The following is a 57671-nucleotide window of genomic DNA, read 5'->3' on the forward strand; positions in this document are numbered from 1 at the left end:
ATCGCATAATCCTCGTGACGATAACGGCTTTAAAATGCTTCAAAACGGCAAATCTTTTTTTGGGACTCAAATACAGGATTTATTAGCAAAGATTTTGGATGATCATTTCATTCTTGACTCCCATCATGTTATTGCTACAAAGGTGAGAAACCAGGAAATAATAAGAAGTAATCTGGATTCCTGTTTACACGGGCATAACATAGAGTACAAAAATACCATAGCATCTAAATATCTAAAAAATATTTTAGAGGGAATAAATATTAATCCAAAATTAAAAGTAGCTTGGGATTGTGGTAATGGAGCAACAGGTAATATCATTGAAGAGTTAAAAAGCTATTTAGCTATAGTCAATTCAGTTGGATTCGGGTACAAGGAGCGAGAAACCAAGCCTATAACTAATAGGAGAGCGACGAGTAACATAGTAGGCGAGTCCAAATCAATTGACTATAATAAAAACATAATCATAAATAGTATAATTGATGGGAATTTTCCAAACCATCACCCTGACCCTACTAACCCTGCTAATTTACAAGAATTAATTAAAACGGTTAAAGAACAAAATTGCGATCTAGGTATAGCTTTTGACGGTGACGGCGATAGAATCGGTATTGTCAGCTCAAGCGGTAAAATATTATTTGGTGACCAAATTTTATGCATATTTGCTGAGGATATTGTAAAGGAAAATCCAAATGCTACTATAATAGTTGATATAAAAGCTAGTCAATTAATAATTGATAAAATAAAATCATATGGTGGAAATCCTATAATATGGCGCACCGGTCATCCCTTTATTAAAAGTAAAATGCTTGAGACAAAGGCTTTACTTGCGGGTGAAATGAGTGGGCATATATTTTTTGCCGATAAATATTTTGGCTTCGATGATGGAATTTATGCAGCTCTCAGATTTTTAGATTTACTTAGTAGATCAAATAAAACTCTAGATGAGATAATAGATGAATTACCGAAAAGCTATAGTACACCGGAAATTAAAATATTTGTTCCTTCAGAGTTAAAGATAAAAATTATAGAAGAAATAAAACAAAAACTATTTGATGATAAAATAGCATTTAACGATATAGACGGTGTACGAGTAAATACTGAACATGGATGGTGGCTGCTGCGTAGCTCTAATACCGAATCTATTATAGTTGCAAGGGCTGAATCTACAAGCCATGAAGGATTGATAAAATTAAAAGTTATAATCAATGATTTATTAAGTAAATACGGATTAACAATAGATAGGTGAAAAAAAAAGAAATAATTATATTATGCGGCCCTACTGCTAGTGGGAAGTCTTATTTAGGTCACGAATTTGCCAAAGCTTATAATGGTGAAATCATTAATATTGATTCAATGCAGGTTTATAAGGAAACTCCTATTATTACTGCTTCTCCGTCTCAAATTTATAAAACTGAAATCCCCTATCACTTATATAATTTTCTATCAATTACGGAAGATTTTTCGGTAATAAAATATCTAAAACTTGCTGCCAAAAAAATAAAAGAAATAATAAGCAGAGGCAAACTACCTATATTAATAGGAGGAACCGGATTATATATCAATTCTTTAGTTTTTGGCTATAATAATATTCCTGATATAACAGAGGATTTACAAAAACAAGCTAGAGAACTGCATAGTAAAATAGGTAATATAGAGTTATGGAATAAATTAGAGAAGCTTGACCCACTCGCTGCTTCTAAAATAAATCAAAATGATACTCAGCGTTTAATTAGAGCTTATGAAGTTTTTAAGCAATCTGGTAAATCTATTTTTTGCTTTCACACTTTACCAAAAGAACAAATCTTATCTGAATTTAATTTTAAAATTATCTTCTTAAATCCTGAGCGAAAGTTTTTATATAAAACATGTGAGCAACGTTTACAAAAAATATTTAAAGAAGGTAGCATAGATGAGATTGCTTTAATAAAAAAACAACTCATACCGCAAGATTATTTAAATTTAAAAGCAGTAGGAGTAAAAGAGATCTTAGCTTATTTAGACGGCAATCTTACTTTAGACGACGCTTTAAGTGCAACTCAAATCAGAACACGCCGGTATGCTAAAAGACAAGTGACTTGGTTTAAAAATCAGATCAAAGATAAAATCACATTAAAATATTCTAACCAAGAAGAATGTACCAAAATATTAGAGATCTTTCCACACTTGCTTATAGAGCGGAATTTAAAGGAGACACAAAACACAGCACCGCAGTGTATATAGACCACGTGAGAATGCGCGTATCGGATCGACATATAAATTACCTCTTGCACTAGAGTTTTAAAATATGTCTTTAAAGAAATTTTTTTACTAATTAATGAATTTATATTTCTTCTTTCTTTTTATCATTGGAAATAGTAGTAATAGAAAGTAAATTTTACAATATTAATCTTACTATTTAAATTTGAGACGATACTTTGTGCTTCTTTTAATACAGAAGGTGGAACTTTATTTTCGAATTCTACAGATATACTGCTAAACATTTTAAATTTTTGAGTAGCATAGCTACTACTTTTGCAAGCTTAACAATGATTATAATTATTTATGGGATGAGTGAAGACAAATTGCATACCTTTTAATAAGGCTCCTATATAATATTTTTTCTTTGGAGATACAAGGTCATCAATAAAACTTGTAAATGCTTTATCTGCATCAGGAGAAAATAATATCTTTTAATGGTTTTATTAAAAATAGAATTGGTTACTGCTATAAAAATAATGAGATATATTTAATTATATAAATATAACATTATCTCAAAATTAATTCAAAAAAATAAATTAAGCACTACTTAAATAGTTTAATTTATGTTGCCTAATATGATAATTAAATCAATTTGATCTAAGTTTTATGGAATTATTTGTGCATTGTTTTACTTTTTATTGGTATTGGTAATGATTTGTAAGTGTATGATTTATCTTGAGTATCTTTTATATACAATTCACTATCTAAATTTGAAGCTATATTTCTTGCTTGTGTTAAAACATTTAATTTATTAATTTTTTCAAACTCATTTTTAAAGTTATCTTTTAACTGCTCATTGAAGATTTCTTTTGGTAAGTAAATTCCACCGGTAATATTGCCTACCCAAGTATATTTGGATTTTAAATTTAAAGTAGAGGCAATATTACTTGCTAACTTTTTTAGATTTTTCGGCTCTAAAAAACTATTTATAATATCAGGATTTTCTGTCAAATATTCAGAAAGGCTCAGTTTGAGCATCTGATTAATCAGATAAAAATCTTCCCCTCTATTATCACCATTATCAAAAAGTTTTTGTGATATTTGTTCACTTAAAATATTTGCCAATAAATTACTCTTAATATCTTGTTTATTTGCAATATTTTCATACAAAGGGTTCAATACTTGTAATGGAGAATTTATATAATTTGTAATATGTTGATATTGATTTGTTTTAGGAGTAGCTAGATTAGTAACCATATTCATAGGTAATGAATTTAACTTTTCTATAATATAGTCTTTAATCGTTTGATTTTCTTCATATAATATTTTCACCTGTTGAACAAATTCTTGTTTACTAAGTAAATTTCTTGTTCCCTCAGCTTGTACTTGTAAAAATACTTTATCAATTGCCTTATCAATTAATTGAGCTTGTTGTTCTTTAATTAGTTCAGGTGCTAAAGCAGGGATAGTCTTATCAAGATTATAAGTGTCAGTAAGCAGCATTAAATTATCAGGTAATTTAGCACCTGCTAAATTAGTATTTTTAAAATTACAATCTTTCAAAGAGGTTACTTTAGTTAAATCTGCATTTTTTAATGACACGCCTGAGAAATCGATGTTAGATAAATCACCTACTAATATAGCTCCCTCTAAGTTGAATTTTCCATTTTGTATTTTATTTAAATTATTTCTAAGAGTCATTGCATCTATAGTTGTATCTTTAAAATCTTGTGATGCACTCAATACATCTTTTACTTTTTCAGTAGCATAGCTAAAACCTACTTTTATAATATTCAGTAATTGCCCTTCAAAATAATTTGTTTTTTGAGCTAGATTATATAAGGCACTAGTGGCCCCGCGATAATTACTTTTTTCGACTTCTTCTATAACTTTAACTAATTCATCAGGATGGTTTAACATTGATGGAAGTATATTATATAATTCTTTCTTATCAAGGTCATTGATACCTGGTATGTCCACTAAAGTTTTTTCTAGAATACTTGCAAATATTTCTCTTTTATTGTTTAAATATTTTTTGATTTCAGGACTATCTTTAGTTAAAGTTATTAATTCTTTTGCCATGCCTGTATAATTACCTTTAATAAAATCTCGAAAAACCTTTTGTAATGCTTCAGGTTTATCAAGTAATATAGGCATTATACTAGTTAGCTGTGTAATATCTCGCGCTTCTAGACCATAATTTATAAGTTGTTGTTTTATATTTTGGTTACCTTTTTCATCGTGTTCTAAAATCCCTGTAATCAAATTATCAAATAAGCCTTTTTTACTTTGCTCTACTAATATATCTTTTAATTTAAATGCAGGATCATTAAGGGCAGAGATTATATTAACGGTTAAACTCATATAATCGCCTTTATTTAAGTCTACAATAATAGCATAAGCAATTTCCGGTTTTGACATAACTTCACCTGCTATATTAAGCATTTGTTTATCAAAATTATATTGTTGTGTTATACTTTGTACGCTAGGAGTATTGTCAATAATACCTAAAGCAATATTTGGTAAGATTTTTTTATTGTGAGCAAAAAAACTTTTTAATTTATCATCACCCGCTACCATTTTTAAGGATTTCTCAAGAGCTACCATTACACCTTGATCTAGAGCATTAAGAGTATCAAAAATCTCTTTTGTTTCAGGAATTTTATTTAATAAAGTAGGAATAATATCTAAAATATTAAGATCGATTTTGTAGCTTTCAAAATATTCTTTTAAAAAAGGTTTAGCTTGTTCTTGCACTTCTGCTAAGAAATTTTTAATAATTATTTGTTTTTCAGGAGATAATGTGTTAAATCTTTTTAGAGAATTAATATTATTTATATTTTCAGCTAGTGCTTGCTTAAAATTAGGATATTCATTAAATATTTTTATAACTTGTGCATATATATCCTTACTTTGAGGTTTTTGTAATATATCATCAAAAGTTTTTATATAATCGCTTGGAAGTATTTCAGTTGCTCCGATACGTATATAATTTGTAATATCTTCGCTCTTTTCGTTAAAAAATTTTCTGAAATTTTTATCGGTAACCAGCATATCCAAACTGCTAGAAGTCACTTTATTCCAGTCTGGTAGCTCTTGCTTTACTTCAACTGCAATTTCTTGAAGTTTTTTAAGTACTTTTTCAGTTTTAAAACATTCTTTTAGTATTGCAAGTCCCTTTTGATCTAAAACACTCTTATCTTGAAATTCTCTAAAGCCTGCTTTTGCTAAGATTTGACCTATTTTAGGCAAATCACCTACATGTTTTTTTAAAAATTCCCATATTGGAGAGTTTTCAAGAAGTGATCTTTGAAATTCTGGATCAAGATATATATTAGAAGATCTAGCAAGCTTAATAAGATTATAAGCATTTATAGGATTAGTTAAAACAAATCTTGCTCCGAGTAGCATCGTTCTTAAACTTATATTTTTCGCAGACGATAAATCCTTAATTGCACTCTTGAGTAATGTATTAAGTTTAGAAGAAGATAAAATGTTTTCTACAACTTTTTGATAATTTTTATTGTTTATAACGGCCATAAAACTAAGAAATTTTTTAAAAAATATATCTATTTAAAAAAATTTGCAAGAAAATAAAGCAAGTATTCTTAAATTTTTTTATTTTTGTTGTTAATAATATATTATTTATTATCTATTTCAGCAAATACTTCTTCCCATGAACCGGTAGTCGCCGCCTTAGAATATTCAGTTGCTCTATTCTCAAAAAAATTAGTATGCTCGACACCGTTTAGCATTTCATCAAGCCAAGGAAGCGGGTTATGATTTACCAAATATACATCTTTGAGTCCTAGCTGCATTAAACGACGATCGGCAATATAACGAATATATTGTCTTACTTCATATGCCGTTAACCCCTCAATACCGCCGACTTCAAACGCAAGTTCAATAAAGGCATCTTCAAAATGCACGATAGTCGTACAAGCTCCATAAATACGTTTACGTAAAGTTTCTGTCCAAACTTCAGGATTTTCTCGTACAAAAGTCTTAAATAGAGTAATAATTGAGTTAGTATGGAGTGTTTCATCACGCACTGACCAAGCAATAACCTGTCCCATACCTTTCATTTTATTAAAACGAGGGAAATTAAGCATGATCGCAAAAGAAGCAAATAGCTGTAATCCTTCCGTAAAAGCTCCAAATACTGCTAAAGTAGTTGCTATATCTTCTTTAGTATCCACCCCGAATTGCTGCATATAATCATACTTGTCTTTCATTTCTTTATATTTAAGAAATGCTGAATATTCGACTTCTGGCATACCTACCGTATCAAGTAAATGCGAATATGCTGCAATATGTATCGTTTCCATATTAGAAAATGCCGATAACATCATCAATATTTCAGTCGGTTTAAATACACGTGAATAATGCTTCATATAGCAATTATTCACTTCTATATCTGCCTGAGTAAAAAAGCGAAATATTTGCGTTAATAAATGCTTTTCACCTGGGGTTAAGTTATATTTCCAATCTTTAACATCGTCGGCAAGCGGTACTTCTTCCGGTAGCCAATGAATTTTTTGTTGAGTGTGCCAAGCGTCATATGCCCATGGATATGAAAACGGTTTATAAATTGGACTTGCATCAAGTAGTGACATAACTTATTCTTATTTATTTTTTTTTCTTAATAACACATCTATCATATAACTCACTTGTAGGCATTGTTGCATGGCTCGTATTTTCCGTCATTGCGAAAAACACTATAAGTTTTGATGAAGCAATCAATCAAGTAATATTTAATGTCATGCCATGGTATCTTAGGACAAAATGTATTATACAAGATACCGTGGTCAAGCCACGGTATAATACCGGACACGTTTCTCGATTCCTGTAACAACAATACTTACTGACAAGCTAAGCATTCTTCGTAGTTCCCAGCTTCTGCTATCTTATTATTTTGTTTCTCTAAATCCTTAAAATCTGCCTTTAGTACATCATGCGATACCTTATCAGCGCGCTGTATTGATGTCGATCTACAGTAATATAAACTTTTTACGCCTTTTTTCCAGGCTTTAAAATGAATGTTATTTAAATATTTCTTACTAACGTTACCTGGTAAAAAGATATTTAATGATTGTGCTTGAGTAATATAAGGAGTACGATCGCTTGCCAGTTCAATTAACCAATTCTGATCAATTTCATAGGCAGTTTTGAAAACCTGCTTTTCTTCTGCAGATAAAAATGTTAAATGTTGCACCGATCCTTCATGTGTTGCAATCGAAGACCAAACTTGATCATTATTAAATCCTTTCTCTTCTAATAACTTTTCTAAATGTTTGTTACGTACGTTAAAAGATCCTGTTAAAGTTTTCTGTACAAAGCTATTAGCGGCAAACGGTTCTATTCCTGGTGAGGCATTACCTGCTATTACCGAAATTGAAGCGGTAGGTGCTATTGCAGTTTTATTGCTAAACCGCTCATTGCTTCCGGCATCTAGAGCGTCAGGACATGCTCCTTTTTCTTTACCGATTTCTATTGAGGCTTTATCGGCTTCAGCCGATATATATTCAAATATTTTTTTATTCCAAACTTTTGCCATAACCGATTCTATCGGTACTTTTTTCATTTGCAAAAATGAGTGGAATCCCATTACGCCAAGCCCAACGCTTCGCTCACGTAACGCCGAATATTTAGCTCTTGCCATGGTATCCGGTGCTTTATTAATAAAGTCTTCTAAAACGTTATCAAGGAACAACATAATAGAATGGATAAATGCTTTATCGTCTTTCCACTCTTCAAAATACTCCAAATTCAAAGAAGAAAGGCAGCAAACGGCAGTTCTTGAATTTCCTAAATGATCAATTCCTGTAGGCAATGTAATTTCGCTACAAAGATTGGACATTTTAACTTGAAGCCCTAGTTTTTTATGATGTTCAGGAATAGATTTATTAACGCTATCGATAAATAACAGATACGGCTCACCTGTTTCTATTCTAGTAGTTAATAATTTGATCCATAAGTCTCTTGCTCGGACTTTGTTTGTAACTTTTTTGGTAGCAGGACTAACAAGGTTAAAATCCGTATTGTTTTCAACGGCATTCATAAATTCATCGGTAATAGCTATACCGTGATGAATATTAAGAGATTTTCTATTTACATCCCCTCCTATTGGACGTCTTATATCGATAAACTCTTCAATTTCAGGGTGATTAATAGGTAAATATACAGCCGATGAACCTCGTCTAATAGAACCTTGTGAAATAGCAAGAGTCATAGAATCCATTACTTTAATAAATGGTATAATACCAGATGAATGACCTTTATTATGAATTTCTTCGTTAATAGATCGTACATTTCCCCAATAGCTACCAATCCCCCCTCCTCTTGAAGCTAGCCAAACATTTTCCGTCCATAAATTTACTATATCGTCTAAGCTATCGTTGGTCTCATTCAAGAAGCATGATATAGGTAATCCTCTATCAGTTCCGCCGTTACTTAAAATCGGTGTTGCCGGCATAAACCACATTTTACTCATATATTCATATAGCTTTTGAGCATGCTGTTTATTTTCTGCATAATAACTAGAAACTCTTGCAAATAAATCTTGAAAATCCTCACCTTTCATAAGATATCGATCTCGCAGAATAGCTTTACCAAAAGGAGTAAGTAAATTATTGTGGCTATTGTTTATATTTATTTGAAATTTGTTTTTTTTAAGCATATTCATTATAAGTACTAATGTGGGGTTATAGGCGTTATTTATAATGCTTATTTTAAAAAATGACACTATATTCAGTGTGTAGAAGCTTTACCTAAGTAGACACGAGAATAATAATTTATTCAATATAAATATTTATTTTTTTTTAGATTTTTGACTTGACAATAAAACATTGGCTTAACCTTCAAGAATTAAAATTTTAATCAAATAGCTTGAATAAATTGAATATCGGCAAATCTAGTTGAGTTAGACCAAGAAGATGCTTTAGTTATAATATCCCCTACTTTGCGCCAATTAGTCATTTTTGTTTACATCCTCATACGTCCAGTTTGTTTCTAAGCGTGTAAATTTATTTTGGTTTTTGTGGTATTGTTAATTTTAGAAAAATTTGCTTTCACAGCTTTGGTTTGAAATAAAAAACTATAACTATATATGCCGTTTTCAGTGAAATAATTGAATTCATCTACTCCAGCTAAATAATTAATATCATCATTTTGGCTAAGAGTTATAATATGCCACGCTCATAAGATAGTCGGAAATATAGCAGTTTTATTATATATTTATAGTGAAACTATAAATTCACTATTGCCTGCAATTTCATTGAAGTTATTCCCAAATTCTACCTCTAGAGATAATTGGGACAATGATTCTAATCTCTCATCCTCCCGTACGTTTTTTATGTACACTTGCGGTTTCGAAGGAGCAGTGTCTCTCCAAGAGATTCAGAAATGCTCCATCTGCAAAGCTTAGTGATATAATAAAATAATACCTAAAAACCAATATTATTTTATTTATAAGTAAAACATAATTTGATGTTACCTTGATATTGTTATGAGTATACTATGTTAAACTATAAGATTTACCGTAGAAGTAAGACTATTCTCACACTTTACTCTACACGGTAATTCTTTCACCAAGATTCTATAGTCTTTTTCTCTAGTAGAAAATTCTGTGTATTTTTTAAAGCTATTCGTATCAATTGCATTTTACCGCCCTCTAAACTAAATGTTATGTGAGTTGTCACTAAATCTTTAGTTTCTTTATATTCTTCTATACTATCTTCGTACATACATTTTAAAAGGACTAATTGAAACTTTTTAGGTGTATAATCATTATTTCCGTCATAGTTTACTATCTTATTACTTTTGTGTATCTCTATGTTGACAGGTATGAGCTAGTAGCACTAGCAAAAGAATTAATAATATCAAATAGAATAGGTAAAAATCTTAAAAATATTTATAATATTAATATGCTACCGTAATTGTATCGTTATAAGTATCATAAGGCACATCTTGTGCCCCTGGAAAGTATCTTGCCTTATGTATGTGAGTGCTCTTTAACTAGTAGTATTAGTAATACCGGTCATTTTTCGAGTAGTTGTAGTAGCAGCTTGACTGGCATTTAATAAAAACAGTATCAGGAGTACCTAAGTTATAGTAAGCGTATTTATTTGCAAGGAATATATCGACAGTTGGAATATTAAGTACCGAAAAATAAAGGAGTAGCAACAACTAAGCATGACGGTAAAACAGTTGCACTAACAAAGAAAAAAAGTATTGGCAGATGAAGCAACTATTATTACCTATACTTATAGTTAAGATAATAAAACCAATAATATTTCGTAGAATTCTTATTCATAGTTTTAATTATTAAATTAATATTTATTAATTAATCTTTACAAATCTTAATGATTTTACAAGACTAAATTAAAAAAATTATTATACTTTAATATAAAAATATGATATTTTTGCTACAATAATTTGTGTTAGTTTTTCTTTAAATTGTATTATTTTTTTGGGTATTAAATGGCTATTAAAATAGCAATCATTCAATTTAAGTCTCATTGTCTTTGAAGTAATAGAAAAATTACAAACCGATAGGAATCTATTATTACTAAAAAATCTCATTATTCAGTATGCTAATAAAAAATAAGGCTAAGATCAAAACTGATATACTAGAACTAATAGATGAAAAGTGGAATATAGAACAACCTTTAAATTCATATTGTCGAGACCTATCACAATTATATTCTACTGTTTTATCTCTAAAATATACTCATATAACAATTGATTATTTCCTCAATATCTAATAAAATTATTTTTAAAATTTAAATATAAAAAAATAATGTATAATACTGATGTTGTAATAATAGGCGCCGGTCCGGTTGGGTTGTTTGCAGTTTTTCAGGCAGGAATGTTTGGCATGAAATGTCACGTTATTGATGCACAAGAGACAATTGGCGGTCAGTGTATTACTCTATACCCTGAAAAGCCTATTTATGATATACCGGCATATCCTAAAATCGTAGCAGAAGAACTAATAAAACAGTTAGAGCTTCAAGCAGCTCCTTTCAAGCCTGTATATCATTTAAATCAGCAAGCTATAGAGCTAAATAAGCAAGGTGATTTTTTTGAAATTAAAACCTCAAAAAACACTCTTATTAAAAGCAAAATTATTATTATTGCAGCAGGAGCAGGTTCATTCGGTCCGAACAAACCTCCTCTTGCAAATATTGAAGATTTTGAAGGCAAATCGGTTTTCTATTTCATTAATGATAAAAATAAATTCACAGGTAAAAATATAGTTATAGCAGGCGGCGGGGATTCGGCTGTTGACTGGGCTATTTCTCTTTCAGAGATTGCAAATAAAATATATTTAGTTCATCGACGTGATAAATTTACGGCTAGCCCTGAAAGTGTAAGACAGTTAAGAAATCTTGCAGAAACCGGTAAGATTGAATTAGTAATCGGTTATCAGTTAAATGCTTTAGATGGTAATAATGGTGAACTTCAATCAGTTATAGTTAGAGATCTACAAAATAATACCCATAAATTAGAGGCTAATATATTGCTACCGTTTTTTGGTTTAAAACAAAATTTAGGTAGCTTAGCAAATTGGGGTTTAAATGTTAAGCTTCAACATATTGAAGTAGACAATTCCTACTATCAAACTAATATAGAAGGTATATATGCCATTGGTGATATTGCTCATTACACTGGTAAACTTAAACTGATTCTTATAGGTTTTGCTGAAGCGGCAAGTAGCCTTCATCACGCTTATAGTAGAGTATTTGATGGTAAAGCCTTACATTTTGAGTATTCTACCACAAAATATGGGAAAAATGGGAAAAAGAAGTAAGATAAAAATTATAGTACCATACCGATTTTACTTTATGTTATTCCAACAGACGCATTGTTGCATGTCCCAATATAGCGTGGTCCCACCTACACGGCAATGACATACATAATTTTTGTAAAAATCGTAAGATATTATGGATAAAAATATAGTGAATAATATAATTGACGGTAAAGCGTTAGCAAATGAGATATTGGCAGATTTAAAACTAGAAATTCAAGAGCTTAAAGATAAAACTAACACTTCACCAAAGCTTGCTATAGTATTAGTAGGCAACAATCCGGCAAGTATTATTTATGTAAAACATAAAATAAAAAATGCTCACAACATAGGAATCGATACTTTATTAGTAAACCTATCTACTAATATTCATACAGATGATTTAATATTGAAAATCAACGAGTTAAACCTCAATAACGAGATTTCTGGAATTATAGTTCAACTGCCTTTACCAAGATCCATAGATACAAATAAAATTTTATCTGCTGTATTACCCTTGAAAGATATCGATGGTTTTCATCCTTTAAATGTCGGTTATTTACATAGCGGTATTAGTCAAGGCTTTATACCCTGCACTGCTCTTGGTTGTCTTGCAGTTATAAAAAAATATGAAACGAATTTAAGCGGTAAAAATGTTGTAATTATTGGACGCTCAAATATAGTAGGTAAACCTTTAAGCGCTTTACTATTAAAAGAACATTGCAGTGTTACTATCTGTCATTCTAAATCACAAAATTTAAGTAAGATTAGCTCTAAAGCTGATATCGTTATTGCTGCAATAGGGAGTCCTGTAAAATTAACTGCAGAATATTTTAATCCTGAATCTATAGTAATTGATGTAGGTATTAATAGAATTAACGGCAATAAAATTATTGGTGATGTTGATTTTGAAAATGTTAAGTCTAAAGTAAAATATATTACTCCTGTTCCTGGCGGTATCGGACCTATGACTATTGCGTTTTTACTTAATAATACAGTAAAAGCGTTTAAAGATTCTTATAGTACCGTATGTCATTAGGTTATATAATAACACCTATACTTCACTGTTATAAATATTAGAAAGTTCTACATAATTTATTATGTTATCTCGCATATATTCTAAATCTTGGTCGGAAATATCTAACAAATTTTGTAGGGCAGCCCATCTATAATTCCTTAGATTTAATTATAATCTACCCAAGAAATATTACCGTCTTTACGGTAATAAACTATATTGATACGATCATTATTGATATTTTTAAATACTACCGCAGGTAAATCTTCTAAATCCATTTTCATAACCGCCTCTTTTACTGATAATTTTAATATTTCTACAGGCTTCTCAGCAATAATTGCCGGATTATCATTATCTTCAGAGTTAGAGGTTTCACTATCAGGTTGCGAACTAATAACATATTTAGTACCTTCGTAAGCAATTTCGGATATTTTTACTTTACCCGTATGATGATTTTTGAATTTTGATTTATATTTTCTAAGCTGTTTCTCTAGTTTTGACATAGCTTTATCAAAAGCTACATATATATCGCTACAACTATCATTACTTTTGACTATATTATGTTTGCCTGGACCATATTTTACTATAATGTCACACTTAAAGTTAATTCCCTCTTTTGAAAAATGTATATCTATATTTATTATATCGTTAAAATATTTTTTAACGACTTGCGTAGCCCTATCTTTTGAATATTCTTGTAAGCTATTACCAATCGAAATATGTTGAGCTGAAACTGAAATAATCATAAATAACCTTTATAATTTTGAATAAATTAATATATAGGCATTACTTAATAACACCTATACAATTAATTTATATTTAAAGTAATTTCAAGTTTTATTACAAATTAATTTAACTGTAGCCGCGAGCTTAGGAGGAGTTATCTTGAAAACTTAATTCATTAGTGTTATATTTTGCTTTTGTTACTTCTTTCTTTGTGAAAATATTATCGCTCTATTATTGCCTGCGTAATAATAGCACTTCTAAGAGCAATATCGGGTATAGGATTATAAGGAATAGTTTAATTTAACGACATATGGTTTAGTTATATAAAACCTCTAAAGATTTTGTGAATATAGGTGTAACCAATAGGTTTTTCTTTTTTAACAAAATCCTCAAAAAGGATACAACTAATAATAACAACTGGGATTAATAGAGATATCTATTGATTATAATATTGGTGATAAACAATAGCGTTTAGAGGTTTAGGTTCTATATATTTTTTGACAAATAAGATATTTTACTCTTGCAGAAATGGAAGAATTGTTATATGTATTGTTATCTCTTATATATAAGGGGGTGTAGCTCAGTTGGTTAGAGCGTCTGCCTGTCACGCAGAAGGTCGCGGGTTCGAGTCCCGTCACTCTCGCCAATATTTTCAAAGGTTTCAGAACTTTCCACCATTTTTAAAAGCTCGTATATTCAATATAAAATTATTTTCATCATAGAAAAAATTTTAACTAAATTTAAATATGATATGGTACCGAGAATAATTAAACAAAATAAACCTAAGGGTTGACTTTAAGAAGCTCTTATCAATTAAGAGTATAATCTTTTGACATGGCAATTTATATACAATACTGTCTAAATATGGCTCAATTATAGTTATGCTTTCTTTTATAGTGTTGTGGTGCATAACAGTTACAACTCCTGATTGAACTTAAATAATTCAAGTGTGACCACCAAGAAGCCTAGTTAAAACTAATGGTGATAAGGGAGTTAGAAACACCATCAATAAAAACAGCTGAGTAGTTTTTAGGCTTGAAGGTAATACTTATAAGAACTACTACATCCTCAACCATAAGATATATCGAAGAATGAACCAATTGGGGTTGTATATTTACAGAGAGTTTTAACCATGCATTAGACACGGCTAAATAACATAAAAGGTACTTACTTGCATAGCCTTTCTCGACTGCAGGTAACTGACGATCCCACCTACTTTCTAGCAATAGAAATTTTAAACTATATTTCGTTATGTTCAATCAATGTTTTGCAGGATCAAAATCTTGAGGACATTTTGTAGGCGGTAAGCTTTCGTACAACAGACACCTATATAATTTGGAAAATGTAACTGTAGCAATGACAAAATTCTATAATCTATAATATTACATGGATTAATGGCTTGAGAATTAATAATAAGAGTTTTCTATATTAACGCGAGGAGTAAGATAGAGAGTTTTTTAGGCTTAGAAGAGAACATTGGCATTTCAGATAAATCTGCTCCCATTAACAATTAAATTGGTATAGCTGAAATTTACATCCAAATATAGAGTTTTATGGAACTTTAAATAGATTACTGCCTGTAAAATTTACACCAACTAGACTAGAATGATCAAAAATTGTGAAAAAGAAAAATCATTATAACGTAAGTCTGCAAGCAAAAAATCTATATTAATAAATTGGCGATGTTAAAAATTATTAAAATTCAAGGTTGCTTTAATAAAACTTACTTTCTCAAAGTAAAAATTTCTAAAACCATTATACAATTCACCTATTTCACTTAAGTTGATACCATTTAAAAATTTAGGATTTTGCCTATCAGCAAGTATTACTAAGTGTACAACTTTATTATCTATAGATATCAAGAGTAAATTCATATCTTGCAAAAGCTAAGGCATATAATATCAGGTACAACCCAAAGTGAGTGTAACCAAAATTTAATTTGATGGCGAGAACAAAATTTATAAATTAATTTAAAGGGATTCATAAAAATTTAGTGAACAATACAACGAAAATATCTTAAATTTTTAGTAAAATGTAAAGTAATTTTAATAAACTCTACTATTTATAAAGCACCTGATATAGCACAAGCACTAGGTTTCACTACTCACAGAGTAATTAATTGGTAATTATAACAGTGCAGAAGATATTATAAAAAATAGCGAGCATAATAAAACCGCTACCAAAATTAATAGTGAGCCAGTTGGTGGATCGGTATCGCAAATTATTAAAAGTGAGGTTAGAGTAACGAACCGGATCGCTGAAGTACCGATAAGCTCCTTTTATCAGTCTGCTGTTATGGACGCTCTAAATAATCTAAAAATCGAGATAATCGTTGTAATATCATCGGCACAAGTTGGTAAGACGAAAATCATTAACAACATAGTCGGCTACCATATTCATCAAGACCCCACACCGATATTAGTAGTACAACTGATAATTTTACCGACACTGCTTTTGGTATAGGTAATCATGTTAAGAGATTAAAGGAAGTATGTAACAATTTCTTTAAGGAATTACAAAGCAATATTTTAAAAATAACTTTGAAAGAAAATATATTGGTACAAGCCGGAGGGATGTGGTGGACTACTTTAGCGATTTATTTGGTGGCAGCGGTGGGTGTTTGGGCAGTCAGTCAGGAACAAGCAGCATTTTATCAGGGTTTGGTTCTACATTTGGTGGATTCTTTGCAAAAGGCGGTTCGCCTAAATAAAGCCCATATTGTCGGTGACTGCGGTAAACCTGAGTGATTTATACCAAATGCTATAGAAAACATCAAACCTTTTAGTAAAATACAATCAGCCGGTAGCGGTAATATTGTTGTTAACATGCATATCCAAACTCTCGGTGTCGCTTCCTTTACAAAGCCGCAATCCAATTATCGCTGATATGGCAAAGACAAACATAAAGAAGTAAACGTAATGTATAATATTATAAACTTGACAAGATGTTAGCACGATTTCAGAAATAATAAATTGTAGCAGCTATAGTAGAAAGAATAGCATAGAGTCAATTAAGCCCTATTTTTCATATAATATATTATATTTTGACTATTTTCCAACCCCCACACAACAGAGCCAAGGACTGCGTATAATAATAAATCTCTATTTATTTATCGGCGTTTCTACCAAAGCATGCTTCAGTACTTGATCAATATTTGATACGGATATAATTTCTAGGCTTTCTTTTATATTGGGCGGTATATCTTTTAAATCTTTGACATTCTCCTCTGGAATCAACACGGTTTTAATCCCTCCCCTACTCGCAGCTAATAACTTCTCTTTAAGACCGCCGATAGGCAAAACATTTCCTCTTAAAGTAATTTCGCCTGTCATTGCTACAGTACGGTGTACCGGTATTTTAGTCATTAAAGAAACAATAGTTGTAAACAAAGCACAACCGGCAGAAGGGCCATCCTTTGGAATAGCACCTGCCGGTACGTGAATATGAATATCAAAATCTTTATAATTTTCGTATTTTAATCCAAAATTTGTTGCTCTACTTCTAAAGCAGCTATAGGCAGCCATTACCGATTCTTTCATAACATCACCGAGTTTTCCGGTGGTCTTTATTTCACCTTTCCCTGGGAATGCTAAAGCCTCTATAGTTAAAAGATCTCCGTCTACTTCAGTATAAGCAAGGCCTGTAGTACTCCCGATTTGATCTTCTTTCTCAGCAAACCCGAAATTATATTTTTTAACCCCTAAAAATTCTTCAAGATTATTACTATCTATGGCAATATGCTTAACCGTTTTATTTGCTAAAATTTGCTTTAATGCTTTTCTAGTTAACGCTCCTATTTCACGCTCTAAAGCTCTTACACCTGATTCCTTGGTATAATATCTAATTAAATCTAAAATTGCCGTCTCGGATATAGTAATTTCACCTTTTTTAATTTTATGCATTTTAAATTGTTTTGGCACTAAATAATTTTTGGCAATTTGGAGCTTTTCTTCCTCTACATAACCGGAAATATATATTTTTTCCATTCTATCACTTAAAGCTCTGGGTAAATCATGAGAGTTAGCAGTAGCAATAAATATTACATTTGATAGATCATATTCTACTTCTAGATAATGATCCACAAAGTGACTATTCTGCTCAGGGTCCAATACCTCAAGCAAAGCAGATGCCGGATCACCTCTGAAGTCAGAACTCATTTTATCGATTTCATCAAGCAGCATTACAGGGTTACTAGTCTTAACCTTCTTAAGTTGACCTAGAATTTTACCGGGCATTGATCCAAGGTAAGTTTTTCTGTGTCCTCTAATTTCTGCTTCATCTCTAACACCGCCGAGAGCAAATTTAGTGTATTTTCTCCCCATTCCTTCGGCAATAGATTTTACAAGCGAAGTTTTACCGACTCCAGGAGGACCAATTAAACATAATATAGGCCCTCTAATTTTACTTGAACGCTGTAATACCGCTAGATATTCTATAATTCGTTCTTTAACTTTTTCAAGACCAAAATGATCGCGATTTAAAATTTGCTCAGCTTGGTTAATATCTATTTTGCTATTATCATATTTACCCCAAGGTAGACTAAGTAACGTCTCAAGATAGTTACGCGTTACTCCCGACTCCGCCGACATTTGGTTCATGGTACGGAGTTTCTTAAGTTCAGATTCAGCTTTTTCTTTAGCTTCTTTTGATAATCTTAAACTTTTAATTTTTTTCTCGATATCGGCAAGTTCTGATTTATCTTCATCAAGCTCTTTTTGAATCGCTTTCATTTGTTCGTGCAGATAATAATCACGCTGCGTTTTTTCGATTTGTTTTCTTACTCTTTGCTGCAACACTTGCTCGGTTTCTGAATTTACGATATTGGAAGTAAGTGTACTAATAACTGTAGTGATACGCTTAAAAGGACTAGTTTCTTCTAATAAATGCTGCTTTGCCTCAAGTGAAGTGATCAAATGTGCAGCTAGTATATTTATAATATTTATAAAATTAGTTCTATTACTTATTTCTTTATTTATAGTTTCAATAATTTCCGCATTAACTTTTTTATCATTAACCGCATATTTACTAAATAGTTGTACTGCATTATCCACTAATGAACGCATGTTATTAACGTCAAATATTTCTTCATCCGGAATAATTAAGTAATTTGCTTCAAAAGCTGCCTCACCTTTAATGTTACTCAGCTTTACTCTTGCCACTGCTTCTATTAAGATTTTTGCCGTATTATTAGGCAGCTTCACTATTTGGATAATCTTGGCAAGTATACCTGTGTTATAAAGATCATATTTATTAGGGTTTTCTTGATCAAATTTTTTCTGTAAAGTTATTAAAATATATTTACTATTATCTTCCTCGGAAATAGTAGTACGAGAGAGTGCTTGCAGCGATTTTTCCCTACCTACAAAAATAGGAGCAATTACCCCAGGAAATACTACCATATCTCGTAATACCATAAGTGGTAGAGATTTTTTATTCATCAATTAAAACCTTTTAAAATTTCTCATTATTAACTATATAATATAGTATAAACATGATTTCAAGCCATCTATTAATTATATTTATGAATTCATTACTACAATCCTCTCAAAATGTAGCAGCCGCACATAATAGAATAAAACAATATCTACATTTAACTCCAATCGTTCACTCCGAAAGCTTAAATGAGATGCTTGGTCATAAGATTTTTTTTAAAGTGGAATCATTACAAAAAACTGGTGCATTTAAAGTTAGGGGAGTATTAAATCATTTATTAGAATTAAAAGAGCAAGGGAAATTACCTGATAAAATAGTTGGTTATAGTACAGGTAACCATGGAATCGGTCTTGCTTATGCAAGGAAATTATTCGGTATTAAAACAAGGATCTACTTGCCGTTCAATACTGCAAAAGTAAAGCAACAAGCAGCTCTTTATTACGGCGGTGAAGTTATATATACAAATACTCGGCAAGAAGCAGAAGAGAGAGCAAAAGAAGATATGGAGCAAGGATTTTACTATATACATCCTTCCGATAGTGATTCTACGATAGCAGGTGCCGGCACGTTATGCTATGAAGCATTACAGCAGCTAGGCTTTAGTCCTGATGCTATTTTTACCTCTTGCGGCGGTGGCGGTTTAATTGCCGGATCATATCTTGCCAAGGAATTAATATCGCCGACAAGCTTGTTAATAGGGTCAGAACCTCTTATGGCTAATGATGCTTATTTATCGATTAAAAATAATAAGATATATAGGTTTAATAATGCACCTAATACCATAGCAGATGGTCTTAAAACCTTGAGTGTATCAACTCGTACATTTGAATATTTGAAAAAGCTTGATCATTTTTATTTAGCAGAAGAACATGAAATATACTACTGGACAGCATGGCTTACTCATTTACTAAAAGTAATATGTGAGCCGTCAAGTAGCATAAATATGGTTTCGGTAATAAATTTTTTAAAAATGCAATCCCAACCTCAAAAGTTACTAGTACTAATCTCAGGCGGTAATATCGATCCTATTCTTTATAATGAGCTATGGAAAGAAGAGTATTTAACCGTTCTACCTAATATTAAAATTTAACCTTTACTTCTTACTACTCCTCGATTTTTAGTAAGAGCATTAGGATCATTTTGCGTTGGTGTTATATTAGCACTTCTCAATTTTATTAAATCTTCAAACATAGTTTTATCAAATGCTATTGGATTGATTTTTCTTAATTCTGCTAAATTAAAATTATTAACTTGTTGCGGTTGCACTACAATAGGCCCACTACTCATATCAGGAATTAAATTTTTAAATTCAGGATTGGTTATTGCTTTTTCCTTATTTTGATTCAAAAATTTTGTTAGACATTCAGCAATTTCAGGATTTGTTAAAGCATTTGAAAAAATTTTATCATTAATTGTTTTTACTACATATTCATCATTTAGAGTAATATATTTATCTACAACTTTTCCTAATCTTTCTGCCAAATAATTTTTACCTGTAAATATCTGCTTAAATTTTTCCCATAAAGAAGTACCTCTATCATTAATATATTTTAACTCAGTGGCTATTTTAGTACTATTTTCAGCTAGATAGGTAGAATGTAACTTACTTAATTTCTTTATTATTACTTCAGGATTCTTTATGCCGGATGATTTAGTCAGTATAATAGTTTGCTCTAATTGCTTACTAATTTCATTATTTTTTTCTAATCTATTATTAATCTGCTGCACTGTATTAGTGGCTGCCTTTTGTAATGCCTTAAATTCCACTTGAGATAATTGATTTACTCTTGGAATAAACTGCTTACTATCTTTATCAAATTTCTGATTTTGATCTCCTTGAATAATAAATTTTTCATATTTTTCAAGTTTTTCTGAAGTATTTTTAGGATCTTGTTTTAAAATTTCTATAGCTTTATCTTTTATAGCTTGTGCATATTGTTCTTTAGGTATAGCTTTCCCACTTACAGCTATTAATGCTTCTTTCGTTGCTCTTATAGGATTGGCAAAGATTTCTTGTGCATCTTCTATACCCATGAATGATAATTTATCAAAAGGGCCGCCTGGATTTAGAGGAAGTACAAAACCCTTAAGTGCTGCCTCAGCCCTAGCGACATCGAACTTTCGCCTATCTGCTACACTAGGTATTAGTTTTATATCTTGTCCTAAATTAATATGCAGGTTATCTACTAATTTTTGTACCTCTTTATTTTCTACAACTTCACTAATAATTTTACTGGCAAGCACTTCAAGCGTACTAGTAATATATTCTTCAGATTGTAAATATTGTTGAATAGGGTCTAGAGTAATAATATTTTTATGCAAAGTATCTAATCTACTATCGATTTTTGCTATATCCACTATTTTTGTTTTTACTACATCCGATATCTCAGTTACTTCATCATTTTTTTTAATTGTTTCAGTATGATAACCTCTATTAGTGACCACTCCTGTCATATATTACTCATTATTAAAATAATTTGCTAAAGTATTTTATACTAAAATTTTATAATTTGCAAGCTATGATCGTGTCAGCCCCTGTTTTGCCTTACTCTCTACTTTTATTAAGATTTTCAACGTGAGGTTTAGAAGTTGATATAGATGGTTTTAAACTTTGTACTTTTTTGTTGGGCTTGCCCGTGCTCTTTTCCTTTATTACTAGGTGAGTTTTTTTTGCCAATACGTAAATCCGTCACTATTTGCTTTTAGGACAGTGAATGCTTTCTCTATATTTTTTTGAGCATAATCTACACCGGTAACAAATTTTACAATATATTATTTTTTGCTGTTTTTTGTAATTCTTGTACTATAATTTCTCCTGATTCTTTGCGTATTCTGCTAAATATTCAGGATCTAACTCTGTTAATGCTTTTTTAGTACCGTTAACAAGTCCAGGATTACTACTTTCAAGTAATGGAGCAAAATCCTTAACAATTTTGCTACCTTGACCTTGCTCTATCATCTTTTCAGGCGATAGCTTACTTATTGCTGGTAGTAATGGTTTGATTATCTCAGGCTCTTTTATTCTTTGCTCATAAATACATGATAAAGTTTTTGTCTCTCTTTCGTTTGTTTGAAAAATAATTTTCAAAAATTAATTAAAACTTGTAAAAAGCATTGTATTTTTTCACAGAAGAGGTCCTGATTGTAATTTCGTCAGGAATTTCGGTTATGAATCTTGAAGGGTAAGAGCGTACTATTTCATAAAATATTTTGCGGCTTTCCGCATAGGTAATATAGAGGTCTTTTTTAGCTCTAGTAATGCCGACATAAGCAATACGGCGTTCTTCTTCTAAGCCTTTTTCGCCATCTTCGTCTAGAGATTTTTGAGATGGAAATACCCCCTCTTCCCAACCAGGTAAAAACACTACATCAAACTCAAGCCCTTTAGCAGCGTGCAGGGTCATGATAGTTACGGAACCGCCGTAATGAGTTTCTAAGCTCTCATTTTCCATAACTAAGCTTGAATGTTCGATAAAATCATGAATATCATTAAACTCGGCAATAGCTCTAAGCATTTCATTAATATTCTCGATTCTACCGAATGCCTCTTCAGTTTGCTCCTCCTTAAGCATTTCAAGGTAACCGGAATCATGAAGTATTGCTTTAACAACATTTATCGGGGCATCGGTGTTAAATCTTTCATGCCAATTATCGATTTTAGTAACAAAATCTTTTAGAGTTTCATATGATTTTGCTTTACCTTTTTCTAACATTTTCTTAATAGCTGCAAAATGAGAAATATTTTGCTCAATAGCATAGGCCTTAATTTTACTTAAAGTAGCTGCACCTATTGCCCTTTTTGGTACATTTACAATACGTTCAAGTGCAAAATTATCATTTTGATTCAAAGATATACGAATATAAGCAATGACATCTCTAATTTCCATTCGTTCATAGAATCTTAAACCCCCTATAATTTTATAAGGCATAGCACTATTTATAAAAGCTTCCTCAAAACTTCTAGTTTGGAAACCTGCCCGTACTAATATAGCGATATTACCTGCATTATATCGGTCTTCTCTTACTAATCTTTCTATTTCGCCGGCTATATATCTTGCCTCTTCTTTATCACTCCAACAAGAGACTATTTTTATCTTTTCACCATTTTCCCTATCTGTCCATAATGTTTTACCGTGACGGTTTTTATTATTATTGATAACATTGGAAGCGGCAGCAAGTATTGGTAGAGTTGATCTATAATTTTGCTCTAATTTAATAATTGTTGCACCGGAAAAATCTTTTTCAAAACGTAATATATTACCAACTTCTGCTCCCCGCCAGCCGTAAATAGACTGATCATCATCCCCTACACAACAGATATTTTTATATAAACTTGCGAGCATTCTTGCCCATAAATACTGCACAATATTTGTATCTTGATACTCATCTATCAAAATATACCGATATTTATCTTGATAATATTTTAATATATCAGGATTTTTAATAAACAGCTCATTATTATAAAGTAGAAAATCGCCAAAATCCAATGCATTAGAGATAAGAAGATTCTGTTGATATTCTTGATAAACAAGTTTTGCTACTCGTTGCACTGGTAGATTAGTATCTGAGACTGATAATTTACTTGGTAGTAATCCTTGATCTTTCCATCTAGAAATTATAATATGTATTAATTTAGGAGCATATTTTTTAGTATCAATATCTTTTAGCTTGACTATATCTTTAACTAATTTTAATTGTTCATCTTGACTAATAATAGTAAATCTGTTATTTAATCCAAGATTTAAATGCTCTATATGTTCCCGCAATATCCTAGCTGCCATTGAGTGGAAAGTACCGATATTCAGACCATCGCAATTAATTAAACTATGAACCCTTTCCACCATCTCTTTAGCTGCTTTATTAGTAAAAGTAACAGCTAGAATATTGTGAGGCGATGCTAAATTTTGATAAATAATATTAGCTATCCTTGAGGTCAGTACCTTTGTTTTACCAGTCCCTGCACCTGCAAGCAATAAAAGCGGTCCCTCAGTGTGAAGAACTGCTTTTTGCTGTTGCGGATTTAATGTATTTAGAAAATCTTGTTTTTGCACTATACCTGTCATACCCTCCACAGTATCCATAAAAAAAAATTTAAAAAGACTCGATGCCGTGATCAATTCACAGCAACATGACACTGTCCTAAAATAATATTCTTATTCTTGCTTATATCAATGAAAAAGATTACCTAATTCTTCTAAGGTTTTTAATAATATAAGAAAGAGTAATTATAGGGTTACAAAGAATTATTTTAAATAACCTAAAATAAGAGTTAAAATTTCTATCTTCAATAAACCAATTATATAAATCATTTATAGGTTTAATCTCAGTAGGAATAATATATTTATCTTTAAATAATTCTTTCAAAGCTCTTTTTGCCTGTTTTGCCTCTACTTTACGTTCTATTGTTAAGCTTTGATCATGAACTCTATAAAAATATAAAGATTCCGGTATATGAGTAAATTTTGTAACAAGCCCAAGACGAAGCCAATATTCATAATCGTCAACTAACTGCATATTTTCATTATATCCACCTACTTGCCTTGCTAAATCGGCTCTATACAAGAAACATGCACCTACGCAATCTCTAATTGGTAAAAATTCAGGTGATTCTTGATAGAGCCGTGCACCTATCCTACCCTGCTCATCGATTAAAGTATAATCAGTATATACAAGCCCTATCTCAGGTGAATTATCAAGTGTCCTAACCATTTTCTCTAAAGCATTTTCATGAAAAAGATTATCATCGGAAGTCCAAGTAAAATACCTCCCCTTAGCATCTTTAAAAGCAATATTAAGACTCGCCGGCAATGTTTTATTAGTCGCGTTTACTATTAGTTTAATACGTGAATCTTGCTCTGCATATTTCTTAGCTACTACAACGCTATTATCTTTTGAGCAATCATCAATAATAATAAGCTCAAAATCTTTAAAACTTTGATTAAGGCAGCTTTCAATAACAAAAGGTAATAGCTTCTCTCTATTGTAGACTGGCAGAACTATTGAGATTTTTGGAAGATTAATATGCATGTACTCCTAGAATATTAAGAGTATTTAAACTATAAGTTATATTTTTTATTAGTTCTGATTCTTCAAATTTGCATTTATCTTCAAAGATTAATAATATATTACTTAAAGCATTATTAAGACTTTGGTATATTATAATCTTTGTCTCTTCGTACCTTTGAATTAGCTGAATCAAAGGATAAGCATATTCAATTGATAACAATTCTTTATGCTGATCTAATAACCTAGTAAGACAATCAGATATTGCCCATAACCAAGGATCAACTCCATTTTTATTATCTATTAAAGAAACCACCTCATTGGTTCTGTCAATTGCTCTTTCAATATTCTTTATAGAAACTGACATAATTTATTATATTTTGTAAGTTTATATATTTAGTATTTTGATATTCAAATATACCTTCAAATGAGCCTTCAATTCCAAAACCTGAAGCTTTACGCCCTGCAAAAGGTGCTTTGGCATTTGCAGGTAACGGGTCATTAATCGATACCATACCCAAATCAAGCTTATCAGCTATCATTTGTGCCACGGGGATATATTATTTGAATATACATATCCTTGCAAGCCATATTCGGTATTATTAGCACGCTCTATTACTTCATCTAAACCTTTAAATCTATAGCACGCAATTACCGGACCGAATATTTCCGTTTTAAAGATATCCATATTATCTAAACAATCAGTAATAATAGTCGGTTCAATAAAATTATCAACAGCTTTACCGCCACAAATTAATTTAGCTCCTTTATTTTGTCCATCTGTTAAAAGCTTTTGTATTTTTTTATAGCCGCCCCATTAATTAATGGACCTATATCTGATGTTTTATCGAATCCGTCACCAGCTTTTATTTTAGTAAATTTAGCCTTCAGAATTTCTATAAATTTTTTATATATAGATTCTTCTATAAATATTCTGTTAGGGGAAGTACAAGACTAACCACTATTTCTAGTTTTAGCGATTACTAAATCACCTGCTACTTGTTCTAAATCATTCTCTGCCGTTATAATGAAAGGCGCATTGCCGCCAAGTTCCAAAGATAAACGCTTTATAGTATTTGCGGCAATTTTATATAGAATTTTACCTACATCTGTAGAACCAGTAAATGATAATTTCCGAAGCCTAAAATCTTCACAAAAAGCCTTACCTATAATATCCGAATTACCTGTAATTACATTAAATACTCCGGCAGACAAACCGGCATCACTTGCAAATTTTGCAAGTACTAAAGCTGATAGAGGCGGTAAGACGTGACGGTTTTAATATAACACTGCAACCAGCTGCTATTGCAGGAACTACCTTGCGTGTAATCATTGCATTTGGAAAATTCCAAGGAGTTATAGCAGCAGAAGGTCCTATACCGGTTCATATTGCGTAATAATTTTATGAGCTTTATTACTCCCAGATTTGATAGTCGAATGAATATTATGTATAGCATATGTATACCAATCAATAAAAGATGCTCCGTAGAGAATTTCTTTTTTTGATTCGGCAAATATCTTCCCCTGCTCTAAGGTTAACATATGACTTAACTCATCAATATTTGCAAGTACTAAGTTATACCATCTTCTAAGAATCACTATTCTTTCTTCAAATGCACTTTATGACCATGCAGGAAAAGCCTGAACTGTGTTATCTATTACAGAATTAATTTCATATAATTCTAAATTTGGAACTGTAGCAATTTCTTTTAAAGTCGAAGGATTAATAACGGATATTTGTTTCCTGAATTCTACAAATTCACCGTTTATATAATTCTTTCCTATAATGTTTTTAAGTAAATTCATATTTCCCTTAATAGTATTAATGACTTTGCTTGTTAAGCTGTGTATATCATTCCCGTAAAAGCAGGAAAGCATTGTTACGTATGGATCCGATGCCAACCATATCATCATCCTGCGACTTGATCACATGCTCCAGTTTTGTAAATTTTTCTAGATACTGTGTTCAAGCCATGATATGACACTGAACTCATTTTTCGAGCCACGCAACAATGCCAAGCAGGCATAACATCAGTGATGTTTATCATAATTTTAGAATTATACAATAAAGCTTATTTTAAAAGATAGAAAGTATTATTAATTAAGCTACTTTAGCATAACAACTGTTTACTACGCCGGCAATTTTTGGATCAGCCTCCTCTGTACCAATCGTGAATTATTGACCATCTTTAGAAAATGTAATATCTACTTTATCTCCAATAAAAACATCACCTTTCTTGTACGCGAGTTATCAAATTTAGTCGTTCTCCTAATATTTTTCAAATAACCACCTTTTACTCAATATTATCAATATATTACTCAATCTGTTTCAACCACGAGGATCGAAACTCACATGAGTAAACCATCTATACATTGTAATTTCTTCAAGAAATTCTTTATTATAGTTCTCACCAAAGCCTAAAACATACATATTAAATTGAGGATTTTGTATTACAGTGATTGCAGACTCTATAATCTCTTGTTGAGTTGTATTACAGTCAGTTCCTTAGTTCTTGCCATCTTGCCATCAGTAAATACTACAATAGTGAATGCATATCTATTTTTTCTTGTAACAATTCTAAAGCATCTGTGACAGTACCATACAATCTTGTATATTACTTTTATAATCACTAAAAGTAATTTCATGAATTATTAAGTATTTAGATATTCTAGGTCTTTAGAAGAAAAAATAATAGGAAATTTACTTCCTGCCAAACAAAACCGTTAAATATTGGAAATAAATATTTTAATCAATCACTGTCATCTAAGAGATGAAAGTTTGTCTATAGCGACTAGAAGTCGCTGAATCAAGCTAAAGCTTATTCCAGTCTTATATTAGTAGTCATTACTGGTTCATGAGCATCAGTATGTCTATTAATATATTCATTAATCATGTCATCAGTCACATTACCACTAGTCGCACTAAAGTATCCTCTTACCACCCATAAATGTCTACCCCAATACTTTTTTCTTAATATTGGAAATTCTTCTTGTATTTTTTTTTGATGATCTCCCTTTGGCTTTTTGCACAAATTCACTCACTTTAATATGAGGTGGTATATTGGCAAATATATGTATATGATCGCTTGATATTACTCCATTTTCTATTTTAACATTGAGTTCTTCTACAACTACTGCAATAATTTCTCTCACTCGCTTTTTGATGTCATAGGTTAATACCTTGTATCGATATTTTGTAATCCACACTATATGTGATATCGATGATAGTAAACGGTGCGTGATTTGTTGCTATATTGAGTCATGGGGCTTATGATGCTAACGCATCATGGCTCAACATGGCAAGCTAAAGCTTTCGCATCTGGAAGATGGAGGTTTTAACCACCAAAGAGACTATAAAATTAGCAATAATAAATTCATCTTTTAAGCTATAAGTGATAATAGGTGGTTTACCGTCAACTTTATAAACCTGTATAGCTTGCATTACTGCACCGTTATTTAGAGTAAAAGTTAAGCTATTGCTGTATGAGAAGTAATGTGAGATATTAACTTAGAAAATTCAGTAGGTCGATAAGTATAATCTGTAGCCAGTGTTGCTTAGCCTGTTAAAATTTTTGATAATTTATTTGCATCTCTTATAACGACTTGTAATTTCTCAAGTTTGGATTCATCCATTTTATACTTTATAAGAGTTGAATCTCAGCCGTTAATAATGCTTTACTAAATTCAGCTTCTAATTTTATTGTTTCTAAAATTTTAGACAAACCATGCTCTGTTATAAGGTCACCATCTACTAGCTTATTAAAATAACTCACCTGTTTCTATATCTGAATATATAGTGCAGAGATTCTGCTATATCCTTTCTATTATCTTTAAACAAAGCAGTATCACATACTACTTTAATTCATCATGGGATGCTAATAATTGTAGGAAAATGCTCCAATTCTTTAGAAGTTTTGTTTTAAAAATAACTTTATTATTAGTAACTCCTACCTCTGCTCCTAGCTTTTAAAAAAATTTCCCATTTTTTCTGATGGGCCTAGAAAAGGTGTGGTTACATGACTTGAAAAAAGCACTAGATGAAATATAGAAAACTAATTATTTAAAAATTTTTCAGCCTCAAGAGCTGCCATACAACCACTACCTGCAGCAGTTACTGCTTGTCTATAAATTTTATCCTGAACGTCACCAGCAGCGAAAACGCCTTCGACGCTAGTTTTAGTCGTACCTGGCTTCGTTATGATATAATTATCGTAATCCATTGCAATTTGTCCGGTAAATAAGCTTGTATTCGGTGCATGCCCGATAGCTACAAATACACCGCTACAATTCACTAAACTAATCTCTTTAGTGTGAACATTTTGAATTTTAACTCCGGTAACGGATTTTGGTTTATTATCACCAACAATCTCATCTACTACATGATCCCAAATTACCGATATTTTAGGATTTTTAAATAATCGAGCCTGTAATATTTTCTCAGCTCTAAAACTATCTCTTCTATGCACTATAGTAACTTTGTTAGCATGATTGGTTAAGTATAAAGCTTCTTCTACTGCACTATTACCTCCCCCTACTACAACTATTTCTTGATTCTTAAAAAAGAAACCATCACAAGTAGCACATGCTGAAACACCAAAACCGCGAAATTCCTGCTCTGAAGCTATACCAAGCCATTTTGCTTCCGCACCGGTACAAATGATTATACTTTCTGCTTTATACTCATGTCCGGCTCCAGTCAATACTTTAAAAGGTCTTTTTGATAAATCCACCTTTTCTACGTAATCACTAACAATTTCCGTACCAACATTTTTAGCCTGCATATACATCTGCTCCATAAGCCAAGGTCCTTGCACCGTTTCCGCAAACCCAGGATAATTTTCAACATCGGTGGTAATTGTAAGCTGCCCACCAGGCTGCATACCATTGATTAATATTGGTTTTAAAGCAGCTCGAGCCGTATAAATAGCGGCACTTAAACCTGCAGGACCTGAACCAATTATTAGTACTTTGGCAGTAATGTGCATAATTATATTTATCTATTAGTTTTCTTTTTTGTTTTCTAATTGCTCTAACCAAGATTTAACATAGTTAATTTCTTCAGGGTTCATTAGAGACGGTGTATGACCTGCGTATTTTATCTCATACAGATCAAACACTTTTGTTTCCTTCATTTTTTTAACGGTAGATTTTGTTAAAATTTGAGATTTCATCCCATGAATTACTAATGTTTTACATTTTATTTTATTCCATACTGACCATAACTTAACATCTTCTTGGTTACCGGCATTGTTGATTCCTTTTATTATAGCAGGATCATAATTCATTTTATATTTTCCACCAAATGTAGAAATAACACTATATTTTGTTAAATAATCCCAATCTTCTTCGTCTTTGATACCTGATTGTGCATAAATAAGCTTTAGATGTTCTTTGGCACCAGCCAAATCATCTAAGATAATCGTTTTTTTAGCATAATCTCTAATTTTAATTAAAGGAGCAGCATCGATAAATGCTCCTATATCATTTAATATTAAGGCTTTAAAAAAATTTTTATATTTACTGGCAAGTAACATACCTATAATACCACCCATTGAAGTACCAAGCCAAATAGTTTTTTTAATATTTAGTCTTCTAAAAAAGAATAACGTATCTTTAATATAGGTAGTATAATTATAATGATTAGCTTTTTTAAAATTTTCGCTATCACTACGACCAGGATAATTTATTGAAATTACTCTATAATTTTGACTCAATGCTTTAGCTATTTTATCAAAATCATGAGCATTTCTAGTTAAGCCGTGAGCACATACTATTATATTTTTATTTTTAGGATCACCGAATTCCACATAAGAAATTTTGTGTTTCGGTATATATTGAAGAGGTAATAAATTAATATATGGACCAATTGTTATTGAATTAATTTTCATATGAACCTATTAATACCAATTTAGAATAAGTTTGAAAAAATCATTGTCATCATGTTATTAATTTAAATTACTTAAAAATATACTGACCATAGTCGGCGTATATATAACTACAAAAAGCAAAGATAAAAACACAGTAGCAGCAACTTTCTCAGGATAAAATTTCTGTAAATTCGCTATAACTATAGTATTTGCAGCAAGCGGTGCAGTAGAAAGTAGCTTTAAGGCATTATAGTAATCATTGTTATACCATTTTGTTACAAAATGATCAAACATGATAAATAACCCTACACCCAAAGGATAGAATAAAAATTTAGCAGCAAAAGTAGCAAGAGTAAATTTTATATCAACTTCAAATTTTTGCAGAGACGAAAGAGCAAGACCCACCATAACCATACCGAGTATTGAAAAAGAGCCTTTCATATTATATATAAAATCATCTAAAAAATCTGGTAAAGTAAAACCGCAAAAACTAAACAAACATCCTAAGAAAAAAGCATTTAAAATTGGTAGTTTTACTACTTTTAACATACTATCAGTAGTATCAGCAAAACTTCTCATACAAATATAAAAACCGACGGAACATTCATAAATGTTAACTCCTATAACAGCCATCATGTAAATACTTAAAGTATAATCATCAAAAAGTGCCGCAGCTATAGGTAGCATAAAATACCCACCATTTGCCGTACCTGCAGATAAAGCTATAATATTACGTGTATGATCCTGCCAAAATTTACCAAAAAAATAATAAGAAAATAGTGATAAGAGTGTTGCAATTACAAATGTTACAACCGTAACACTTAATGCCGAAAGTGTTAAGGTTGTACTAGCAGGTATAGTAAAAAATACTATAGGCGATATAAAATAGAACAGTAACGAAGAGATACTATCTCTTTCAACATTTGAATATTTACCTGCTAAAAATCCTATTACTACACTTAATAATACCGAAACGGTTTTTAAAAAAACTATACTAAATATTATCATGTAATGAGCTAAAGATATAATTACTTATAATACATGAGATTTTATTTTTTTCACTAGATTTTATAAAGATTTTTATTTCATCTTCATTAACTTTAAATTACAATATCAAAAAATTATATTATTTAGAGCTTCGAATTTAATATAATTATTTATGCAAAATATATTATCCTTATTATATTTTGATGCTTAAATTCCTATTCTAATCCTATGCTGCGTGATCTTGAATTAAATAAAACTACCAATATAGATCTAACAAAAAAATACAAAATTATCATTCTTATCAGTTGCTACTTTCAAGAATGGTGATTGTGTAGTAATGCTTGACTCTTCTGAATTAAATCCTGAAACGGAACTCGTATATATAACGCACAGTTTCTATAAAGACTTTTTAAATAAGCTAGATAAAGAAGAAAAACTAGAGCAAGAGCAGATTAAGAGATTATTGTAGTACTTTTCATACCATAGCTTGACCACGATATCAAAATCGTTTTAGCATTTTTAATTGGATCACGGGATCCAAGTCGCTGGATGACAATCAAAACACCCCTCCATGCCAACACCTATGTATGAATAACACACAAGCAAATTTGGAAATTATAGGCACTTGTAAATTATATTTTTTATCAAATCTAAAACCGATTTTAATTCTTCTTTGCCCTCTAATAGTTTTTGATATTCCTGTAAAAACTTATTTTTATCACTACTAATTCGAAGCTCATAACCGAATTTTGTATTACGTAAATCTAAAGAGAACAGGTAAGTACTAAATCGCCTACTATTCCTGCTTCTAATAATATATCTAGCACCTCCTGCATACCGCCTAAAGTTTTAGATAAAATTGTATTTTTTTAAAGGCAGATAGTATAAGTGTTGCTCTTGCATTTTCGCCCTACTTTTTTGCTAAATCAATCCTGCTTTTAATAGCAAAGATATTTTTCAATGTTCCTACCACCCACCTGCAATGTCACAATATCACTTGTCACATTAGTAGTAAAAATTTTTGAACCTAGATTATTGGCTATTTTATTTGCTACATCTATATCTAAACTTGCAATGCTTGCTGAAGCCGGTAAATTTTTAGCAAGTTCCTTTGCAAGATTAAGACTGGATAGAAATGCTATAGCAGTTATACGGTAATAGGGTTTTATCGAAAAATAATTTATTAGAATTACGGGCAAAAATTTTTGTTGCGATTAGAAGAGTATTGTCTGAGAAATGCAGTGAGTTTTTAATAATTTTATTGAATCATTGAAAGCATAAAACGGTGCTGCAATAATAATCAGTTCAACATCCTTAATTATATCTCAGTTTGTAGAGTATGCCTGTAAATGAGAAGGTAGTGTATACTATAATATCCCCTAAATATTTTACGTTAGTTTTATTATGTAAAATTTCTTTACTATTTTTTACGTAAAAATAAAGTAAGATTATTATAGCTTCGTACTGTTAAGAAGTTAGGCTAGTACCAAAACTCCCTCCTCCGTAAACCGCGATATTTTTAAATTTACTCACTTATAACTTTCTCGATATTTACTATTATAACAGGTGATTTATTGATTTCTTGTTTTAAGGTTTTACGGATTGTCCCTTTTATTGCTTCAATCACTTGCTCATCTGATAATAGTTTTTTAGCTTGTTTATTTTGAATAGTAACAAGCTCTTTAATATCGTTTTTAATTAGATTAACTAACGCAACATCCTCCTTTGGATCAAGCAGTCCAGGCATAGAAACCATTGGATTTGCAGCAAGCAAACCTTTTTTATTGATTACCACCGATGCTATCACGATACCTGACTCACTCATGCGTCTCCTCGCTTTAAAAATCGGAGATTCTACAGGAATTAAATAATTACCGTCTACAGCTAAATAACCACTTTCAACCTTTGAAATTACTTTTGCATTATTATGTTCAAGCAATACTACACTACCATTTTCAACCTCTACTACCTGTTTTATGCTGTTTTTCTTAGCAAGCTTAACATGTTCATGAATATGCATAGGCTCGCCGTGAACAGGAATACAAATATTTGGTCTAATTAAAGAATACATTTTTTTTAGTTCATCAATCGATGGATGTCCTGACACATGGACAAAATGGTCTCGCTCAGTAATAACTTCTACACCGGCTTTAACAAATATATTAAATAATCTAAATATTTTCTTTTCATTGCCGGGAATAATTTTTGAAGAAAAAATCATTGTATCTTTAGGAGCAAGCTTTATAGATGGGTGAGAATTACTAGCCAGTTTTGCGGTTGCAGCCATAGTCTCACCTTGACAACCGGTAGCAATTACTAATAATTCTTCTCTTCTAAATCTGCTAATCTCACGTTCACTAATTAGAGGAGTAATATCTTTAAAATAGCCACTTTCTTGAGCAGCACGCATCATACGATACAAACTTCTACCAGTTAAGACTACTTTTCTACCCGCAAGCCCTGCGGCATGAATTATTGTATCAAGTCGTGCTAAATTGGATGCAAATGTTGAAACTACTACCATTTGAGGGCAACAGGCTATGATATCTACTAAACTTTTTCTAACATCACCTTCAGAGCCTGAGCTTCCCTTATTAAACACGTTAGTTGAATCACAAACAAGTGCAAGAACCCCTTCATCTCCATAAGATTTTAAAAGTTTCTCATCGGCTTTTTTACCAAGTATCGGATCGTTATCAAATTTCCAATCTCCCGTATGTAAAATATTACCAGCCTTCGTACGAATCATAATTGCTTGCATTTCAGGAGCCGAGTGAGTCAGTGGTACCATTTCTAAGGAAAAAGGATCTAGATTTATTTTACTACCCGGTTTTACTTCATGAATTTTTATATTTGTAGCAAAATCATATTCATTTAAACGAATTTTTAAAAAGTTTGCCGTAAAAGTAGTAGTATAAATAGGACATTTAAGGCTATTCCATAAATATTGAACACCGCCTAAATGATCTTCATGAGCATGAGTTAAAATCAGACCTACTATATCTTTTTTATATTTTTCAATAAAGCTACTATCGGCAATTATCATATCAACACCTGGCAAATAATCATCAGCAAAACCGCTACCGCAATCAATCATGAGCCATTTCCCTTTATAATGATAAAAATTAAGATTCATACCTATTTCATTAGATCCTCCTAGCGGCACAAATAATAAATCGTTTTTATGGTTTTTCATGTTGAATGATGACATAATTTAACTTAATATTTATTTTATTACTTTATTCTTATAACTTATTATTAGTTAAGCGTCCATTATTAAAAAAGAAATTCATGTAATGAATATAAATAAAATAGCATTGATTTATAATAAAGATTATAAATCTTTAGCAATTATAGAAGAAATAAAAAAACTATATAATTATTGTGAGGTAGAGGAAGCAGAAGTAATTATAGTAATAGGAGGCGATGGAGCATTACTACATAATATTCACTGCTATATGCATCTTAACATCCCTTTTTATGGAGTTAATTTAGGAAGCCTCGGCTTTTTAATGAATACTTTAGATACTAAGAATTTATTACAAAATATACATGACAGTACGGTTACTATACTAAATCCTCTTCTTATGCAAGCCAAAGATACGAGCGGTCAAATATATACGGCACTTGCTATCAATGAAGTATCGATATTTCGTAAAACTAATCAAGCTGCGAAATTTAGAATAGACGTAAACGGGATAGAGAGGATGAGTGAATTAGTAGCAGATGGAGCTTTAGTTGCAACACCTGCAGGAAGCAGCGCTTATAATTTATCTGCAGGCGGTCCTATTTTACCACTTGAATCAAACATGTTATGCCTAACACCTATCTGTGCGTTTAGACCACGTAGATGGCATGGTGCTTTACTGCTTTCATCTGCTACGATTAAATTTGAAATATTTAATACAACCAAAAGACCGGTCAATGCTACTGCCGACTTTCAGGAGTTTAATAATATCATACAGGTTACTGTTAGCTCTACTAAAGACAAACCTATCAAATTGCTCTTTAATAAAAATCATACGTTGGAAGATCGAATTATTAAAGAGCAATTTGGCGGGTAATTACTAAAGAAATATTAATAATTTTTTGATTAAGAATTAAAGCTAATGTATTACGCTTATAACTAGGTATTATAAATGAAAGCAAAAAAGTCCTCTATTAACTTTTCTAAGAATAATCATATTCTATGATTATCGCTTGAAACTCACAATATTACATTAAATACAGCTATAGAATAGTACTAAGCAATAGTGAAAGATTTTAAGATAAAAAAAGATTTTTTAAGAACTATTGTGAAGAAATAAAAAACTCAAAATTAGCTTGAGAATTTGCGAATTTTTAGCAATTAAGAGTTATTTAAAAATTAGTGAATATAATTCTTTAATTAATAAAAATTCTAAAGTAGAAATATTTTTTGAATACAAACCTAGCTCTAATTCTTCTCACCCCTATTGCTAAGATTATTAATAAATTTATCGCTAAGGAAAATATTTTTAGTTTAGCTGTAGTAGAAAAGAATATTTTCTTAATGGAAGAAGTAGATAAAGATATACTTAAATCAGCACCTATAGTTTTAAATTTACTAAAAACTCAAGGACAATGATATCAAAAATATCTGAATATTATTCCAGAAATTATACTATTTGTAAAACCTAAATTTCAACCTGATATTATTAAACAGTGAGCAGCAACAGGAAAATAAAGGTATCTAATTTTGCTACTATAATCTATTAGTAACATATATACAGGACAATTGTAATTAGCAGAAGAATAATTATTATGCATTTTAAAGCATCGACTAAACGATAGCGATTCGATCTATAGTTTATTAAAATTTATTTACTTAATGAAAAGTTAACAGAAGTAAAAAATTTAATAAAAAATGCTCCTAAAGATATAAAAACTTTGACAGAAATGAGTTTTAATTTAGCTGAAATTTCTGAATCTAAATTAAATCTAATGAACCAAGATAATTTATCTAAGGATAGTAGAGAACAGTTTGGATGTTTTCAATATATTGCTAAATACAATAAATATTCTGCTTCTGAGAAAATTTTGAATGAAGAAAACCTAAAGTATGAGTTAATCGAAATTAGTGACTATATTGGTGGTTCTATAATTATTACCTACAACAGCATTATATAAAATTAGCTAAACAATTTATAAAAATCTCTTTCAGGCAATAGCATTTTTATTAAATCCTGAAGGATATATTAATCTAATTTATATAGAAGCTCTTGTTAGCAACCTTACTTGTTCACAAGCAAAATCTATAAAAGCAATTAATAAGATTATCACTTATTTAATTGCAATTTAGAAATACGGCTTAGCTTTAAACAAAGTTGAGGAAATTTTACAATATGAAATAAAAATCAGGAAGCCATTGAGCATGGATTAGTAGCCGCTAGGTTAGCTTAGCTAAGAAAAGATACAGAAATATACTGGACTTGTTCAGTATCTGAAGCAATATCTACAGATACTCAAGAAGAATTAATGCAGTATGAAGATACTAAAGAAATGCATAAATATTATCAATCAATATAACATGTACATTTAATACAACAAATTATTCCTAGTTATAGCAGTTGGGAAATTACAATTAATAATATTACTTCTTTAGGTAAATATAAAGGACTTGAATGCTACAGAAGAATTGGTGAAAAATTACAAAAAAATTAGATAAGAATCAATGTAATAGATTTGTGAATACCTTAAAGAAAGGTCTAATATATAGACAACAAGGTGATAACGGCGTTAAATTTATCGGTAAAAAAGCAGTTGAAATTAAAATTGACGGTAACCAGCGTTTATTCAAAAATATATTACATTCAAACGAGTGAATTACTGATAAATTTTGATTATCAAGGGAATCATAATAATGTAATAAAATTAAGATTTGCTATAACTTTAATAAAATTGTTAATACTTATTCAAAAGGTTGGCGTAGGTTAATAGCAGCAGATAATGTACCCTCGTCTAAATAGTCAAGTTCACCTCCGATAGGTATGCCGCTAGCTAGGCGAGAAATTTTAGCAGGATGCTCTTTTAAATATTCGGTAATAAAATAAGCGGTAGTCTGACCTTCTAAAGTAGAATTAGTAGCAATAATAACCTCTTTAATATTTGCTGCAAAACATCTTGTAAGTAGTTCGGGTAATCTGAGCATGCTAGGATTTTTTCTACTAGCTGCCGATAAATTATAACCAAGTACGTGGTATAAACCTTTAAAATTACCGCTACGCTCCATTGCCCATAATTCAGCTACAGTTTCAACAATAGCAATAACTGACTTGTCTCTATATTCGGAAGAACAAATACGGCAAATATTTTCCGTATCCATATTACCACAAATTTCACATTTTACTATTTTTTTGTCTATATTTATCAAATTGTTAATAAGACTTTTTAATCTTACGTCTTTATCTTGTAGTAGGTATAGTACTATACGTCTTGCCGACCTACTACCAAGACCAGGTAATTTTGAAAAAAGATAAATGAGCTGATCTATATCATTTGTTTCATTCATTGGAATACTTAAGCCTTGATCACGACTGTTCCAGCTATTTTATCATGTAATGCTTGTTTTTTAGAAGAAAAAAGTATGAAAAAAATACCAATAGGAAAAGTCATATACCCTAAAAATCTTTTAATTAACTGCTTTAAAGTTGGACGATTTAATGTTACGGCATCTACTATTTTCATACGTAGCAACATTTTACTAAGCGTTGCACCTGTATAATACCAAAGTGTTATGAAATATGAGCCTATTACTAATATATTAGTAGCAAAAATTGAAATATTAAACAAAATATACTTATTAAAATTTCCTGCTTTAAGATATTCATAAAATTCCTGACTCATAATAGAACTAAATATTTCATTAGGATAAAGACTAATGTTAGTGCTAAAGAAATAATCATTAAAGAACAACCATAATAAATTAAAAGCACAAAATTGTGATATTGGGATTGCTATAAAGGCAAATAATGATAAATCAAGTGCCGTAGAAAAAATTCGTGCTATAAAATCAGGATAAATAATTTGCTTTTTCATTGCCGGTTACTTTATTTTAGTGTTAGATATAAAATTGGAATGGCTTTGTTGTATGACTTTTAAAAAGTATTCAGATTTAGATCCCCGGTAAAAATGGGGGTCAAACAATATCAAAAATTGTTTTGATATATCTATTTTACCAAATATACACCTAATATTAAGGTTATTTTTTGGATTCCCGCTTACGCGGGGTCGAGCAATACAACAACCTTAATTAAAATTGACTATATAATATTTATGGAACAATTTGAAGCATATAGTTTATTATTTGCTGATAGTTTTGTCTCAAATCTTGTTATTGGTTTTCAGAATGAATTAATATTTCATTCTATGAAAATGTTTGGGGGCTATAATAGTTTAATAATGCTGCTAGTAGCTACTTGTGCTTCTCTTAGCAGTAATGCAGTTAATTATATTTTTGGAAGAATAGTTTTAAATATCTTTTATGCTTCCAAAAATGAACAAAATATTTTGAGGTATAAAAATTTAGCAAAACTATATTACACATATGAGATATTTATACTTTTCTTAATGGCGTTTGCTTTTTGGGGAAGCTTTATTTCTTTATTCTCCGGTTTTTTTAAAACCAAATTTTTAAAATTTTTAAGTATTTGTAGCTTAGCTAAAATATGTTATTATGTCCTAACATTATATTATATTCTATAATTTATGATATGAAAAAATTAACTAAAACCAATGCTCATAGACAACAAAAATTAGCAAGTATTATAAATGAAGTATTAATTGAAATTCTAAGGCGTGGTAAAATGCTGGATATCAGACTTTTTAACTGTCCTCTCGCTATTACGAAAGTTATAGTGACTGCTGACTTAAAAATAGCTAATTGTTATTTCTTACCTTTTAATACTAAACTAACAATAGATGACATTATGGATGCATTAAATAATTCTAAAAATGCTATCAGAAATTTTGTTACTAATAAAATAAATATGAAATTCTCGCCTGAGATAAGATTTCATTACGATCACGGATTTGATAATGCTATAAAAGTGGAAAAGTTATTAAAAAATATCAGTCTAAAAAGACGAGATAAAGATAAGTGAATAAATAAGGTGCTAGGAGATATAAACTCAATCATTGAAAACAATAATTATTAATTATACTAAAACGCTTTAAAAATTAAGCTTTAGTACAACAACTCCCTAACATAAATAGACTACAGGCTATAATTGCTTTGCAATGATGGAGTTTAAACATCATTTACAAAAAAATAATATTATAATAATTAAAATAATCAAGATATTTTAGTGATTTTTAAACTTTAAGTTTAACGCAAATAAAAATAAATGCTTATTTTTATTAAATAACTTTAAAAGATTGTTTTTTTATATTAAGATATAAGAATCATCTTTTAATAAAAATAAATAGAAAATGTCTCCTCAAATAATAGAGTTATTAATTTTTGCACTTATTGCCTTTTTTATTATCAATAAATTAATTACGACTCTTGGTTCTACTGCAGAGGAGGAGCAGACAAAGCAAAAATCTTATTTTGGCGAACCTGTTATTAAAGATGTAACTTATAGTGCAGTTAAATCTAATAAAGCAGAAAAAAATTTGCCAACAGTTGAAGATATTAAAGCTTTTCAAGATATAATAGTGGAGCAAAATATAACTGCGGTCGTAGATGGAATGGAACAAGTCCATAAACGCCTTTACTCATTTGATCCGGTTAAATTTATAAATAATGCTAAAACTGCTTTTCAAATGATTATAGAAGCTGCTTATAAAAAAGATACTCAAGAATTATCTGAGCTGGTAGATAAAAGATACTTGGAAGAATTTGAAAAAATAACACCATCTTACGGTGATTTTTTTGATTCATCGGCTTTAAGTGCAAAATATTCGGAAATTTACCTGTTCGGTAACAACATATTTATTAAATTATTATTCCAAGGTAAAAATGTAGTTGACAAAATTGAAGATTTAAAAGAAGAATGGACATTCACACGTAATGCTAATACCAAAGAAGTTGATTGGTTCTTAAGCAATATTGAAAAAGTGTAGCTGTTATTGTGGCTTGAATATCATTGCCGTAAAACTGGCATCCAGTAACTAAAAAGTATAAACACACTAGATTTTAAAATTAAAAGCTTGAGTTAGCTCGCTTTTTTCTAGATTCCCACTTTCGCGGGAATGATATCAAAAGAACCACAAAATTAAATAACAAACTCTATTAGTAATGACAAAATTTTCCTATATTATAGCTATTATATTAACAATAGTTGTACTTTTTATGTTTCAAAATCAAACCACGGTAGCAGGTAATAACAATCAAATAATCCCAAGAAAAGTTTTATTTGGTAATCCTGATAAAACAAGAGTTTCTTTAACTCATGACGGTAAGTATATTCTATATATCGCACCAAAAGACGGTATCTTAAATATTTGGCTCGCACCTGCAGATAATATTAGTAAAGCTACAGCCATAACTCATGATAAAGATCGTGGAATAAGAGACTATATAGTGGCTTATAATAATAAGAATATTATATATTCTAAGGACCATAAGGGTGATGAGAATTTTAGACTATATAGTTATAATATAGAAACAAAAGAAACAAAATTAATCACTCCTGCACATGATGTTAGAGCAGGTATAGTTGCAGTAAGCTATAAAAATCCTAATGAAATATTAATAGATTTAAATGAGCGTAACCCTAAATATTTTGATGTTTATAAATTAAATCTAGAGACTTTAGAAAAAGAGCTAGTACTAAAAAACGAAAAATTCAGAGGTTTCATAGTAGATAATAATTTACACATAAAGTATGCTGCTGCACCTGATAAGGACGGAGGCACAGAATATTATGAGCTAAAAAATAATAAATGGGAATTATTTACTAAAATATCAATGGAAGATTCAGTAAATACTTCTATTTTAGGTTTTGATACTAGTGATCAAATTCTCTATATGCTTGATGGGCGTAACCGCAATACTGCGACACTTAAAGCTTTAAACTTAGCTACTGGTAAAGATGAAATATTAGCTGAAGATTCAAAAGTCGATATTAGCTTATTTACAGTTCATCCTATCAAGCAAACTCCGCAAGCAGTATCCATAAACTATGATAGAGTTTCATACAAGATATTAGATAAAGATATTGAAGGTGATGTTAAATATTTGCAGGCACTTGATCGCGGTGATTTAATTATTAATAGCAGGACGTTAGACGATAACACTTGGATTGTAGCTTATAATAGTGATAATGCACCGGTGAAATATTATAAATATGATAGGCAAAATAAAAAAGCTGAGTTTTTATTTACTAACCGTAAAGAACTTGAGCAATATAATCTTGCTAAGATGATACCGGTAATTATCAAGTCACGTGATGGACTTAATTTAGTTAGCTATATCACTTTTCCAAATTATATAAAACTTGATGCAAATAATATCCCCGATAAAAAATTACCGCTAATAATTAATGTTCACGGCGGTCCATGGGTTCGTGATAGCTGGGGGTATAACCCTGAGCATCAATGGCTTGCTAATCGTGGCTACGCAGTTTTAAGTATTAATTACCGTGGTTCTACAGGCTTTGGGAAGGATTTTGTTAATGCTAGTAACCTCGAATGGGGAAGAAAGATGCATTATGATTTACTTGATGGAGTCAACTGGGCAGTTAAGAATAATATAACCGATCCCGATAAAGTTTGTATTATGGGTGGTAGTTACGGTGGTTATGCAACTTTAGTCGGTCTTACTATGACACCTGATATATTTGCTTGTGGTATTGATGTTGTAGGTCCTTCAAATTTATTAACCTTAATTAAAAGTGTGCCGCCTTATTGGGAACCGGCCTTAAATGAATTCAAAAAAAGAATTGGATCTTGGGACAACGAACAAGATATAGAATTTTTAAACAAACGCTCTCCTTTAACATTTGTTGATAATATTAAAAAACCACTTTTTATTGCTCAAGGAGCTAATGATCCTCGTGTAAAACACACAGAATCCGATCAAATTGTAAATCGCATGAAAGCAAAGCATATACCAGTAGTTTATGCACTTTATAATGATGAAGGACATGGCTTTGCAAAACCTAGCAATAGAATATCTTATTATGCTCTTGCCGAACAGTTTTTGGCCAAGATTTTAAAAGGAAGAGCGGAAAATATAGGAGATGACTTAAAGAATGCTAATCTCATTCTAAATGATAAAGACAAAATCACCGGTGAAGAGGCAGAAAAGATTATAGATACAGCAGTTGGTAATTAATATTTGTTGCATGGCTCGATTTTTTATTTTCATCCCGTAATCTTGTAGCAGGATTTAGGGATACAAGCCTGTGGTCAAGCCACCAGTATGACCTTAATTAACAATAACTATCTTCTTTACAGTTTAAATATTAGTTATTATACTGTACTTTAATTATTTAAATAAATTATTTAAAATGAATATTCATGAATATCAAGCAAAAGAGATTTTAAGAAAATACGGTATACCTACTTCCACCGGACTAGTTGTGACGAAAACCGAACAGATTAATGAAACTATAGATAAGTTAAATACGGAAGTATATGTAGTTAAGGCACAAATACATGCTGGCGGTAGAGGTAAAGCGGGTGGTGTTAAGGTTGTTAAGAGTAAAGAAGAAGCCAAGAAAATTGCTCATGACATGTTTGGCATTAATTTAGTAACACATCAAACAGGACCTCAAGGACAGAAAGTAAAACGTCTTTATATTGAATCAGGTTGTGATATTTTAAAAGAATATTATTTTAGTATCGTATTTGATAGATCAGCTAGCTGTATTACTTTCATAGCTTCTACCGCAGGAGGAGTTGATATTGAAGAAGTAGCAAAAAAAACTCCGGAAAAAATTGTTAAATTTTCTGTTGATCCTGCAACAGGTTTACAAGATTTTCATATGCGAGGCATAGCTTATGAGCTAGGCTTTAAGGATAACCAAGTTAAACAGATGAAAGAAATAGTAAAATCGGTATATAATGCTTTTATTGAAACTGATGCAACACAAATTGAAATTAATCCTTTAATTGTAAAAACCGACGGTGATCTACTCGCTTTAGACGCAAAAATCACTTTTGATGAGAACGCCCTATTCAAACACCCTAATGTCACCGCCATGCGTGATTACGATGAGGAAGATCCTCTAGAAACTAGAGCGGCAAATGCAGGACTTAGTTATGTAAAAATGGACGGTAATATCGGTTGTATGGTTAACGGTGCCGGTCTTGCCATGGCTACTATGGATATTATTAAACTTTACGGTGCTTTGCCTGCTAATTTCTTGGATGTCGGCGGTGGAGCCGATTGTGAGCGTATAAAAGAAGCTTTTAAAATAATTTTATCTGATAAAAAAGTACAAGGGGTCTTAGTTAATATTTTCGGCGGTATTATGCGTTGTGATATTATATCGGAAGGAATTATTGCAGCTGCAAAAGAAATAGATATAAAAGTGCCGTTAGTGGTTCGTTTAGCCGGTACAAACGTTGAAAAAGGCAAAAAAATTTTATCAAATTCTGGTTTAGAAATAATAACGGCACATGATTTAGCAGATGCCGCAAATAAAATAGTTGAGGCTATAAGCTAGAAGCATGGCTCCCGCGTAGGCGGAAATCCAGAAAAAAATAACCTTACCATTCTATAAAAATTATATATTTAACAAAATAAACATATAAAAACCTACTTTTTATATGTTTTACTTGATCCACACCTACGTGTGAATGATATAAAATGATAATACAAATCAAATAAAAACTTATAATATATAAAATTAATTTTTAACATGTCAATATTAATAAATAAAAAAACAAAAGTAATCTGTCAGGGTTTTACAGGGTCACAAGGAACTTTTCACTCTGAACAAGCGATAGCTTATGGTACTAACATGGTTGGTGGTGTTACACCGGGCAAAGGCGGTGATACTCACCTTGATTTACCCGTATATAATACTGTACATGAAGCAAAAGCAAAAACCGGTGCAAATGCGAGCGTTATATATGTTCCACCCGGCTTTGCTGCTGATTCGATATTAGAAGCAATAGATGCCGAAATTGAAGTAGTAGTATGTATAACGGAAGGAATTCCGGTACTTGATATGGTGAAAGTAAAACGTGCTTTAGTCGGTTCTAAAACTAGATTAATTGGTCCTAATTGTCCGGGAGTTATAACACCAGGAGAATGCAAAATCGGTATAATGCCAGGATATATTCATCAAAGAGGAATCGTAGGTATTGTTTCAAGATCAGGTACTCTAACATATGAAGCCGTTGCTCAAACAACAGCAGTAGGTCTTGGACAATCTACATGCGTCGGTATAGGCGGCGATCCTGTTAACGGGACTAATTTTGTTGATTGTATTGAGATGTTTTTGAAAGATGATGAAACAAAAGCAATTATTATGATCGGTGAAATTGGTGGTAATGCAGAAGAAGATGCATCCGACTTTATCAAGCAATCAAAAATCAAGAAGCCTATTGTTAGCTTTATTGCAGGTATTACAGCACCTCCCGGTAAAAGAATGGGGCATGCCGGAGCTATTATTGCCGGAGGAAAAGGAAGTGCCGAAGATAAGCTTGAAGCTCTACAAAGTGCCGGCATCACTATTACTAGATGCCCTGCCGATATCGGCAAAACTATGTTGGATTTGTTAAATAAAGGTTAAAGTTATTCAATACCAATCAATGTCCATGCCTGCGGTATTGGCTTTTATTGCATTAATACTCAAGTCATCATTTGTGATCGGGGGTGTTGGTTATGTTAATTGGATTTTTCATTTTCATCCTGCGATTTGATCGCGAGATCTAGAAAAAATGTGCTTTAGATACAGATAACAATGCTTTCTTGCGAAAAAGCAGGAATCCAAAATAAGCTAACTTAATTTCTCTATAGAAGAGGTAATGTTATTAATTTTTTGTAAATCATCTTGTGTAAACTCTTCTTAATTAATCAGCTTTATAGAGTTAATTACCTCAAGTGCAAACCATAAAGCTTTTATTTTTTTATCCATCATCAAATTCTTTTAAAAGATCAAGCAGTGCTTCCACTTTAGCAATAAAATTATTTAAACTGATTTTGTTATTTTTATATTCAGAAGTAATTTGTTTAAGCAATAATAATTGCCTTAATTCATAGTAGTTTTAGTTATAATATTTAGCATATTACAAATATAAAAATTTGTGTTTTTATATTTTTGTTTATTCTCGCTTCTACAGGAATGACATAAACAACCCTTCGGCCTTGTTGTATGGCTCGATTTTTTCACTATCTCTCATGACTTGTGAATTAAGATTAGTTTAAAATACTAGAACTATTACTACTTTAAATTGTATTTACCGTGGCAAGGCCATGGGTATACATTTATCTCTTCTTAAAAACTCTTATTATCCCTAATGTCTTTAACTATGTTTAGTAATTGTGGAAAATCTATTAACCCCGGTATTAATGTTGTATCAATTATATACGCAGGTACTCCTTGGATTCTAAGGTTTCTAGCTATTTTTATATTTTGAGTAATTAAATCTTTAATCTCGGTACTATCGGCAGTTTCATCAATTTCCGTAGCATTTAAGCCATTCTCGGTTAATAACTCGTTTATGGATTCTTTAGAAATATTTCTTATTTTCATTAATTCATCATGCACAACTTTAAATTTGCTTGAATTAATCTTATAAATCGCTAAAGATATTCTTGCGAGATATTCGGAAGCATCTCCAAGGATAGGGAGTGGTCTTAATACAACTTTAACTTTTTGATCATTTTGCAATAATTCATTTATAGACATATTGCCTTTCCTACAGTAAGAACAATTGTAATCATAAAAAGCAATGATTGTTACATCACCGTCTTTATTACCTATAATAGGAAAGCGTTGGCTATCTTCAATACCTAAATTATTATCTTTTAGATAATTATTAACTTTAGTCTCATTTTCCTGTACTTTACGTTTTTGTAAACCTTGTATTGATTCAATTATTATTTCAGGAGTTTTAAGCAAATAATCTTTGATTATTTCTTGTATTCTTTCCTCTTCATATTTTCTTGCATTATCACTTTGTTGAACCTCCACAGAAAACCACTTTGTAGAATAAGTTTTCATTGTTTTGAAAATAAATAAAACACCTATAATAATTACGAATATAGCCAATACTTTACCTATAATATGCTGCATAAATAACCTTTAACTTTAAATTGTATATTATCTTGACTTTATTTTTGTCTTATCAATCTGCTCTGATCTCTTTGCCAATCTTTTTCTTTAATTGACTCTCTTTTATCATATAATTTCTTACCTTTAGCAAGACCAAGCTCAACTTTCACTTTGTTTTTTTTATTAAAATACATAGAAAGAGCTACTAGCGTATAGCCTTTTATTTTAATTTTACCGATAATTTTCTTCATCTCTTTAGTATGCAATAATAATTTACGCGGTCTTCTAGTAGCATGATTAAATTTGTTTGCTTTTTCATATTCTGCAATGTGACAGTTATATAAGAATAGCTCATGTCCGGTATCGCCTGCATAACTTTCTTCTATGGAAGCTTTACCTTGACGCAGAGACTGCACTTCACTACCCTTTAATACAATACCTGCTTCTAATCTTTCTTCAATAAAATAATTAAAAAGTGCTTTCTTATTTTGTGCAATAACTTTCTTATACCTGGTCATATTTTTATAGATAGTGATGTTATAATGTTTTCAATTTGTTTTTTAGTCTTATAGCTTGCCTCAGTGAGAGGTAATCTAATTTTATTTGCACATAAGCCTAAATAATGTGCAGCATATTTTATTGGGATTGGATTAGATTCTACAAATAAAGCTTTATATAAAGGTAGTAATCTCTGATGGATTTCAAGAGCTTCTTTAACATCATTCTTATACCACTTCTCTAATAATTCTTTACATATATTGGGAACAATATTTGAAGCTACCGAAACCCAACCTACCCCACCTTGAGCGTTAAAAGCTAAAACTACTTCATCATTACCGGTTAAAAGATTAAAATCTTCTTTAACTATTGTTCTAATCCGCATAGGACGTTCTAAATCTACTCCACAATCTTTTAATGCTAAAATACGTGATAGCTTGCTAAGTCTTAATATTGTCTCATCAGAAAAATCTACTCCGCTTCTAGTCGGTGCAGAATATAACATAATAGGTATATTACATGCTTCATGCAACGCTTCAAAATGCTTATAAATCCCTTCTTGAGTAGGTTTTATATAAGACGGGGGGCTAGCCATAAAACCGTCAACCCCAATTTTTGTAGATTCCGCTGCAAGCTCTCTTGCATAAGCAGTATTATTTGATGAACATCCGCTTATTATAGGAATACGCTTATTAACGATTTCTAAGCTAGTTTGCAGTAATAATTTATATTCTTCAAAGCTTAAATTACTACATTCCCCGGTTGAACCTGCAATTAACACCCCATCGACTTCATATTTTATTTGATGTTCTAAAATTTTCTCTAAAGCATCTAAATCTAATGTATTATCTTTAAAAGGGGTTATAGCTGCGGTAATTAAACCTTTAAATATATTATGCATAATTTTTAATTATTAATGTCACCCTGTGGCCCCTCCACGGGATCTAGTTAAAATCCTAAAACAAGTTGCTGATATGGATCACGTGGAAGGGCCACGGATGAAAGCTTTTTGAACAGTATCTCTACTCCCTAACAATATAATCATATTCTTTTTTTAGGGTATTTGCAATTTGATGATCATTGAAAATAATCTTTTTTTTGCCCAGGTCTATAGAATTAATATTTTGTACCTCGATTGCGGTCCCTGTAACAAAACATCCAGTAAAACTCTCTACTTGCTCTAATTTCAAACGCTCTTCTTTTACTTCTAGACCGAAATCTTTTGCAATTTCAATAATAGTTTGTCTTGTTATGCCGTTTAAAAATCTATCAGCAATTGGAGTATATAATGTTTGATCTTTAACAAAGAAAATATTTGTTGTAGTACATTCAGCAATATACCCCTCATAATCAAGTAATAATGCATCATCATAGCCAAGAGCTTTAGCCTCTTTTTTACTAGTTATTGCCATATTATATTGAGCAGAGGATTTAGATTGTAATGGCGTGCTATCAGGCATTGCTTTACGCCAACGGCTTATATGTAAATTGATACCTTTCTCAAAAGCCCTTGGCATAGATGGAATACCAGCAATCAAAAGATTAGTGGATAAATCAGAATTAGTAATATTTAGCGATTCGTCTCCGCACCAAATAAGTGGTCTTATATATGCATCCTTAATATTATTTTGTTTTATTACAAGTTCATGAGCTTTCATTATTTCATCCACACTATAAGGTACTTTCAAACCTAATGCTTCTGCTGATTTTATTAACCTTTCCGTATGTTCTTTTAGTTTAAAAACTTTACCGTTATAAGCTCTCTCACCCTCAAATACCGATCCTGAATAATGCAGGCTATGAGTTAAAACATGGATCCTTGCAAATTGATAAGGAACTAAATCACCGTTAATCCAAAAATGCCAAAAAATTTGCTCTAGTTTTATCATTGTCATTAACCTATTTTTATATTAAAGTAGAAGTAATTTAGTTTCATTTTTTATATCATCCATATTCTTTTATCCCACAGACTTGATCACGGGATCCAGTTTAAAATACTAAAATTTATTAGTATTTTAAGTTGTTTTTTGGACCCTGTGGTCAAGCCACGGGGGTAACACAACGGATTTTTACCTATCCACATAACGATATCTTGGGGAAATGACATAAAATGAGCAACAAAGTCAATGTTTCAAATTAAATGAGTATACATGCATACATACAAAGCACACATTTTAATTGTTGATGATGATAGCAGAATATTAGCACTTTTAAAGCAATTTCTAAATAAAAACGAGTTTTTGGTATCAACAGCAAACTCAGTCATAGAAGCTAAAAATCTATTAAAAACTTCTAGTTATGATTTAATTATTTTAGATATTATGTTACCTGAAATAACTGGGCTTGATTTTGCTACTACTATAAGGGATGCAGGCAATAATATTCCTATAGTTATGCTTACTGCATTATCAGAAGCTGATGACCGTGTTAAAGGACTTGAAGCCGGTGCCTCTGATTATATAACTAAACCTTTTGAACCAAGAGAATTATTATTACGGATAAATAATTTAATTAATAATTATAATAACTTTAAAAAAGAAACGAATATAATTAAATTCGGCAATAATTTCTATAATTTTGATACAAAAGAATTTACCAAGAATAATCAAATTGTATCTCTTAGCTCTACCGAACAAAAATTACTTGAGATATTAATAAAAAATTCCAGTAAATCCATTAGTCGTTTTGAACTTTCAAAAATTATGGGCGGACTTAGTATGCGTTCTATAGATGTACAAATTACTAGAATAAGAAGTAAAATAGAAGATAATCCAAAAGAACCAAAATATTTAAAAACTGTGCGTAATGAGGGTTATGCACTTTATATCTAAATTATTACCAAGAACACTGTTTATACGGTTCATGTGCATTATAATCATTCCGATTTTAATAGGACAAATAGTTGCTATATTCTTGTTTTACGATCGTCATTGGTATAATGTTTCATATTATACTAGTACTATTATTATCAATGAAATAGAATCGCTGATTAAAGAACATAAAAATAATACAAGAGAGATAACGCATTTATCGGAACATTATCTTAATTTATCTTATCAGTTTCAGCTTAGTAAAAAGTTACCTATAAAACAGCCTAAATTAAGTGAGCCTTTAACTATATTTAAAAATATTTTAGCTACAAAAATCCATGAAAAAAATATAGTTAAACTAAATAAAGAAAATAAAATTGAAGTATTTTTAGAATTAAAAGATGGAATATTATATATTACTTTTCCTGCAAAATTATTACTTAATCCTACGGTATATATTTTTGTTTTATGGATTATATCTTTAACTGTTATATTACTTTCCATTTCTATTATTTTCTCTAAAAATCAGATTAAATCAATACTTGCTCTTGCAGATAGCATGGATAAATTTGGTCAAGGTGTTTTAAAAGGTAAAAATTTTAAACCATCAGGAGCCTTAGAAATAAGAAAAGCAGGACTTGCCTTTTTAAAAATGAAAGCTCGTATTGAAAAACAAATTACTAAAAGAACCACTATGCTTGCTATGATCTCACATGACCTTAGAACTCCTTTAACAAGAATGAAACTACAACTTGAATTAATGGAAGAAAATGAAGAAATCAAAGGGTTAAAACAAGATATATTAACTATGCAGCAAATGATAAATTCTTATCTAGATTTTGCTAAGGGTGAAAGTACGGAAAAATTTGAAGAAATTTTATTATTACCTTGGATGGAACATTTTTTAAACAAATGGTCGCATGTATATTCTGGTAAAATGAGCAATGGTTATACGAAAATCAACTTGGAAAAGAGCAAGGAGTCTGTAAACCAAGGAGCGGAGCGTATATTAATATGTGAGCATCCAAGGACTTACAACGACGACGTATCCAATTTTTCAAGTTCATCGAATATAAATATTGAATTTATCAAATCTACTAATTTCAATAAATTAGAAGTACGAATTAAGCCAAATTCTTTTGCAAGAGCACTGTCTAATTTAATCGGTAACGCTATAAAATACAGCACTAAAATTAAGATATCTTTAAAAGATAATTCATCTACCGTAGCTATAATTATTGAGGATAACGGTCCTGGTATAGATGATGCGGAAAAACATTTTGTATTTAAACCATTTTATAGATCGGATAAAGCAAGACAGATTGATAATGCAAGTAACGTAGGACTTGGACTTGCTATTACTAAAGAAATAATAAATGATCATAAAGGTTCTATTTACTTAGAAGATAGCAAGGATTTAGGCGGGTTATCGGTTAGTATTGAAATACCTAAAATATAATTTATAGTTTTAATTTTTAATAATGACTAATATAAAACATTTAGCAATAGTAATGGATGGTAATGCACGTTGGGCAGACCAAAATAATTTACCGAAATCTACAGGACATAGAACCGGTGCTGATAAAATTCGTGAATTACTACCAGAGTTTATTAACTTTGGGATACCTTATATAACTTTATATACTTTCTCTTCTGAAAATTGGCAACGCTCAAGCACAGAAGTAGATTTCTTAATAAAACTATTCAGTATTTATTTAAAAACCGAATTAAACAATTTACATAAAAACGGCATCAAAATAAAAGTAATAGGTAGGCTTAATTTACTTAATAGCTCATTGCAAAAACAAATAAATAATGCTATAGAATTAACAAAAAATAATAATAAAATAACGCTTTGTATAGCTTTTAGTTATGGAAGTCGCCAAGAAATAGTTGATGCCTGCACAAAAATTATTGCAAGCGGTAAAAAAGAAGTAACCGAGAACGATTTACAAGATGCTCTCTATGATCCTGAAATGCCGGATGTAGATTTATTAATAAGATCGGGTGGGGTTTATCGCATCAGTAATTTTTTACTTTGGCAAGCAGCTTATGCTGAATTATATTTCTCATCCAAATATTGGCCTGATTTTCATAAAGATGATATACAAGACGCTATAAATGATTACTCAAAAAGGAAAAGAACATTTGGCAAAAGATAAACAAAACATATATTTAAGAATTTTGTCCGGTATAATTTTAGTTCCGTTATTTGTCATAGCTATATTATGGTTTAAACCTTTATTCTATGGCCTCATGATATTAGTGGGTATGGGAATGTTAAGTGAATGGTATAATATGACCTGCTCTTCTACTACGTATTTATTACTTGGGCTAATTATTATTCCTATCCCTATAAGTCTATTAATATTATTACGTACGGAAGATACGAATAGCTGGCTTATTATGCTTTATTTTTGCATTATTTGGTCCGTAGATACTTTTGCAATGATTGGCGGCCAAACTTTTAAAGGAGCAATACTTACTACAAAAATTAGTCCTAAAAAAACTTGGAGTGGTCTGATTACAGGAATATTATCAGCGGGTATAGTTGCGGTATTAGTTAGTTTTATATCAGGATTTCATATTGAAAATTACTATTTTTCAAATAAAGTTTATTTGTTTATAATGAGTTGTATATTAGCATTAATAGCTCAATTAAGTGATTTATTTATTTCATATTTTAAGCGAAAATTTAACATTAAAGATAGTGGTCACATAATACCTGGTCATGGAGGAATACTAGACAGATTTGATAGTATTATTTTAACTGTACCTGTATTATTTTGTATAAGTAATATTATAGAATAATACTCTACATTATGAACTTTTTATGTCATTCCTGCAAAGTCATTGTTGCGTGGATTGAAAAACGCATTCGGTATCATACCATGGCTTGATCACGGTATCCAAAAAACATAAAAATACTAATAATTTTAGTATTTTAAACTGGATCTCGCTATAAGCGCCACGGGATGACAATACAAATTTACTGATACTATGATGCTTATGAATTTAATACATTTAAATAACAATTCTAAAAAAATAATTTTAAACATCTTTTTAGCTTTACTGCTTGGATATTTTGTTTTTCATTGCATATATGGCAACAAAGGGATTATTGCATATTTAAAAGTAAATAGACAACTTGAAAAAGCTTATGATGAATTAAAAGGCTTGCGAGCAGAAAGAGTAGAACTTGAACATAACGTCAAATTACTCCGCACGGAATCATTAAATAAGGATATGTTAGAAGAACAAGCAAAGAAAGTTTTAGGAGTAGCTGCTCCAAATGAGCAAGTATTTACAACAAAAGACATTCCTAACCAAAGGTAGATATCGTTATTGCGAGCGGTTGAAGATCGCGTGGCAATTCAGTAAAAAAAATGAACCATGTAACAACACTATTGATTAAAAGGAATTGAACATAAATTATGACCATTAAAATTTATCAAAACGACTTACCGAATAATTTTAGGCTTGGAGGTGATCTTGCTATAGACACCGAGACAATGGGACTAAATCTACACAGAGACAAACTATGTTTGCTACAATTTAGTAACGGCAACGGCGAAGCCCATCTTGTGCATTTTGAAAATCAAAATTATACCGCTCCTAATTTAAAAGCCTTACTATCAGATAAAAGCAGATGTAAGATATTTCATTTTGCAAGGTTTGATCTAGCAGCCATAAAAAAATATTTAGAAATTGAACTAGAAAATATCTTTTGTACTAAAATATCTTCAAAACTAGTAAGAACCTATACTGATAGCCACGGGCTTAAGGATTTATGCCGAGAATTGCTTAATATAAATATTTCAAAACAACAACAATCTTCCTATTGGAGGGCTGATAATTTATCTTCAGAGCAAAAAGAATATGCAGCCAAAGATGTACTTTATTTGCATCAGTTAAAAGATATTTTACAAAAAATGCTACTTAAAGAAAATAGATTTGAACTTGCACAAGATATTTTCCGTTTTGTACCGACAAGAGCTAATCTAGATTTACTTGGCTGGAACGAGATCGATATTTTCATGCATTAGATATATATTATAAAATTAACTAATCTTAATTAAATGATATTAATTTATTAATACTATTTATTGACTTCATGTATAAAACATATACACTATTCTAGTAGCTAATTGGTTTTTTAAATTATTTAGTCTACAGTTAATTAATAACTAAATAGGGGATCTTTATTACTAAGAAGACAAAAACAAACTGCAAAAGCACTCTTAAATCTATATGATTCGAGGTGTTACAGCTTTTGAAACACTACAAAAGAAATAGTAAGATATTTTAAGGTTGATGTCAGTATTTTTGTGCATTTTGGTCGGTAGTAGACCTATATAGAGGATCCGGTACATTCATTACACTACAGCAAGAAAAACATATAACTTTATCTGGTGTTGACTCTGACGTCACTACTACTGCTGGGGTACTAGCATACTAAAAAATAATGTAACAAGTTATTATAAAACTCTTGAGATGTTATTGTCATACCGGCGACTTGATCACGGTATCCAGTCTTTTTTAATTTTTTTTCTAGATACCATGGTCAAGCTACGGTATGACATTCTGGCTATTTTTTGACTCATACACTTCTTCACATCAAACAATAATATTCACAATTTTACGGGGAACAAAAATAATCTTCTTTGGTTCTGTCCCTTCTAAGAACTTTTGTACCTTTGGCAGATTGATGGTAATTTGCTTTATTTCATAATCACTTGCAGAATTATTAAATTCATAGGTATCGCGAAGCTTACCATTAACCTGCACTGCCATAACATATGTATCTAACTCTAGCATTGATTCATCAAATGCAGGAAAAGCTGTCTTATATAACCGCTCTTTATTACCAAGCTTCTGCCAAATTTCTTCAGTGATATGGGGTATGAACGGATTAAGTAGCTGTACTAGAACATTAAAACCATATTTTACAGTCTTAACATCCATTACTTCTTTACTAAACTCAGAGGATATAGCATTAGAAAGCTCACGCATACGTGCTATTGCTCTGTTTAGGGCAAAATGTTTTATATCCTCGGCAACATACTTTATCGTCAGATGTACTAACCTATTAAGCTCTTTATTAATGCCAGTTACATCATCTTTTAAAGAAGCTATCACCTTAAACATATGCTCAAGCTTATTAATAAAACGTGAACAGCCTTCAAGACCGCTCACCGACCATTCTAGATCTTTCTCAGGCGGACTATCTGACAGCACAAAAAGCCTAATAGCATCTGCTCCGTATTGCTTTTGCATAGTTTCAAGATCGATAAGGTTCTTTTTAGATTTACTCATCTTCTCTATACGTCCCTGCACGACAAGGTTACCACTTTTTTTATGAAAAAATTTATTATCCTTTTTTACTACTTCATCAGGATATAACCAATTATTATGCTCATCTTTGTAAGTGGCGTGTAATACCATCCCTTGAGTAAATAGCCCTTTAAAAGGCTCACGAACGCTTACGTAATTCTGTTCATTCATTACCTTAGTAAAAAACCTTGCATATAATAAATGCATCACTGCATGTTCAATGCCGCCTATATATTTATCGACAGGTAGCCAATAATCACAAGCTTTTTTATCAGTCATATCTGTAGCATGACTATTACAATATCTAGTAAAATACCAAGATGATTCAAAAAATGTATCAAAAGTATCGGTTTCACGAATAGCCGGCTTATCACATTTTGGGCAATTAACATGTTTCCAAGTAGGATGGTGATCAAGTGGATTACCGTGACCATTAAATTTTACATTATCAGGTAAAGTAACTGGTAAATCTTTGTAAGGCACCGGAACTATGTCACAAACTTTACAGTAAATCATAGGAATAGGACAACCCCAAAAACGCTGTCTTGAAATTCCCCAATCTTTTAGGCGATAATTTATACTACGTTTACCTATTTGAAGTTTTTCAATTTCCTTAATGACTTTTTGTTTTGCTTCATTATTAGTTAAGCCATTTAGAAAATCTGAATTAATTAAAATTCCGTCTTCCGTATAAGCGATCTTGTGCACATCAATATCTGCTTCGATTACTTGTTTAATAGGTAGATTCATTTTAACAGCTAATTCATGATCACGCTCATCATGAGCAGGACAGCCAAATATTGCACCCGTGCCATAATCCATTAACACAAAATTTGTAATAATAACTGGCAATATTATACTAGGATCAAAAGGATGAATAACATAAAGACTAGTAAGTATACCATCTTTTTCAGCCTTTTCTAGTTCACTACTTCCTGTAATATGCAAACATTTAGTTATAAAATTCGATATTTCAGGTGTTTTGGAAATTAATTTCTCTATTATTGGATGATTAAAAGCGATTCCTATAAAGCTAGCACCGAAAATAGTTTCGGGCTTAGTTGAAAACACCTCTATAATAGCATCCTCATTATCCTTAACTTTAAAATAAAAATTAGCACCTATAGACTTACCGATCCATTTTTCTTGCATAGACCGAACGGCTTCAGGCCACTCTTTTAAATTCTTAATTTCATTTAATAGCTCTTCAGCATAATCTGTGATTTTTAAGAACCATTGTTTTAAATAACGTTTTTCAATAATCGCACCTGAACGCCAACCACGCCCGTCTACAACTTGTTCATTCGCAAGAACAGTATTATCCACCGGATCCCAATTAACAAGCGCTTCTTTTTGATAAGCAAGATTTCGTTCATAAAGCTCTAAAAAGAATTTCTGCTCATATTTATAATATTGTGGATCACAACTATTGATCACTCTAGACCAATCATAAGCAAAACCCATAGATTTTAGCTGCTGTTGCATATTATCAACATTAGAATAAGTCCATTCTTTCGGATGAACATTATTTTTTATTGCAGCATTTTCTGCAGGCAGTCCGAAAGCATCCCAGCCCATAGGATGAAGCACGTTAAAGCCTTGCATATTCATGAACCTTGCTATAACATCACCTATAGAATAATTGCGTACATGACCTACATGAATTTTACCGGAAGGATAAGGCAACATTTCAAGCACGTAATATTTGGGCTTATTACACTCATTTGATACCTCAAAAGCTTTTTCGTCATCCCAAATTTGCTGCCATTTTTGTTCTATTTGATTCATATTTTTTCGTTGTATCTCTTCATTATTGTCACCCCACGACTTGATCAC

44 protein-coding genes, 1 tRNA gene and 8 pseudogenes (1 of these 53 running past the window's edge) are annotated in these 57671 nt (G+C 30.9%); 28 read left to right on the forward strand and 25 right to left on the reverse strand.

Translation table 11 applies throughout. The features are described from left to right. The 3 genes and pseudogenes from A1E_RS07445 to miaA form a co-directional block, all read left to right on the forward strand. Positions 1–343: pseudogene (locus tag A1E_RS07445) on the forward strand (phosphohexomutase domain-containing protein) (its annotated part extends 302 nt beyond the left edge of the window); the annotation flags it as partial. Between the two features lie 63 nt (positions 344–406). Continuing rightward, positions 407–1246, forward strand: a pseudogene (locus A1E_RS07450) (phosphomannomutase/phosphoglucomutase); the annotation flags it as partial. Next, positions 1243–2220: a tRNA (adenosine(37)-N6)-dimethylallyltransferase MiaA gene (miaA, locus tag A1E_RS02675; protein ID WP_012148728.1), complete on the forward strand. Its 978-nt coding sequence runs from the start codon at positions 1243–1245 to the stop codon at positions 2218–2220. The pseudogene A1E_RS07450 and the gene miaA, both read left to right, overlap by 4 nt. A 630-nt stretch (positions 2221–2850) precedes the next feature. On the opposite strand, the gene A1E_RS02680 is transcribed toward miaA, so the two are convergent. The 4 genes from A1E_RS02680 to A1E_RS06510 all read right to left on the reverse strand — a co-directional run bounded on the left by A1E_RS02680 (position 2851) and on the right by A1E_RS06510 (position 9923). Further along, positions 2851–5718, reverse strand: a complete 2868-nt coding sequence (locus tag A1E_RS02680; protein ID WP_012148729.1) for a pentapeptide repeat-containing protein — start codon at positions 5716–5718, stop codon at positions 2851–2853. 101 nt (positions 5719–5819) lie between these two features. Continuing rightward, entirely contained in the window at positions 5820–6794 is a 975-nt protein-coding gene (locus A1E_RS02685) for a ribonucleotide-diphosphate reductase subunit beta (protein WP_012148730.1), read from the reverse strand. A gap of 245 nt (positions 6795–7039) precedes the next feature. Then, positions 7040–8863, reverse strand: coding sequence for a ribonucleoside-diphosphate reductase subunit alpha (locus tag A1E_RS02690; protein WP_012148731.1), 1824 nt, complete (start codon positions 8861–8863; stop codon positions 7040–7042). Positions 8864–9764: 901 nt separating this feature from the next. Further along, positions 9765–9923, reverse strand: coding sequence for a hypothetical protein (locus tag A1E_RS06510; RefSeq protein WP_012148733.1), 159 nt, complete (start codon positions 9921–9923; stop codon positions 9765–9767). 846 nt (positions 9924–10769) lie between these two features. On the opposite strand from A1E_RS06510, the gene A1E_RS06855 reads away from it, so the two are divergent. The 3 genes and pseudogenes from A1E_RS06855 (at position 10770) to folD (ending at position 13007) form a co-directional block, all read left to right on the forward strand. After that, positions 10770–10943, forward strand: a complete 174-nt coding sequence (locus A1E_RS06855) for a hypothetical protein (protein WP_231259254.1) — start codon at positions 10770–10772, stop codon at positions 10941–10943. 35 nt (positions 10944–10978) lie between these two features. Continuing rightward, positions 10979–11974 (forward strand): annotated as a pseudogene (locus tag A1E_RS02695) (NAD(P)/FAD-dependent oxidoreductase); the annotation flags it as partial. Positions 11975–12140: 166 nt separating this feature from the next. Continuing rightward, positions 12141–13007 (forward strand): bifunctional methylenetetrahydrofolate dehydrogenase/methenyltetrahydrofolate cyclohydrolase FolD, encoded by an 867-nt coding sequence (gene folD, locus A1E_RS02700; RefSeq protein ID WP_041405277.1) that lies wholly within the window; start codon positions 12141–12143, stop codon positions 13005–13007. 143 nt (positions 13008–13150) lie between these two features. Here folD and hpf read toward each other — a convergent pair whose 3' ends face one another. Next, on the reverse strand, positions 13151–13729 hold the full coding sequence (hpf, locus tag A1E_RS02705) for a ribosome hibernation-promoting factor, HPF/YfiA family (protein WP_012148736.1): 579 nt from the start codon (positions 13727–13729) through the stop codon (positions 13151–13153). 549 nt (positions 13730–14278) lie between these two features. Between hpf and A1E_RS02710 the strand changes: the two genes are divergently transcribed. From A1E_RS02710 to A1E_RS07140, 3 genes are all read left to right on the forward strand, one after another. Further along, positions 14279–14355: transfer RNA gene (locus A1E_RS02710), tRNA-Asp, on the forward strand. Positions 14356–15977: 1622 nt separating this feature from the next. Then, positions 15978–16172 carry a phage terminase large subunit family protein gene (locus A1E_RS05625; RefSeq protein ID WP_269146073.1) on the forward strand — a complete coding sequence of 65 codons (195 nt, stop codon included), beginning with the start codon at positions 15978–15980 and terminating at the stop codon, positions 16170–16172. Between the two features lie 112 nt (positions 16173–16284). Beyond that, entirely contained in the window at positions 16285–16419 is a 135-nt protein-coding gene (locus A1E_RS07140; RefSeq protein WP_269146066.1) for a hypothetical protein, read from the forward strand. Positions 16420–16810: 391 nt separating this feature from the next. Here A1E_RS07140 and lon read toward each other — a convergent pair whose 3' ends face one another. Beyond that, positions 16811–19147, reverse strand: a complete 2337-nt coding sequence (lon, locus tag A1E_RS02730) for an endopeptidase La (RefSeq protein WP_012148740.1) — start codon at positions 19145–19147, stop codon at positions 16811–16813. A gap of 83 nt (positions 19148–19230) precedes the next feature. Here lon and A1E_RS02735 point away from each other — a divergent pair, with 83 nt between their 5' ends. Then, positions 19231–20232, forward strand: coding sequence for a serine/threonine dehydratase (locus tag A1E_RS02735; RefSeq protein WP_012148741.1), 1002 nt, complete (start codon positions 19231–19233; stop codon positions 20230–20232). On the opposite strand, the gene A1E_RS02740 is transcribed toward A1E_RS02735, so the two are convergent. From A1E_RS02740 to A1E_RS02785, 10 genes and pseudogenes are all read right to left on the reverse strand, one after another. Further along, positions 20229–21596 carry a hypothetical protein gene (locus A1E_RS02740; RefSeq protein WP_012148742.1) on the reverse strand — a complete coding sequence of 456 codons (1368 nt, stop codon included), beginning with the start codon at positions 21594–21596 and terminating at the stop codon, positions 20229–20231. The two genes, A1E_RS02735 and A1E_RS02740, sit on opposite strands and share 4 nt — an antisense overlap. Before the next feature lie 349 nt (positions 21597–21945). Next, positions 21946–22230 (reverse strand): hypothetical protein, encoded by a 285-nt coding sequence (locus tag A1E_RS06860; RefSeq protein ID WP_012148743.1) that lies wholly within the window; start codon positions 22228–22230, stop codon positions 21946–21948. 7 nt (positions 22231–22237) lie between these two features. Further along, a complete protein-coding gene (gene pcrA / locus A1E_RS02750) occupies positions 22238–24205 on the reverse strand; it encodes a DNA helicase PcrA (RefSeq protein ID WP_155799181.1) in 1968 nt (655 codons plus the stop codon). A 118-nt stretch (positions 24206–24323) separates the two neighbouring features. Next, entirely contained in the window at positions 24324–25169 is an 846-nt protein-coding gene (locus A1E_RS02755) for a glycosyltransferase (RefSeq protein ID WP_012148745.1), read from the reverse strand. Next, the gene (locus A1E_RS02760) at positions 25159–25512 is read right to left on the reverse strand and encodes a hypothetical protein (protein WP_012148746.1); all 354 of its coding nucleotides are present in this window, start codon (positions 25510–25512) and stop codon (positions 25159–25161) included. The genes A1E_RS02755 and A1E_RS02760 overlap by 11 nt, the downstream gene beginning before the upstream one ends. Continuing rightward, a pseudogene (locus A1E_RS02765) lies at positions 25487–26951 on the reverse strand (NAD-dependent succinate-semialdehyde dehydrogenase). Before A1E_RS02765 ends, A1E_RS02760 begins: the two are co-directional and overlap by 26 nt. Positions 26952–27964: 1013 nt before the next feature. Next, positions 27965–28408, reverse strand: a pseudogene (gene tnpA / locus A1E_RS02770) (IS200/IS605 family transposase). A 789-nt stretch (positions 28409–29197) separates the two neighbouring features. Then, on the reverse strand, positions 29198–30130 hold the full coding sequence (gene trxB / locus A1E_RS02775; protein WP_012148751.1) for a thioredoxin-disulfide reductase: 933 nt from the start codon (positions 30128–30130) through the stop codon (positions 29198–29200). A 15-nt stretch (positions 30131–30145) separates the two neighbouring features. Continuing rightward, entirely contained in the window at positions 30146–31033 is an 888-nt protein-coding gene (locus tag A1E_RS02780; RefSeq protein ID WP_012148752.1) for an alpha/beta fold hydrolase, read from the reverse strand. A 57-nt stretch (positions 31034–31090) separates the two neighbouring features. Continuing rightward, the gene (locus tag A1E_RS02785) at positions 31091–32020 is read right to left on the reverse strand and encodes an AEC family transporter (RefSeq protein ID WP_012148753.1); all 930 of its coding nucleotides are present in this window, start codon (positions 32018–32020) and stop codon (positions 31091–31093) included. Positions 32021–32336: 316 nt separating this feature from the next. Between A1E_RS02785 and A1E_RS07145 the strand changes: the two genes are divergently transcribed. Beyond that, positions 32337–32468 carry a hypothetical protein gene (locus A1E_RS07145; protein ID WP_012148754.1) on the forward strand — a complete coding sequence of 44 codons (132 nt, stop codon included), beginning with the start codon at positions 32337–32339 and terminating at the stop codon, positions 32466–32468. Between the two features lie 87 nt (positions 32469–32555). Here A1E_RS07145 and A1E_RS05635 read toward each other — a convergent pair. Continuing rightward, positions 32556–33532 (reverse strand): annotated as a pseudogene (locus A1E_RS05635) (NAD(P)H-dependent glycerol-3-phosphate dehydrogenase). Then, positions 33525–35210 (reverse strand): ribonuclease J, encoded by a 1686-nt coding sequence (locus A1E_RS02795; RefSeq protein ID WP_012148756.1) that lies wholly within the window; start codon positions 35208–35210, stop codon positions 33525–33527. The pseudogene A1E_RS05635 and the gene A1E_RS02795 overlap by 8 nt, the downstream one beginning before the upstream one ends. An 85-nt stretch (positions 35211–35295) precedes the next feature. On the opposite strand from A1E_RS02795, the gene A1E_RS02800 reads away from it, so the two are divergent. The 4 genes from A1E_RS02800 to A1E_RS06525 all read left to right on the forward strand — a co-directional run bounded on the left by A1E_RS02800 (position 35296) and on the right by A1E_RS06525 (position 37842). Beyond that, positions 35296–36063 carry an NAD kinase gene (locus A1E_RS02800; RefSeq protein WP_012148757.1) on the forward strand — a complete coding sequence of 256 codons (768 nt, stop codon included), beginning with the start codon at positions 35296–35298 and terminating at the stop codon, positions 36061–36063. A 353-nt stretch (positions 36064–36416) separates the two neighbouring features. Beyond that, positions 36417–36605 carry a hypothetical protein gene (locus A1E_RS02805; RefSeq protein WP_012148758.1) on the forward strand — a complete coding sequence of 63 codons (189 nt, stop codon included), beginning with the start codon at positions 36417–36419 and terminating at the stop codon, positions 36603–36605. A gap of 311 nt (positions 36606–36916) precedes the next feature. Continuing rightward, positions 36917–37147, forward strand: coding sequence for a hypothetical protein (locus A1E_RS06865; protein WP_012148759.1), 231 nt, complete (start codon positions 36917–36919; stop codon positions 37145–37147). 557 nt (positions 37148–37704) lie between these two features. After that, positions 37705–37842 (forward strand): hypothetical protein, encoded by a 138-nt coding sequence (locus A1E_RS06525; RefSeq protein ID WP_012148760.1) that lies wholly within the window; start codon positions 37705–37707, stop codon positions 37840–37842. Between the two features lie 86 nt (positions 37843–37928). Here A1E_RS06525 and recR read toward each other — a convergent pair whose 3' ends face one another. Further along, positions 37929–38528: a recombination mediator RecR gene (recR, locus tag A1E_RS02815; RefSeq protein ID WP_012148761.1), complete on the reverse strand. Its 600-nt coding sequence runs from the start codon at positions 38526–38528 to the stop codon at positions 37929–37931. An 8-nt stretch (positions 38529–38536) separates the two neighbouring features. Beyond that, positions 38537–39055 carry an RDD family protein gene (locus A1E_RS02820; protein ID WP_012148762.1) on the reverse strand — a complete coding sequence of 173 codons (519 nt, stop codon included), beginning with the start codon at positions 39053–39055 and terminating at the stop codon, positions 38537–38539. A 237-nt stretch (positions 39056–39292) separates the two neighbouring features. Here A1E_RS02820 and A1E_RS02825 point away from each other — a divergent pair, with 237 nt between their 5' ends. From A1E_RS02825 to sucD, 6 genes are all read left to right on the forward strand, one after another. Then, complete coding sequence (locus A1E_RS02825; RefSeq protein WP_012148763.1) at positions 39293–39721, forward strand: YqaA family protein; 429 nt, start codon at positions 39293–39295, stop codon at positions 39719–39721. An 8-nt stretch (positions 39722–39729) separates the two neighbouring features. Next, positions 39730–40119, forward strand: coding sequence for a 30S ribosome-binding factor RbfA (rbfA, locus tag A1E_RS02830; protein ID WP_041405280.1), 390 nt, complete (start codon positions 39730–39732; stop codon positions 40117–40119). A 328-nt stretch (positions 40120–40447) separates the two neighbouring features. Beyond that, entirely contained in the window at positions 40448–41083 is a 636-nt protein-coding gene (locus A1E_RS02835) for a Tim44 domain-containing protein (protein ID WP_012148765.1), read from the forward strand. Between the two features lie 175 nt (positions 41084–41258). Beyond that, positions 41259–43298: an alpha/beta hydrolase family protein gene (locus A1E_RS02840; protein ID WP_012148766.1), complete on the forward strand. Its 2040-nt coding sequence runs from the start codon at positions 41259–41261 to the stop codon at positions 43296–43298. Between the two features lie 175 nt (positions 43299–43473). After that, positions 43474–44634, forward strand: a complete 1161-nt coding sequence (gene sucC / locus A1E_RS02845; RefSeq protein ID WP_012148767.1) for an ADP-forming succinate--CoA ligase subunit beta — start codon at positions 43474–43476, stop codon at positions 44632–44634. A gap of 195 nt (positions 44635–44829) precedes the next feature. After that, complete coding sequence (gene sucD, locus A1E_RS02850; RefSeq protein WP_012148768.1) at positions 44830–45708, forward strand: succinate--CoA ligase subunit alpha; 879 nt, start codon at positions 44830–44832, stop codon at positions 45706–45708. A 705-nt stretch (positions 45709–46413) separates the two neighbouring features. On the opposite strand, the gene A1E_RS02855 is transcribed toward sucD, so the two are convergent. The 4 genes from A1E_RS02855 to A1E_RS02870 form a co-directional block, all read right to left on the reverse strand. Continuing rightward, the gene (locus A1E_RS02855) at positions 46414–47214 is read right to left on the reverse strand and encodes a DsbA family protein (protein ID WP_012148771.1); all 801 of its coding nucleotides are present in this window, start codon (positions 47212–47214) and stop codon (positions 46414–46416) included. 38 nt (positions 47215–47252) lie between these two features. After that, positions 47253–47711, reverse strand: coding sequence for an SsrA-binding protein SmpB (gene smpB / locus A1E_RS02860; RefSeq protein ID WP_012148772.1), 459 nt, complete (start codon positions 47709–47711; stop codon positions 47253–47255). Further along, positions 47708–48592 carry a 4-hydroxy-tetrahydrodipicolinate synthase gene (gene dapA, locus A1E_RS02865; protein WP_012148773.1) on the reverse strand — a complete coding sequence of 295 codons (885 nt, stop codon included), beginning with the start codon at positions 48590–48592 and terminating at the stop codon, positions 47708–47710. The genes smpB and dapA overlap by 4 nt, the downstream gene beginning before the upstream one ends. Positions 48593–48713: 121 nt before the next feature. Beyond that, the gene (locus A1E_RS02870; RefSeq protein ID WP_012148774.1) at positions 48714–49586 is read right to left on the reverse strand and encodes a branched-chain amino acid transaminase; all 873 of its coding nucleotides are present in this window, start codon (positions 49584–49586) and stop codon (positions 48714–48716) included. 255 nt (positions 49587–49841) lie between these two features. On the opposite strand from A1E_RS02870, the gene A1E_RS02875 reads away from it, so the two are divergent. From A1E_RS02875 to A1E_RS02900, 7 genes and pseudogenes are all read left to right on the forward strand, one after another. After that, a complete protein-coding gene (locus A1E_RS02875) occupies positions 49842–50522 on the forward strand; it encodes a response regulator transcription factor (RefSeq protein WP_012148775.1) in 681 nt (226 codons plus the stop codon). Further along, positions 50506–51426, forward strand: a pseudogene (locus A1E_RS07455) (histidine kinase dimerization/phospho-acceptor domain-containing protein); the annotation flags it as partial. The gene A1E_RS02875 and the pseudogene A1E_RS07455, both read left to right, overlap by 17 nt. A 150-nt stretch (positions 51427–51576) precedes the next feature. Further along, a pseudogene (locus A1E_RS07460) lies at positions 51577–51960 on the forward strand (sensor histidine kinase); the annotation flags it as partial. A gap of 22 nt (positions 51961–51982) precedes the next feature. Further along, entirely contained in the window at positions 51983–52663 is a 681-nt protein-coding gene (gene uppS / locus A1E_RS02885) for a polyprenyl diphosphate synthase (RefSeq protein ID WP_012148777.1), read from the forward strand. After that, positions 52623–53312, forward strand: coding sequence for a phosphatidate cytidylyltransferase (locus tag A1E_RS02890; RefSeq protein ID WP_012148778.1), 690 nt, complete (start codon positions 52623–52625; stop codon positions 53310–53312). The genes uppS and A1E_RS02890 overlap by 41 nt, the downstream gene beginning before the upstream one ends. Before the next feature lie 189 nt (positions 53313–53501). Next, positions 53502–53837 (forward strand): FtsB family cell division protein, encoded by a 336-nt coding sequence (locus A1E_RS02895; protein ID WP_012148779.1) that lies wholly within the window; start codon positions 53502–53504, stop codon positions 53835–53837. 98 nt (positions 53838–53935) lie between these two features. Then, positions 53936–54547, forward strand: a complete 612-nt coding sequence (locus A1E_RS02900) for a ribonuclease D (protein ID WP_012148780.1) — start codon at positions 53936–53938, stop codon at positions 54545–54547. Between the two features lie 571 nt (positions 54548–55118). Here A1E_RS02900 and leuS read toward each other — a convergent pair. Next, positions 55119–57623, reverse strand: a complete 2505-nt coding sequence (leuS, locus tag A1E_RS02905; RefSeq protein ID WP_012148781.1) for a leucine--tRNA ligase — start codon at positions 57621–57623, stop codon at positions 55119–55121. Positions 57624–57671 lie beyond the last annotated feature (48 nt).

It is taken from the genome of Rickettsia canadensis str. McKiel, from assembly GCF_000014345.1.
GTDB lineage: Bacteria > Pseudomonadota > Alphaproteobacteria > Rickettsiales > Rickettsiaceae > Rickettsia > Rickettsia canadensis.

Coding starts and splice junctions, on each gene's coding strand:
- smpB (WP_012148772.1), bottom strand. CDS start 47,711: ATGACCAGGTATAAGAAAGTTATTGCACAAAATAAGAAAGCACTTTTT.
- A1E_RS02820 (WP_012148762.1), bottom strand. CDS start 39,055: ATGAAAAAGCAAATTATTTATCCTGATTTTATAGCACGAATTTTTTCT.
- A1E_RS02795 (WP_012148756.1), bottom strand. CDS start 35,210: ATGTCATCATTCAACATGAAAAACCATAAAAACGATTTATTATTTGTG.
- A1E_RS02840 (WP_012148766.1), top strand. CDS start 41,259: ATGACAAAATTTTCCTATATTATAGCTATTATATTAACAATAGTTGTA.
- A1E_RS02740 (WP_012148742.1), bottom strand. CDS start 21,596: ATGACAGGAGTGGTCACTAATAGAGGTTATCATACTGAAACAATTAAA.
- A1E_RS02855 (WP_012148771.1), bottom strand. CDS start 47,214: ATGCAGCATATTATAGGTAAAGTATTGGCTATATTCGTAATTATTATA.
- A1E_RS02825 (WP_012148763.1), top strand. CDS start 39,293: ATGGAACAATTTGAAGCATATAGTTTATTATTTGCTGATAGTTTTGTC.
- recR (WP_012148761.1), bottom strand. CDS start 38,528: ATGAATGAAACAAATGATATAGATCAGCTCATTTATCTTTTTTCAAAA.
- A1E_RS02680 (WP_012148729.1), bottom strand. CDS start 5,718: ATGGCCGTTATAAACAATAAAAATTATCAAAAAGTTGTAGAAAACATT.
- sucD (WP_012148768.1), top strand. CDS start 44,830: ATGTCAATATTAATAAATAAAAAAACAAAAGTAATCTGTCAGGGTTTT.
- A1E_RS02755 (WP_012148745.1), bottom strand. CDS start 25,169: ATGCATATTAATCTTCCAAAAATCTCAATAGTTCTGCCAGTCTACAAT.
- A1E_RS02760 (WP_012148746.1), bottom strand. CDS start 25,512: ATGTCAGTTTCTATAAAGAATATTGAAAGAGCAATTGACAGAACCAAT.
- A1E_RS06510 (WP_012148733.1), bottom strand. CDS start 9,923: ATGTACGAAGATAGTATAGAAGAATATAAAGAAACTAAAGATTTAGTG.
- A1E_RS07145 (WP_012148754.1), top strand. CDS start 32,337: ATGCTTGACTCTTCTGAATTAAATCCTGAAACGGAACTCGTATATATA.
- uppS (WP_012148777.1), top strand. CDS start 51,983: ATGACTAATATAAAACATTTAGCAATAGTAATGGATGGTAATGCACGT.
- rbfA (WP_041405280.1), top strand. CDS start 39,730: ATGAAAAAATTAACTAAAACCAATGCTCATAGACAACAAAAATTAGCA.
- A1E_RS02785 (WP_012148753.1), bottom strand. CDS start 32,020: ATGATAATATTTAGTATAGTTTTTTTAAAAACCGTTTCGGTATTATTA.
- A1E_RS06855 (WP_231259254.1), top strand. CDS start 10,770: ATGCTAATAAAAAATAAGGCTAAGATCAAAACTGATATACTAGAACTA.
- A1E_RS02780 (WP_012148752.1), bottom strand. CDS start 31,033: ATGAAAATTAATTCAATAACAATTGGTCCATATATTAATTTATTACCT.
- A1E_RS06865 (WP_012148759.1), top strand. CDS start 36,917: ATGAGTTTTAATTTAGCTGAAATTTCTGAATCTAAATTAAATCTAATG.
- pcrA (WP_155799181.1), bottom strand. CDS start 24,205: ATGACAGGTATAGTGCAAAAACAAGATTTTCTAAATACATTAAATCCG.
- A1E_RS02835 (WP_012148765.1), top strand. CDS start 40,448: ATGTCTCCTCAAATAATAGAGTTATTAATTTTTGCACTTATTGCCTTT.
- A1E_RS02800 (WP_012148757.1), top strand. CDS start 35,296: ATGAATATAAATAAAATAGCATTGATTTATAATAAAGATTATAAATCT.
- A1E_RS02690 (WP_012148731.1), bottom strand. CDS start 8,863: ATGAATATGCTTAAAAAAAACAAATTTCAAATAAATATAAACAATAGC.
- A1E_RS02875 (WP_012148775.1), top strand. CDS start 49,842: ATGCATACATACAAAGCACACATTTTAATTGTTGATGATGATAGCAGA.
- A1E_RS02685 (WP_012148730.1), bottom strand. CDS start 6,794: ATGTCACTACTTGATGCAAGTCCAATTTATAAACCGTTTTCATATCCA.
- A1E_RS02870 (WP_012148774.1), bottom strand. CDS start 49,586: ATGACAATGATAAAACTAGAGCAAATTTTTTGGCATTTTTGGATTAAC.
- A1E_RS02900 (WP_012148780.1), top strand. CDS start 53,936: ATGACCATTAAAATTTATCAAAACGACTTACCGAATAATTTTAGGCTT.
- lon (WP_012148740.1), bottom strand. CDS start 19,147: ATGAATAAAAAATCTCTACCACTTATGGTATTACGAGATATGGTAGTA.
- dapA (WP_012148773.1), bottom strand. CDS start 48,592: ATGCATAATATATTTAAAGGTTTAATTACCGCAGCTATAACCCCTTTT.
- A1E_RS02895 (WP_012148779.1), top strand. CDS start 53,502: ATGATGCTTATGAATTTAATACATTTAAATAACAATTCTAAAAAAATA.
- A1E_RS02890 (WP_012148778.1), top strand. CDS start 52,623: ATGATTACTCAAAAAGGAAAAGAACATTTGGCAAAAGATAAACAAAAC.
- hpf (WP_012148736.1), bottom strand. CDS start 13,729: ATGATTATTTCAGTTTCAGCTCAACATATTTCGATTGGTAATAGCTTA.
- trxB (WP_012148751.1), bottom strand. CDS start 30,130: ATGCACATTACTGCCAAAGTACTAATAATTGGTTCAGGTCCTGCAGGT.
- leuS (WP_012148781.1), bottom strand. CDS start 57,623: ATGAATCAAATAGAACAAAAATGGCAGCAAATTTGGGATGACGAAAAA.
- sucC (WP_012148767.1), top strand. CDS start 43,474: ATGAATATTCATGAATATCAAGCAAAAGAGATTTTAAGAAAATACGGT.
- A1E_RS02735 (WP_012148741.1), top strand. CDS start 19,231: ATGAATTCATTACTACAATCCTCTCAAAATGTAGCAGCCGCACATAAT.